Source organism: Bacillus sp. ISL-35, assembly GCF_018613355.1.
GTDB lineage: Bacteria > Bacillota > Bacilli > Bacillales > Cytobacillaceae > Mesobacillus.
The window spans coordinates 1-48,136 of the sequence record NZ_JAGGQK010000024.1 but is presented as its reverse complement, the minus strand read 5'-3'; the positions used below and the strand labels follow the sequence as shown (position 1 = coordinate 48,136).

The 48,136-nt window shown below is 43.9% G+C and carries 47 protein-coding genes and 2 other annotated features; of the genes, 4 read left to right on the top strand and 43 right to left on the bottom strand.

Annotated elements, in window-relative coordinates:
• Positions 1-430: 430 nt before the first annotated feature.
• From J7E38_RS22240 to nadB, 7 genes are all read right to left on the bottom strand, one after another.
• Positions 431-979: an intercompartmental signaling factor BofC gene (locus J7E38_RS22240; RefSeq protein ID WP_214704674.1), complete on the bottom strand. Its 549-nt coding sequence runs from the start codon at positions 977-979 to the stop codon at positions 431-433.
• Between the two features lie 278 nt (positions 980-1,257).
• A complete protein-coding gene (locus tag J7E38_RS22235; RefSeq protein WP_214704675.1) occupies positions 1,258-1,968 on the bottom strand; it encodes a YhcN/YlaJ family sporulation lipoprotein in 711 nt (236 codons plus the stop codon).
• A 97-nt stretch (positions 1,969-2,065) separates the two neighbouring features.
• Complete coding sequence (locus tag J7E38_RS22230; protein ID WP_214704676.1) at positions 2,066-3,049, bottom strand: phosphotransferase; 984 nt, start codon at positions 3,047-3,049, stop codon at positions 2,066-2,068.
• Positions 3,039-4,829 (bottom strand): SafA/ExsA family spore coat assembly protein, encoded by a 1,791-nt coding sequence (safA, locus tag J7E38_RS22225; protein WP_214704677.1) that lies wholly within the window; start codon positions 4,827-4,829, stop codon positions 3,039-3,041. Before safA ends, J7E38_RS22230 begins: the two co-directional genes overlap by 11 nt.
• Positions 4,830-4,995: 166 nt before the next feature.
• Positions 4,996-6,102: a quinolinate synthase NadA gene (gene nadA / locus J7E38_RS22220; RefSeq protein WP_214704678.1), complete on the bottom strand. Its 1,107-nt coding sequence runs from the start codon at positions 6,100-6,102 to the stop codon at positions 4,996-4,998.
• Positions 6,074-6,955, bottom strand: a complete 882-nt coding sequence (nadC, locus tag J7E38_RS22215; RefSeq protein WP_214704679.1) for a carboxylating nicotinate-nucleotide diphosphorylase — start codon at positions 6,953-6,955, stop codon at positions 6,074-6,076. The genes nadA and nadC overlap by 29 nt, the downstream gene beginning before the upstream one ends.
• A complete protein-coding gene (gene nadB / locus J7E38_RS22210) occupies positions 6,924-8,507 on the bottom strand; it encodes an L-aspartate oxidase (protein ID WP_214704680.1) in 1,584 nt (527 codons plus the stop codon). The genes nadC and nadB overlap by 32 nt, the downstream gene beginning before the upstream one ends.
• A 452-nt stretch (positions 8,508-8,959) precedes the next feature.
• Here nadB and J7E38_RS22205 point away from each other — a divergent pair, with 452 nt between their 5' ends.
• From J7E38_RS22205 to tnpB, 3 genes are all read left to right on the top strand, one after another.
• Positions 8,960-10,099: an IscS subfamily cysteine desulfurase gene (locus tag J7E38_RS22205; RefSeq protein ID WP_214704681.1), complete on the top strand. Its 1,140-nt coding sequence runs from the start codon at positions 8,960-8,962 to the stop codon at positions 10,097-10,099.
• A 57-nt stretch (positions 10,100-10,156) separates the two neighbouring features.
• Positions 10,157-10,699 (top strand): transcription repressor NadR, encoded by a 543-nt coding sequence (locus J7E38_RS22200; protein WP_214704682.1) that lies wholly within the window; start codon positions 10,157-10,159, stop codon positions 10,697-10,699.
• 192 nt (positions 10,700-10,891) lie between these two features.
• A complete protein-coding gene (tnpB, locus tag J7E38_RS22195) occupies positions 10,892-12,025 on the top strand; it encodes an IS200/IS605 family element RNA-guided endonuclease TnpB (protein WP_214704683.1) in 1,134 nt (377 codons plus the stop codon).
• Positions 12,026-12,157: 132 nt separating this feature from the next.
• On the opposite strand, the gene pheA is transcribed toward tnpB, so the two are convergent.
• The 34 genes from pheA to J7E38_RS22025 all read right to left on the bottom strand — a co-directional run bounded on the left by pheA (position 12,158) and on the right by J7E38_RS22025 (position 44,697).
• Positions 12,158-13,012: a prephenate dehydratase gene (gene pheA / locus J7E38_RS22190; protein ID WP_214704684.1), complete on the bottom strand. Its 855-nt coding sequence runs from the start codon at positions 13,010-13,012 to the stop codon at positions 12,158-12,160.
• A gap of 26 nt (positions 13,013-13,038) precedes the next feature.
• Positions 13,039-13,491 (bottom strand): ACT domain-containing protein, encoded by a 453-nt coding sequence (locus J7E38_RS22185; RefSeq protein WP_214704685.1) that lies wholly within the window; start codon positions 13,489-13,491, stop codon positions 13,039-13,041.
• Positions 13,492-13,581: 90 nt separating this feature from the next.
• A complete protein-coding gene (obgE, locus tag J7E38_RS22180; RefSeq protein ID WP_214704686.1) occupies positions 13,582-14,874 on the bottom strand; it encodes a GTPase ObgE in 1,293 nt (430 codons plus the stop codon).
• A 49-nt stretch (positions 14,875-14,923) separates the two neighbouring features.
• Positions 14,924-15,463, bottom strand: coding sequence for a Spo0B C-terminal domain-containing protein (locus J7E38_RS22175; RefSeq protein WP_214704687.1), 540 nt, complete (start codon positions 15,461-15,463; stop codon positions 14,924-14,926).
• Positions 15,464-15,647: 184 nt separating this feature from the next.
• Complete coding sequence (gene rpmA / locus J7E38_RS22170; protein ID WP_079509900.1) at positions 15,648-15,938, bottom strand: 50S ribosomal protein L27; 291 nt, start codon at positions 15,936-15,938, stop codon at positions 15,648-15,650.
• Positions 15,939-15,950: 12 nt separating this feature from the next.
• Positions 15,951-16,283 carry a ribosomal-processing cysteine protease Prp gene (locus tag J7E38_RS22165; protein ID WP_214704688.1) on the bottom strand — a complete coding sequence of 111 codons (333 nt, stop codon included), beginning with the start codon at positions 16,281-16,283 and terminating at the stop codon, positions 15,951-15,953.
• Positions 16,284-16,298: 15 nt separating this feature from the next.
• Positions 16,299-16,607 (bottom strand): 50S ribosomal protein L21, encoded by a 309-nt coding sequence (gene rplU / locus J7E38_RS22160; RefSeq protein ID WP_144477733.1) that lies wholly within the window; start codon positions 16,605-16,607, stop codon positions 16,299-16,301.
• Between the two features lie 15 nt (positions 16,608-16,622).
• Positions 16,623-16,702: a sequence feature (ribosomal protein L21 leader region), on the bottom strand.
• An 88-nt stretch (positions 16,703-16,790) separates the two neighbouring features.
• Complete coding sequence (locus J7E38_RS22155; RefSeq protein WP_214704689.1) at positions 16,791-18,245, bottom strand: Rne/Rng family ribonuclease; 1,455 nt, start codon at positions 18,243-18,245, stop codon at positions 16,791-16,793.
• Positions 18,246-18,311: 66 nt separating this feature from the next.
• Positions 18,312-19,178, bottom strand: coding sequence for a M50 family metallopeptidase (locus tag J7E38_RS22150; protein ID WP_214704690.1), 867 nt, complete (start codon positions 19,176-19,178; stop codon positions 18,312-18,314).
• A complete protein-coding gene (locus J7E38_RS22145; protein WP_214704691.1) occupies positions 19,171-19,947 on the bottom strand; it encodes a M23 family metallopeptidase in 777 nt (258 codons plus the stop codon). The genes J7E38_RS22150 and J7E38_RS22145 overlap by 8 nt, the downstream gene beginning before the upstream one ends.
• Positions 19,948-20,088: 141 nt before the next feature.
• Positions 20,089-20,892: a septum site-determining protein MinD gene (minD, locus tag J7E38_RS22140; protein ID WP_214704692.1), complete on the bottom strand. Its 804-nt coding sequence runs from the start codon at positions 20,890-20,892 to the stop codon at positions 20,089-20,091.
• 2 nt (positions 20,893-20,894) lie between these two features.
• Positions 20,895-21,575, bottom strand: a complete 681-nt coding sequence (minC, locus tag J7E38_RS22135; protein WP_214704693.1) for a septum site-determining protein MinC — start codon at positions 21,573-21,575, stop codon at positions 20,895-20,897.
• Between the two features lie 345 nt (positions 21,576-21,920).
• Complete coding sequence (mreD, locus tag J7E38_RS22130; protein WP_214704694.1) at positions 21,921-22,439, bottom strand: rod shape-determining protein MreD; 519 nt, start codon at positions 22,437-22,439, stop codon at positions 21,921-21,923.
• Positions 22,436-23,326 carry a rod shape-determining protein MreC gene (gene mreC, locus J7E38_RS22125; protein WP_214704695.1) on the bottom strand — a complete coding sequence of 297 codons (891 nt, stop codon included), beginning with the start codon at positions 23,324-23,326 and terminating at the stop codon, positions 22,436-22,438. Before mreC ends, mreD begins: the two co-directional genes overlap by 4 nt.
• A 76-nt stretch (positions 23,327-23,402) precedes the next feature.
• On the bottom strand, positions 23,403-24,425 hold the full coding sequence (locus J7E38_RS22120; protein WP_144477717.1) for a rod shape-determining protein: 1,023 nt from the start codon (positions 24,423-24,425) through the stop codon (positions 23,403-23,405).
• 161 nt (positions 24,426-24,586) lie between these two features.
• Complete coding sequence (gene radC / locus J7E38_RS22115) at positions 24,587-25,258, bottom strand: RadC family protein (RefSeq protein WP_207500984.1); 672 nt, start codon at positions 25,256-25,258, stop codon at positions 24,587-24,589.
• Positions 25,259-25,340: 82 nt separating this feature from the next.
• Positions 25,341-25,913, bottom strand: a complete 573-nt coding sequence (locus J7E38_RS22110) for a Maf family protein (RefSeq protein ID WP_214704696.1) — start codon at positions 25,911-25,913, stop codon at positions 25,341-25,343.
• A 172-nt stretch (positions 25,914-26,085) separates the two neighbouring features.
• Positions 26,086-27,207, bottom strand: a complete 1,122-nt coding sequence (locus J7E38_RS22105) for an SPOR domain-containing protein (protein WP_214704697.1) — start codon at positions 27,205-27,207, stop codon at positions 26,086-26,088.
• 117 nt (positions 27,208-27,324) lie between these two features.
• Positions 27,325-28,095, bottom strand: coding sequence for a hypothetical protein (locus J7E38_RS22100; RefSeq protein WP_214704698.1), 771 nt, complete (start codon positions 28,093-28,095; stop codon positions 27,325-27,327).
• A complete protein-coding gene (locus J7E38_RS22095) occupies positions 28,092-28,712 on the bottom strand; it encodes a hypothetical protein (protein ID WP_214704699.1) in 621 nt (206 codons plus the stop codon). Before J7E38_RS22095 ends, J7E38_RS22100 begins: the two co-directional genes overlap by 4 nt.
• Positions 28,713-28,714: 2 nt before the next feature.
• On the bottom strand, positions 28,715-29,698 hold the full coding sequence (pilM, locus tag J7E38_RS22090) for a type IV pilus biogenesis protein PilM (RefSeq protein WP_214704700.1): 984 nt from the start codon (positions 29,696-29,698) through the stop codon (positions 28,715-28,717).
• A 17-nt stretch (positions 29,699-29,715) separates the two neighbouring features.
• Entirely contained in the window at positions 29,716-30,483 is a 768-nt protein-coding gene (locus J7E38_RS22085; RefSeq protein WP_214704701.1) for a prepilin peptidase, read from the bottom strand.
• A gap of 2 nt (positions 30,484-30,485) precedes the next feature.
• Entirely contained in the window at positions 30,486-30,896 is a 411-nt protein-coding gene (locus tag J7E38_RS22080; protein WP_214704702.1) for a type II secretion system protein, read from the bottom strand.
• A 125-nt stretch (positions 30,897-31,021) separates the two neighbouring features.
• On the bottom strand, positions 31,022-32,227 hold the full coding sequence (locus J7E38_RS22075) for a type II secretion system F family protein (protein ID WP_214704703.1): 1,206 nt from the start codon (positions 32,225-32,227) through the stop codon (positions 31,022-31,024).
• 3 nt (positions 32,228-32,230) lie between these two features.
• On the bottom strand, positions 32,231-33,271 hold the full coding sequence (locus J7E38_RS22070; RefSeq protein WP_214704704.1) for a type IV pilus twitching motility protein PilT: 1,041 nt from the start codon (positions 33,269-33,271) through the stop codon (positions 32,231-32,233).
• 13 nt (positions 33,272-33,284) lie between these two features.
• Positions 33,285-34,946, bottom strand: a complete 1,662-nt coding sequence (locus J7E38_RS22065) for a GspE/PulE family protein (protein WP_214704705.1) — start codon at positions 34,944-34,946, stop codon at positions 33,285-33,287.
• Positions 34,947-34,961: 15 nt separating this feature from the next.
• Positions 34,962-36,311 carry a G5 domain-containing protein gene (locus J7E38_RS22060; protein WP_214704706.1) on the bottom strand — a complete coding sequence of 450 codons (1,350 nt, stop codon included), beginning with the start codon at positions 36,309-36,311 and terminating at the stop codon, positions 34,962-34,964.
• 15 nt (positions 36,312-36,326) lie between these two features.
• The gene (locus J7E38_RS22055) at positions 36,327-36,896 is read right to left on the bottom strand and encodes a hypothetical protein (RefSeq protein WP_214704707.1); all 570 of its coding nucleotides are present in this window, start codon (positions 36,894-36,896) and stop codon (positions 36,327-36,329) included.
• 19 nt (positions 36,897-36,915) lie between these two features.
• The gene (locus tag J7E38_RS22050; protein ID WP_214704708.1) at positions 36,916-37,887 is read right to left on the bottom strand and encodes a hypothetical protein; all 972 of its coding nucleotides are present in this window, start codon (positions 37,885-37,887) and stop codon (positions 36,916-36,918) included.
• Complete coding sequence (locus tag J7E38_RS22045) at positions 37,880-38,296, bottom strand: PulJ/GspJ family protein (protein ID WP_214704709.1); 417 nt, start codon at positions 38,294-38,296, stop codon at positions 37,880-37,882. Before J7E38_RS22045 ends, J7E38_RS22050 begins: the two co-directional genes overlap by 8 nt.
• A gap of 7 nt (positions 38,297-38,303) precedes the next feature.
• Positions 38,304-38,735: a type IV pilus modification PilV family protein gene (locus J7E38_RS22040; protein WP_214704710.1), complete on the bottom strand. Its 432-nt coding sequence runs from the start codon at positions 38,733-38,735 to the stop codon at positions 38,304-38,306.
• A 148-nt stretch (positions 38,736-38,883) separates the two neighbouring features.
• On the bottom strand, positions 38,884-40,602 hold the full coding sequence (locus J7E38_RS22035; RefSeq protein ID WP_214704711.1) for a sensor domain-containing diguanylate cyclase: 1,719 nt from the start codon (positions 40,600-40,602) through the stop codon (positions 38,884-38,886).
• A gap of 81 nt (positions 40,603-40,683) precedes the next feature.
• Positions 40,684-41,994 carry a bifunctional folylpolyglutamate synthase/dihydrofolate synthase gene (locus J7E38_RS22030; protein WP_214704712.1) on the bottom strand — a complete coding sequence of 437 codons (1,311 nt, stop codon included), beginning with the start codon at positions 41,992-41,994 and terminating at the stop codon, positions 40,684-40,686.
• 63 nt (positions 41,995-42,057) lie between these two features.
• Positions 42,058-44,697: a valine--tRNA ligase gene (locus tag J7E38_RS22025; RefSeq protein ID WP_215038939.1), complete on the bottom strand. Its 2,640-nt coding sequence runs from the start codon at positions 44,695-44,697 to the stop codon at positions 42,058-42,060.
• A 58-nt stretch (positions 44,698-44,755) separates the two neighbouring features.
• Positions 44,756-44,999, bottom strand: a binding site (T-box leader).
• A 180-nt stretch (positions 45,000-45,179) separates the two neighbouring features.
• Between J7E38_RS22025 and J7E38_RS22020 the strand changes: the two genes are divergently transcribed.
• Positions 45,180-45,374, top strand: coding sequence for a hypothetical protein (locus J7E38_RS22020; protein ID WP_214704714.1), 195 nt, complete (start codon positions 45,180-45,182; stop codon positions 45,372-45,374).
• Between the two features lie 18 nt (positions 45,375-45,392).
• Here J7E38_RS22020 and ysxE read toward each other — a convergent pair whose 3' ends face one another.
• Together ysxE and spoVID are read right to left on the bottom strand one after the other, a co-directional pair.
• Complete coding sequence (gene ysxE, locus J7E38_RS22015; protein WP_214704715.1) at positions 45,393-46,430, bottom strand: spore coat protein YsxE; 1,038 nt, start codon at positions 46,428-46,430, stop codon at positions 45,393-45,395.
• A 162-nt stretch (positions 46,431-46,592) separates the two neighbouring features.
• Entirely contained in the window at positions 46,593-47,753 is a 1,161-nt protein-coding gene (gene spoVID, locus J7E38_RS22010) for a stage VI sporulation protein D (protein ID WP_214704716.1), read from the bottom strand.
• Positions 47,754-48,136 lie beyond the last annotated feature (383 nt).

Below are 48,136 nucleotides of genomic sequence, written 5' to 3'. Positions count from 1 at the left end.
AAACTTGAGACTCCGACAAAGAAGCGCTTTTTGCTTCTGTCGGCGGAGTTGAAGTTTCTGCGTTTCTAGGAGGCGACACTAGACAATTCGAAAAGCGGAGGCGACTGTCCAACTCCGACAAGCGCTGGAGGGCCTGACAGTGAAGTCGCTCTTTGACTTCATTGGCAGGACCGAAGCGTCTCGAGGAGTTAGGAGCCGCAGCTAAACAAGCGACTCGAGGAGTTAGGAGCCGCAGCTAGACAAACGTCTCGAGCTGCTCAAAGCTATCGCTTCTCGCAAGATACTCGAGGAAGCTATTTCAGGGATGAAAACTGGCTAGGCGCTGGAGCTAGACACTTATCTAAGTGGATAAATTTATACTTTCTTATCCAGTAATAAAATCTCTAAGAAAGCTTGGAAAACGCAAATAAGAGCCAGTCATCCCGGCTCTTCAATGTAAGTCCTTCACCGTATATGGTTTAAAGGTCTCCAGGACCTCTTCATAGCATTGTTTACTGCGGATCGGAATCCCCTTTTTCAATTGATCCCGCTTGATGCTCTCAAGTCTGCCAATGTCAATTTGAAAGAACGATTGAATGATATTCGAACCATCAGGCCTTCCATTAAAAATAGTCAGTACCCCTTCATCTGACAGGCCGAAATATCCATTAGCCTTCAGGAGAGGTGAAATATCATCAACGTCCTGCCTGAACACCGCCTGCTTAGCTTCCATATCGACAAGCTGCCATTTATCATATTTGGCCCAAAAATCTTCCAAAGACCAAATCGTCTCCACGACCTTTTCCTCACTCATTTCACCATCAAGATAGACTCTCTGCAAAATGATTGTGACCTTAAGAGGTTCATTGATTTCATGGACTGCTTCACCAGGCTTCTCAGCATGAACCTGCCCTGCGGGAAGTACTGGACCAGCTCCCGATAGACTGATTAGGAGCAATACAGCAGTGCTGAACGCTTTGATTAAATTGATTGAAGCCATTGCCGTCCACCTCTCTTATTTGCCAAGTGTTTAAATTCTTTTTCACTACTAGTATAGCCAATCAGGTTTTAATTATCCCTTTGCTGTTTTGCTTGGAACAATTGCTTTTGAATGCCGTTATTAGAAGGATGGGTTCGAATGAGGATGATGCTGAAAAAAACAGCTTGCTTGTTTGGAGGTTAGCGATCATTAAAGGGATTAATTTGGAGAAAAATGGGCCCCATCATCTTGAGCATGAAAAATAGAAGGCAAGATGATGATCTGCCTTCTATTTTTTATTAGGGATTGAAGTTGATGCTTTCACGCGGGTTGCCATTTTTTCGGTCATAATCAATATTCCTTGTCCTGCTGAAGGTTCCTTCATCCTCGATGATGCGAAGTTCCCTGCCTTCGATATATGGTAGGACCGCTTTTTTGATTTCATTATCTGTTTGTTTTTTCAGCGACTTATCCTTATAGGACACCGCAATTTCTACTTCACGGCCATATAGCACGGACCGCACCTTATCGACATTATCGACAGACTCTGCAGCAAGTGAGACTTTGCGCGCAAGTTTGTTATCCTGTCCCGTATTAGAATAAATACCTGCCTTGCCGCTCCCCCTGTTCTCAGTTAAATGTCCATGGTAATTCAGGTCTCCGCGGCTGTATTTATTGTCTTTTTGAAAAAAATTATGGTCATGGTCAGAACGTGGAACAGTCGGGTTTGGAGGATTTCCATTTTCATCTGTGGACTGAAGGATCTTTCGCTTGCGATTTTCTTCAGCGGCACCTTCTTTGCCAAAATTATGGTCAAAAAGCTCTGTAAGTGCCCCTTCCCTGTCATCCATGACATCAACTTCGTTCCCTTTTTCATTTGAATAATAGCCAAGTGGCTGGCCCTGGTTCCTGTTCGTACTTTGGATAGCTGCCTCATTATCTCCATTGCAGGCTGTCAGACCTAATGTAAGCAGTGATGCGATAGGAACGAACAACATTTTCTTGTTCAAACGAAAAACCCCCATCCTAGCTAAAATGAGCATTCTTCATGCTCATTTATTAGAGTGCGGATGGGGGTGGATTTTCATTCTGACAGATACGTCCAAATCACTTTAATGTATGAAGCCACGCTTGAACATCTTCCTGAAATCCTTTTCTTTGCTGGAACTGGTTGATTGTCATGTCAATCAGAGGAGAAAGCCTGATTGGGGATATATGATTTCTCTCTCTTAGCATCCTGTTCCATTCCCTCAATATATCGGCCGGATATAACAGGCCGTATAAAAACGATTCATAACCGAGCCACTTTTTAAAATGCCCGATTTTTTTCAGGGACTCAAACTCCCAATCCAGAAAGGGCAGGATTCGATTGGCATATTGAAGCATATCATACCCTCTCGGCCCCAGGCTGATCAAATCATAATCAATTAAATACAGCTTCCCCTCTTTTGACCGAAGAAAATTATGGTGGGCAACATCGCCATGGAGGATCGCTGGCGGTTCCTGTTCAAGCTCTTTTTTTGAAGCATCAAAATGTTTTAAGGAAACTTCAGCCCACTCCATGAGCTCATCTGTGATGGCACTGTTCACATAAAAATGGACAGCCTGCAAATTTTTGCTGAATTCATTCTTTCGATAATGCCATTTTTTCGCCAAATCCGCTTTTGGAAGCATCCCTGCATAGGAAGACACTAGCAATGAAGTATGTTCATGGAATTTATCCAGAAGCGTGATTCCTTCTTCCCTATCTGCCTGTTTCCCATAGTCAAATCGATTTTCATGATGGTCAATATATTCTATACAGCCATAAAATAGCCCCTCAAATTGAAAAGTTGTGTTCATCCTTAAAAATCTATATGAGGAGTCAAAGCCGGATTGCCTCAATGAGGAAGCAAACGCCTCCTGGATCTTTAATTTTCGCAAATCTTTATATCCTTTTAAGATGAATCGGGTATTGTCTGTTTCAACAAGATAGACATTCCCCCTTAACTGTTTCATGCCATGAATCTTGCCGTCCAGTTCACTGTTGCAATAAGAGAAGAGACGATTGAAAAAATAATCGTCTCCTCCTCTCCTGATGTTAATATTCATTGCTCTCTTCGTCATTGTATCTTGGCATTGGCATTCCGTATCCTCCACCCATAGGACCTGCTCCATATGGATTCATGAATCCTTGTGGTCCCATGCCCATTTGGTAGCCGTGGTGAGGGTGCATATGCATTCCTGGTCCACCTGGATAGCCGCCGTAAGGCATCATTTGGTATGGGTTCATTCCAGGCCCCATCATGCCATAAGGGCTGCCCATTGTGCCTCCACAGCCGCAATCGCCTCCAGCAGCAGCACCTTGAACTGGTTGCTTAGGCATCATTGGAGGCTGCATCATTCCGCCAACTTGAGGTGCCATTTGATTATCCATCATTCCGCCGACCTGCGGCATCATCGGCATTTGTCCTTGCATCATTCCGCCGACTTGCGGGATCTGGTTTTCCATCATTCCACCGACCTGCGGCATCATCGGCATTTGTCCTTGCATCATTCCACCGACCTGCGGCATCTGGTTTTCCATCATTCCACCAACTTGCGGCATCATCGGCATTTGTCCTTGCATCATTCCACCGACCTGTGGCATCTGGTTTTCCATCATTCCACCAACTTGCGGCATCATCGGCATTTGTCCTTGCATCATTCCGCCAACTTGAGGCATCTGAGGCATCATTGGCATTTCTGATGATTCATCCTCCATCATGCCGCCTACTTGAGGCATTGGCTGGTTATCCATCATACCTCCGACCTGTGGCATTTGATTATCCATCATGCCCGCGACCTGCGGCATATATGGCATTGGCTGCGGCTGAGGGATATATCCTGGGCCAGGCATAACAGGTGAAATAGGCACACCATAAAAAGTCGGTGCAGTCATCTGTGGCGCAGCATAATTTGGCATGTTTTCACCCATTACCGGGCTCTGCATATTTGCAAAAGATGATGATTCCATGTCCTCTGCCGGCAATGCCATGTTAGGCATCATACCTGGATACTGGGAAACTCCCTGCACCTGAGGGTATGGCATTGGCTGGGTTCCTGGATAACCATAAGCTGGACCTGACATGGAAGGTGCACCTGGATAACAATTATATGGGTATGGGATCATTGGCTGCTGGTAACCTCCTTGAACGAATGGCATCATTGATGGTGATTCATCCATGTAATCATTCTTTTCAATTTTTATATCTGGCTTAATTTCTGATTTCGGCTTTACCTCTGCTTTTGGAGGCAGGGGCTTAAGCTCCGGTTTTACCTGTGGTTTAATTTGCTTAGCCTCTGGTTTAACTTCCGGGAAAATGTTATCTGGTTTTGGCGGGAGCTGCGGCTGGGCTTTTGGCAGTGGCTTTGGCTGTGGTTTTGGCTGTGGTTTTGGCTGTGGCGGGAGCTGCATATTAGCCATATTCATCATATAGTAATTGTTGATATCAATTTCCGGCTTGATTTGTACTGGCATTTTAGGTTTATATGGTTTAACTGGCTCTTCCTTTGGAACAGGTTTTGGCATTTCCATTTTCGGCTGTTCCTTAACAGGAGCCTCTTTTGGTGCTTCTTTCTTTACTTCTGGAATTGGCATCGGTTTCTCTTTGGCAATCGGCATTTCCTTTTTGCCACCCATATTGATTTTTGCTTGAGGCGTTCCACCTGCAATTGGAGCTTCTTTCTTTATTGTGCCTCCACCAGTTGGAACTTTTATTTTCATACCGGGCATAATCATATCAGGGTTGCTGAGCTGTGCGTTCATCTGTTTCAGCTCTTCAAAGTTCACGCCGTACTTTTTGGCGATCTTCCAAAGAGTATCCCCTTTCTGTACGATATGGATTTTCACTCTGATTCCCTCCTATGGCATAAGTCCATATATTCTATGTTGGTGTGGGCAAATTGCTATCAATCTTCAAAAAAACTTATGCTTCTATGTAAATAAATATGTTTTTCGCAGTAAGATTAAGCTTTTCCCATAAAAAAAATCCTCCCCGATACGGGAAGGATTCTAATCATGATTGCTCAAGCATGCGATTCAGGGCAAGCTTTGCGTTCAATGCTGTTTCTTCATCGACTTTTATAAGGTTGATTTCCTGCCCCTGGAAAGCCGATTCCAGACTCCAGGCAAGATGCTGCAGGTCAATCCTGTTCATCGTCAAGCACGGGCACATATGAGGATTCAATGAAATGATTTTTTTATCTGGATGCTGGGAAATCAGCCGGTTTACCAGATTCATTTCTGTTCCAATCGCCCACGATGTTCCTGCAGGCGACGCTTCAATTGCCTCAATAATGTAATTCGTTGACCCTGCCATGTCAGCAAGTGCTACAACCCCATGGCGGCATTCAGGATGGACAATGATTTTCATATCAGGATATGCTGCCCGAATATCCGCGATATTTTCGACTGTAAAATTCTCATGTACCGAACAATGCCCTTTCCAGAGAATCACTTTTACCTTTTCAAGAGGGCCATCAAACTCAAGAATATTTTCAATCGGATTGTAAACAGCCATTTCGTCAAGGCCAATTCCGATGTTAAACGCAGTATTCCTACCCAAGTGCTGATCTGGAAGGAAAAGCAGGCGCTCTTTTTTTGAAAAAGCCCAGCGGACCATCTTCTCGGCGTTGGAGGATGTAACGGTTGCTCCGCCATTAGCACCGACAAATGATTTAATCGCTGCAGTCGAATTGACATACGTCAATGGCAAAATCGTATCTCCAAACAACACCTGCAGGAAATCCCATGCCCGTTCTGTCTGATAAATATCTGCCATATCTGCCATTGAACAGCCGGCTCTCATATCCGGCAGGTAAACCTTCTGATTTTTGGTTGTTAAGATGTCAGCCGTCTCCGCCATAAAATGGACTCCGCAAAAAACAATGTGCTCCGCTTCCTTGTTCTCGGCAGAAAGCTGGGCAAGTTTCAACGAATCGCCTGTCGCATCGGCAAATTGGATGACTTCATCTTTTTGATAATGATGCCCAGGTATGAACAGCTTTTTGCCCATTTTTGCCTTAATGTCCTTAATCATGTCCTCAAGTTCCTGGACAGACATGTTTCGGTATTTCTCCGGGAGCATTTTTGATTTAGCTTCGAGCGCCTCCAATATATTCATATTGTACATCCCCTTTCGTTTCAGCCATGACCTTTGCGCTTATATCCAATGATTTTACAGAGTGCGTGAGGAATCCCAGCGAAATATAATCCACTCCACAATTCCTGAAGCTATGCAGTGTATCAAGCGTGATGCCACCGGAGGCCTCGGTTGTAATGCCCTCCGGTACATAACCAATCCATTCTTCGATTTGTTCCGGCGTGCGGTTGTCGAACATGATGCAATCAGCCTTCGCTTCAATCGCTTCAAGCAGCTGCTCCTTTGTTTCGATTTCCACCTCAACCTTCACCATATGCCCAAGGTTTGACCTGACTGCTTCTACCGCCTTGCTGATCGAGCCGGCGAAAGAGATATGGTTGTCCTTGATCATCACCGCGTCATACAAGCCGTAACGATGATTGAACCCGCCGCCGCATCGGACTGCATATTTTTCAAGCATCCGCAGGCCCGGGGTTGTTTTCCGAGTATCACAAATTCTTGTCTTCATGCTGTCCAGTGCTTTTACAGCTTCGTTTGTTTTTGTGGCAATCCCGCTCATTCGCTGCACGAGGTTCAAGACGACTCTTTCCGCCTTTAACAGTGCAGAAACCTTGCCGGTAATCAACGCCAGCTCCTGGCCTTTGCCGACCTTTTCGCCATCCTTTACCTTCATGGCAACCTGGCTGTTCTCATCCATCAGCCTGAAACCCTGATCGATAATCTGCTCTCCGCAGAAAACCCCTTCATCCTTCGCGATGAACACCAGGGTTCCCCTTGCATCGTTTCCGAAAATCAATTCACTCGTGACGTCACGCTCCCCGATATCTTCAATGAAAAATTGTTCAAGTAGCAAGCGCAGTTTGATTGAATTCATGCTTACCATCCTTTCCGTTTTTTCGCTGGTGGATGATTTGTTTTTTCATCCAGTTGGCATTATCTTCATATGGAAAATCCTCACGATAATGACCGCCCCTGCTCTCTGTCCGCTCCAAAGCTGACTGGGTAATCAAAGTGGCGATAATATACATAAACAGACTGGTTAATTGTTCAGGCGATAAGTGGTCGAGTGCAGCTTCCAGCCACTTATCGTGATTAAATTTAGCAAGCCAATCAGCCTGGAGTGAGAGCATCTCCTTTTTCCGGACAATCCCGGTGCGGTCCATCATGGTTTGTTTCAAAATAGCTGGATCCGGCAGTTCCCCATCGTAAAAGTTTTGAACAGGAATGTGGATATTGTCGGGTTTCCTTATGCCTGCGCGGCGGATGTTGATCCATTCAGCGAGGTTGCTACCGACAAACATGCCTTCCAATAAAGAATTGCTTGCAAGCCGATTTGCCCCGTGGATACCGGTACATGCTGCCTCACCGATCGCATACAATCCGGGGATGCTTGTTCGTCCCTGCAAATCCGTTTTAATCCCTCCCATGATAAAATGGCTTCCGGGAACGACAGGAATCAAGCCTTTTTCCATTTCTATCCCATGCTGAATGCATAGCTTGCTGATCGTCGGGAATCGGGCGCTGAAATCCTTGATTGAGGATATATCCAAATGAATTTGAATTCCTCTTCGGGAGTAATCATAAATTGTCTGCGAAACAATATGCCTCGGAGCCAGATCCTCTAAAGGGTGAATGCCTTGCATGATTCGTTTTCCATCTTCAGTCACTAGCACCGCACCTTCGCCCCTGACTGCTTCAGAAATTAGCCCTCTTGTCCTTCCATCCACATACAGCAATGTTGGGTGAAACTGGATAAACTCCATATCCGTCAATGCGGCCCCTGCTCTGTAAGCGAGGGCGATTCCATCACCGGTGGCCGTTTCTGCATTGGAAGTAAAGGAGAAAATCTGGCCACATCCGCCCGTTGCCAGAACTACATGTTGAGCTATGTATCTCTCATTTGTTCCATCAGGCAGCTTCGCCTTCACTCCAATACATTGGGATTTTTCCTGATTTAAAATGAGGTCATAAACAAAAGCCGATTGTTCAACAGTGATATTGGAGGGCAAATCAGAAATCAAGAACTCGACCATATGCCTGCCTGTTTCGTCACCACCGCTGTGGACAATCCGCTTCTCGCTGTGTGCACCTTCCATTCCCAAAAGCAAATTACCATTTTCATCTTCATCAAAACGGCATCCTGATTGCCAAAAGCCATTGATCAGCTCTGGGGCTTTTCTGGTCATTTCCAGAACAGCTTTGGCATCATTATGGTGCGCGCCCGCTTCCATTGTGTCGAGATAATGTAAGTAAGGATCATCCCCCGGAGCAACCGCCGCGGCTACCCCGCCTTGTGCCAGATAGGAATTTCCCTTTGTCAGATTCTGTTTTGTGAGAATCATCACATTTAAATCCTTTGTTAACTTATTGGCCAACTGCAGTGCGGCAATGCCGCTGCCAATAATGATCACATCAAATTGTTTCATAGATTGATAGCCTCCTGGATTAACAGGTGTCTTGACATCTATATTTACACAGTTTTACACTATTGACAAGAACTTTTATTTTGATGGATTCTTTGAAACTTACAACGGGATAGCAAACGGAGCAAAGCGGTTCACACGTTATCAGCTTGTGACCGAACTGATGGGGATTTCTCTTTTTCGGGCACATGTTCGGCCTTCTTGTGACCGAAATGCCGGGGATTCTTCTTTTTCGGGCACATATTCCAGCTTCTTGTGACCGAAATGCTGAGGATTTCTCTTTTTCGGGCACATGTTCCGCCTTCTTGTGACCGAAATGCCGGAGTTTTCTTGTTTTCGGGCACTTGTTCGGCCTTATTGTGACCGTAATGCCGGGGATTTCCTTTTTCCGGCGTATGTTTCCCTTTCCAGGAACCATATCCAAGTTATAATCATTAACACAGAGGAGCGAACCTATGAAATATTTCGATTATGCTGCTACGTGCCCGCTTGACCGGGACGCTGCAGATATTTTTATCAAAGCGTCGACAGAGTACTTTGGAAACAGCCAGAGTCTTCATGAAGCGGGTTCTGCAGCGGCTAATCTCCTGGAGAGCTGCAGACAGGAATTCGCCAGGTTGCTTGATGTCGAAGAGGCCGGGGTTTATTTTACAAGTGGTGGCTCTGAAGGTAATTATCTTGGAATCATGGCGCTTCTCTCGGCAAAAAGAAAAAACGGCCGCCACATTATTACCGGCGCTGCTGAGCATTCCTCGGTTTACAACCTGATGAAAAAGCTGGAGGGAGAAGGATGGGAAGTCACTTTCCTGCCAATGGACGAGGACGGGATAATCAAAATTGACACCTTTATAAAAGCTGTTCGGCCTGAAACTGTGCTCGTTTCAATTCAGCACGGCAACCCGGAAATTGGGACACTCCAGCCGATCCAAAACATTGCTGGATACTGCAGGTCCAACGGTATCCTGATTCACAGTGACTTCGTGCAATCTTTTGGAAAGATATCAATGAACTCCCTGGCACGTTCAGTGGATGCATTGTCGATTTCGGGCCACAAGTTTTACGGCCCAAAAGGAACGGGAGTCGCCTATGTCAATCCGAAGCTTGCCTGGAAGCCATATATAGATGGCACCGTGCATGAAAAAGGCTTCAGGCCCGGCACGGTCAATGTCCCGGGAATCGCCGCCATGACGGCTGCTGCCCAAAAAGCACACTCACTGATTAAACAAGAGCATGATCGACTCAAAGAGTTAAGGACTATTTTTGCCGATACACTTACAGAACTCAAAAGCCCATATACGATTTTTGGTTCAGAGGGGGATGAGCAGCTGCCGGGAATCGTGGGGATGGCCCTAAAAGGCGTGGAGGGGCAATTTGTTCTGCTGGAATGTGACCGTAAAGAATTCGCGATTTCAACCGGGACAGCCTGTCACACCGGACTGCTAAGCCCTGCGAAAACCATGGCGGCAATGGGCATCAATGGCAAAGAAGCAAAGGAATTCTTCAGGATTTCTTTCGGGAGGAAGACTGCGGCCAGTGATGTGGTCGAACTTGGGAAACTCCTTGCATCCATCTCTGGTAGGGTCGCTGCCGTTTAACTTCAGGATGATTTATGGTAAAATTCACGAATGAAGAAGTCGAAGGAGAGATCGGTTATGAAGGAACCTACGAAAATCCTTGGAGATGAACGCCGGGAATTTATCCTGAAGCGCCTGCAGGAAAGCCGTGAGCCGATTACCGGCGGCGAGCTGGCAGCCATTACGAATGTAAGCAGACAGGTCATTGTCGGTGATATCACCTTGCTAAAAGCTAAAAATGAACCAATCATCGCTACGAGCCAGGGTTATTTATATATGCACGCCTCCCGGCCAACGGAAGCGGAACGGATTATTGCCTGCTCCCACGGCCCTGAAAGGACAGAAGAAGAACTTTTGCTCCTTGTCGATCATGGTGTAATGGTGAAAGACGTTAAAATCGAGCATCCTGTGTATGGTGACCTGACCGCCTCCATCATGGTCTCGAACCGGTATGAAGTGAAACAGTTCATGGAAAAAATAAAATCCACCAATGCTTCTTATTTATCAGAATTGACGGACGGCATCCACTTGCACAGCCTTTCAGCCCCGACGGAAAAAGCACTGGATGAAGCGGAAGAAACGCTTAGAAAAGCACATTTCCTGATTGATTTAGAACAGTAGAAATGGAAAAGATCCATCAATTGCTGATGGATCTTTTTATATTTTATCATTTTCCGACAGAAGACTCCCTCTTCAATCGTGCGAAGGGCGAAGCCCAACGAAAAGGGGGAGATGAATGTCAGTTGGCGATAGCCAAAACCTTCCTCTTATAGTAAAATAGAAACATACGTTCGAGAAAAAAGGGGTGAAGTCATGTTAATTAACAAAGCCTACAAATTCCGAATCTATCCAAATAAAGAACAAGAAATCCTAATAGCTAAAACGATTGGGTGTTCACGCTTTACCTTTAACCACTTTCTTTCGAAATGGAATGACATGTATAAGGAAACAGGTAAAGGATTAACATATAACGCTTGTTCTGCTGAATTAACTCATCTAAAAAAGGAATTAGTCTGGCTAAAAGATGTTGATAGCATTGCCCTTCAATCCTCACTGAAAAACCTTGCTGATTCTTATAATCGATTCTTCAAGAAACAAAATAAAGCACCGCGCTTTAAGTCTAAAAAGAATAAGGTACAATCCTACACGACTAAAGAAACAAACAATAATATTGCCATTGTAGAAAGCAAAATCAAATTACCGAAACTGGGTCTTCTTCGCTTTGCCAAAAGTCGGGAAGTACATGGTCGTATTCTTAATGCCACTGTTAGAAGAAATCCTAGTGGTAAATACTTTGTTTCCATTCTTGTAGAAGCAGAAGTACAGCCATTGGAGAAAACTGAATCATCTATTGGTGTAGACTTAGGCATCACTGACTTTGCCATTCTTTCTGATGGTCGCAAGATTGACAATAATAAATTCACATCAAAAATGGAAAACAAACTAAAACGTGAACAGCGAAAACTTTCAAGACGAGCGTTACAAGCTAAAAACAAAGGTATTAACCTTCTTGATGCAAAAAACTATCAGAAACAAAAGCGAAAAGTTGCTAGATTACACGAAAGAGTCATGTACCAGCGTGACGATTTTCTTAACAAGTTAAGTACAGAAATAATCAAAAACCACGATATTGTCTGTATCGAAGACTTGAACACAAGGGGAATGTTGCGCAATCATAAGTTAGCAAAATCAATCTCTGATGTATCATGGTCTGCCTTTGTAACTAAATTAGAATACAAAGGGAAATGGTACGGTAAAACACTCGTAAAAATAAACAGATGGTTTCCGTCTAGTCAGATATGTTCCCATTGTGGACATCAAGATGGCAAGAAATCTCTTGAAATAAGGGATTGGATTTGTCCGGCTTGCCACGAACATCACGATAGAGATATAAATGCCAGTAAGAATATACTAACCGAAGGTTTGAAAAACTTAGTTTTAACTTAAATAAAAATATAGAACCGTAGGAATTTACGGGGATAGCTTGGTCAATAAGAGAAACCTCTGTTGGTAAAGAAATACACTAACAAGTACGCTCTATTCCCAAGAATCTCCCACTTCAAACAACCCGAAAGGGTGTTAAGTGGTGAGTAGTTCAAGGCTGGAATAGCTTCCTAGCATTTTTACAGTACAGCCTAGTGCCTCCAGTTCGGCTATGGCCCCTGGGATCAAGACATCATCCATTTTAAAGTTGATATCGATAATGAAAAAGTATTTTCCGAGACCAGTTTTCATTGGACGGGACTCGATTTTGGAAAGATTGAGCTTTCGCCAGGAAAATGCTGACAGGACTTGATGCAGTGCTCCTGCCTGATCAGAAGGCAGGGTGATCATCAAGCTCGTCTTGAACTCTTCGCCCTGGTCGAGGTGAAGTCCGCTTTCAGGCTTTGTAAGCACTGCGAAGACAGTATGGTTATAACTATAGTCATGGATATTTTGCTGAGCCATGGCCAGTCCCTCATATTCTTGTGCAGCAAGACTGTTTGCGATCGCCGCGATATTGCGTTCTGGGTGATCTTTGACAAATTTGGCCGCTGCGGCAGTCGAAGCCATATGTTCGTGCGGAACTTTTTTAAATTCTTTATGTAAAAACTTATGGCACTGTGCAAGTGCGTGCGGATGGCTGCAAATCAACTCCGCATTTCTCCAGTTTTCCAAATTGTCCTGATGTACCAGCAAATGCTGCCTGATCGGCACCACCGCTTCACCAACGATCTGGAGATCTGTTTCATGGACAAGGTAATCGACTGTTAAGTTAACAGATCCCTCGATTGAATTTTCCAATGGCACGATCGCTGCGTCAATCTCTCCTTCTGTGGCAGCATCCATGCATTCTGGTATACTCACAAACGGGATTCGTTCTGCTTCATGAAACAATTGCCGGGCTGCATAATCCGTAAATGTTGCTTCCGGCCCAAGGTATCCTACTTTCAAGTCCAAACCTCCCCCTGCTGCTTTCTCTAAGCGCCTGTTCCGAGCACTTCTACTTTTTCAACAAACTCCAGTTTCCTCAATCTTGTTAGCAGTTCGTCCATTTCTACTCTCATTTCGGTGATATTCAAGCTTAGCGTCACATTCGCCCTTCCCTGCAGCGGAATGGTCTGATGGATGGTCAACACATTGCAGCCGCTAGCCGCAACAGTGCTCAGAAGTTCTGATAGCGTGCCAGACCGGTCTTCAAGCTGAAAAAATAGTGAAATGATCCGCTCTTTCACAACCGTATGGAATGGAAAAACAGTATCACGGTATTTGTAAAATGCGCTCCGGCTCAAATCGACCTTTTGGACTGCATCCCAGACCGACTCTGCTTTGCCGCGTTCAATCATTTCCTTTGCCTCAAGCGTTTTTTTCATTGCTTCCGGCAGGACATCTTCCCGAACGAGATAGAATTTTTTATCTTGATTTTGCTTCATCTCAAATCACCCCATCAGAATGCTTGCCTACTTTAAAGAGGAAAGCCGATTAACCTTTTGGCTAATCGACTTCCTGTCACCACCTGAGGCCTACTCTACAAATTCAAATTCATATTCAAGCAGCTTGACCGTATCCCCGTCTTTTGCGCCTCTTTCGCGAAGAGCATCATCAATGCCCATACCACGCATCTGGCGGGCGAACCTTTGGACAGATTCATCCCTTGAAAAATCAGTCATCTTGAACAGCCTTTCAATGCTGTCACCGGCGATCACAAATGTGCCATCCGGTTCGCGGGTAATCTGGAATTCCTGCTCTGCTTTTTCATGCTTGTACATAACACGGGTTTCGTCTTTCTCCACTTCTTCCTCAGAAATAAGCGGGAACTCCGGTGTCTTTTCAATCAAGTCAGCTACTGCGAACAACAACTCGCGCAGACCTTCCCTGGTAACCGCCGAGATCGGGAAGATCGGGTGGTCATCCCCAACCTTTTCCTTGAAAACTTCAAGGTTCTCTTCAGCATCAGGCATGTCCATTTTATTCGCGACAATGACTTGCGGCCTTTCTGTCAGCCTTAGGTTGTATTCTTTCAATTCATTATTGATCGTCAGATAATCCTCGTAAGGATCGCGGCCTTCCGTCGCAGCCATATCAATTACATGGATGATGACCCTCGTACGTTCGATATGACGGAGGAACTGATGGCCAAGGCCCACACCCGAGTGTGCTCCTTCAATAAGACCTGGCAAATCAGCTAAAACAAAACTTCTTCCGTCTTCTGTTTCAACCATGCCCAGGTTCGGAGCGATTGTCGTGAAGTGATATTCAGCAATTTTCGGCCTGGCCGCTGATACAACGGATAACAATGTTGATTTCCCTACACTTGGGAAACCAACCAAACCTACATCAGCAAGCAGCTTCAATTCCATGATGATTTCACGTTCCTGGCCTGGCTCCCCTTTTTCGGAAAGCTCTGGAGCTGGATTGGCAGGTGTAGCGAAACGTGAGTTGCCACGTCCGCCGCGACCGCCTTTAGCGATGACAGCCTGCTGCCCGTGTTCTACCAGGTCAGCAATGATTGCGCCCGTTTCAGCATCAGACACAATTGTCCCTGGAGGAACTTTGACAATCATATCCTTTGAGTTTTTGCCATGCTGGTTCTTGGACATTCCGTGCTCGCCGCGCGGTGCCTTGAAATGGCGCTGGTACCTGAAATCCATCAGTGTTCTCAGCCCTTCTTCTACCTGGAAGACTACATTTGCGCCGTTACCGCCGTCGCCGCCAGCCGGGCCGCCCTTCGGCACATATTTTTCACGTCGGAACGCGACCATGCCATCGCCGCCGTCCCCGCCTTTTACATAAATCTTAACCTGATCGACAAACATTATGTCATTACCACCTGTCTGAAATTTGTTATCGCTTTTTTATGTTTCCCTAGAGTGTTTCCATGAAAACTTCGATTGTCAGCTCTCCTTCAACCACACCATCGGAAATGATTTTCATCATGTTTCCCGGCTTCTGGTCAAGGAAGCTTTCTAAGCGATTTTTATCCTTTATTATTCCGCTAAAATCAAAAAAGAACCCGATTCCTTTCTCCTGCGGTTCAATCGTAACGGAGAGATGATTTTCCTGATATGGTTCAATTGAAGAATCCAATGTTTCAAAAAGCTGCTCTGTCCAGTCTGTCAAAAGCTGGTCATCTAATCTGTGGAAGATTTGGGAGTCCATAACCTCGTATTCCAGCTGGAAATGATGACTCTCCCAATTGCAGGTTAACAATGTAGAGGCAAACTGAGGAAGACGTAAATTTGATAGCTTTGCATCCTGCCTGGCTTCCATGATAATTTCTTCAATGATCTCTTTAGCCCGGTCCACTTTATTCAGTGACAAATTCCCTTTAATTAATTGAAGCTTGTTCATCCAATCATGGCGCTCATGGCGCAAAACCTCGATTGTATCCCACTCTTTTTTCATACACATACTCCCTACTCATAAGACTTGCTTGGTGTAAGTATAACAAAAAAGCCATTCTGCGTAAGCTAATTATGTATTTAAGTTAGTTGGATCTCTATTTATCATCCTTTAAGGAGATTCTTCTTATTGCGCAGCCATAAAAACAAGAAAACCCTAACCGAAGTGGTTAGGGCTTCTCTTTAGCTTACGCTTCTTGAGCTGCTGGATAAACACTTACTTGCTTGCGGTCACGGCCAAGACGTTCGAATTTAACGACGCCGTCAACCTTAGCGAATAGAGTGTCATCTCCACCTTTACCCACGTTTACACCTGGGTAGATTTTAGTTCCGCGCTGACGGTAAAGGATAGAACCACCAGTTACGAATTGACCATCTGCACGCTTAGCGCCTAGACGCTTTGCGATAGAGTCACGTCCGTTCTTAGTTGAACCTACACCCTTCTTAGAAGCGAAGAATTGAAGATCTAATCTTAACATTTGTTCCACCTCCTACTTTTTGAAGGTTAATTTTATGTGCTTTCCGTACTCTTGTTCCATCGATTGCAATGTAATGACCATGCTTTCAAGGAGTAATTGGATTTTCTCCTGTGTCTCCTCCGGCAAATTGTCGGGGATATCACAGCGGAGAAAACCATCAGCGCCTTGTTCAATGTCCGGGGTGACACCTGTCAATCCAATAATGGAATTGACTGTCCCAATTGAGATGGTGGAAACACCTGCACAGACAATGTCGCTGCCATGGGCAGCGAATCCTGCGTGGCCGCTGATTGTAAACGACTGGATGCGTCCGGATTTTGTACGATTAATCGTTGCAGAAATCATGCGATTCGCCTAGAATTAAGCGTTGATCTTTTCGATCACGACTTTAGTGTAAGGCTGACGATGACCTTGCTTCTTACGATTGTTCTTTTTCGCTTTGTACTTGAAAACGATGATTTTCTTTTGACGGCCGTTCTTTTCAACTTTAGCAGTTACAGTTGCGCCTTCAACTACAGGGCTTCCAACTTTAACGTTCTCGCCACCAACAAAAAGAACCTTGTCAAAAGTTACAGTTTCGCCTTCAGCAGCGTTTAGCTTTTCAATGTAGATTGCTTGTCCTTCTTCTACCTTTACTTGCTTGCCGCCAGTTTCGATAATTGCGTACATTCCAGTGCACCTCCTCATTAGACTCAGACTCGCCATCAGCAGGCGTTTGCAGATTGCAAAGCTTAATTACCTGTTGTGAGCGGTTGTAGCACGGGTGCTACAAACAATAACATTAAAATACTATCATATGCCGAGCAAAAGTGTCAACATATAATCCATGTTCTTTTAATGGCCAGCTTTGGGTCAATCCTGTTCTGTCGAAGCACCAACCTGAAGGATCTCATAAAAAGGTCTCGCCGCGTCTGACACCGAGAATTTCATCTTAAAACCAAGCGCTTTTTCAAGCCTCAATTTATGGATATCAGCTTCTCCGGAAAAATGCCGGACCACTTCATCAGAAGCGGAAATAAGCATTTCTTCGTAATCAGAATTTTTATATTCCCACAGTTCACGCTCAAGTCTGTAAGCCACCGTTTCCGAGCTGAGCACCTGCCCTGTGCCTCCGCATGTCCCGCATTTTTCTGTCAGTGTCTCGGCCATCGACTGCTTTGTCTTCTTCCTTGTCAGCTGGAGGATTCCCAGCTCTGTAAAACCGATGATCCGCGTTCGACGCCCGTCCTGAAGCAGTTCTTTTTGAATGTGCTTCAGCACCTTATCCCGCTCACCCTGACTCTTCATATCAATAAAATCGATCAGAATGATCCCAGCCAGATCCCTGAGCCTGATTTGCCTTGCGGCTTCAACTGCTGCATTCATATTCGTTATCAGGACAGTATCTCGCAAATCCGTTTTCCCTGAAAACTTTCCAGTATTCACATCGATCATCGTCAGCGCCTCGCCCTGGTCAATGACCATGTAGGCACCTTTATCCAGCCAGACGATTCTTTTCAGCAGCCGCTCAATCTCCGGCTCGATTTTATAAAAAGAAAAAACAGGCACTTTTCCATTATAAAATTCAAGCTCAACATCATCTAGAACGTGATGCTCAATTTTTTTCTTGAAATCAAGACAGTCCACAATGACAGTTCCATTTTTAATGGATGACAATACGGACAGTACCTGTTCAAAAAAATAATCCCGGCTGAAAACGAGACCTGGTTTTTTCATTCCTGATGCAGATTTCTCTATTTCAGCATACATGCTCCGCTGCTGCTCTAGCTCCTTGATCATCACGGCCTCTGGCTGGTTCAGGCTTTCGGTCCGGAAAATCAGCCCTTCTTGTGCCGTTTTGACCTGGACACCAAACTCTTTCCATTTGGCTCTCGTTTCCAGGGAATCTGCTTTTTTGGACACAGCTATGTATTTGCCCTTCGGCATATAGACAATATGCTCTCCCGGCAGTTCGATGACCCCTGTCAGTCTTGCTCCTTTGGTCCCGGCTGCGTCCTTTTCCACCTGCACCAGCAACTTCTCGCCCTGATGGACATAAGATCCAATTGGGCGGTTGGCCTTGTTTTCATCCTCTGACAGAATATATGAGGATAATTTGTCTTTTTGCAAAAATCCGCTTGTTCCTTCGCCAAAGTTGACGAACGCCGCATTCATTCCCGGAATCACTTTTTCGACAATGCCAAGATAAATATTTCCGACCAGCGATTGCTGGCCTGGCTGCTCGATATATATTTTTTCAACTTCACCGTTTTTAATTAAGGCGAAGCGCTTTTCTCTCAGATTTGCATTGATAATTAACTGATCCATCGTTTCTCCCTACCCACAAAAAAAATACAGCGCAAAAGGTGTCTGCGCTGCATTCATTATCCTATTTTAATAGGTGTAAAGCAAATCTCCTATTTTGGCGGTCAGTAATTTTTCGCTGAAAAAAGCATGGAGCAATTCATTTTCGTCGATCACCATTTCCTTGCCATTCTGCTGCTTGACGATGATTGGGTGCTTGCAGCCGCGCTGGAACCTTTCGAGCACATGGCCGACCATTTCATTTTCGCTGGTGTTGATGGGTTTCAGCTCGCGCAAATCCACTTGCTTACCATAATGTCTTTCCATCAAAAAGCGCATGAACGTAAAGCGCCGCTGCTTCCATTCAAAATATAGCGAAAACGCCAGGAAGCCAATGATAACCCAGACATTCAAGGTCAGCGGTGCGATGAACAGCAGGGAGGCTGAAAAGATCAGCAGCGCTCCAACTGAAGCATATAATGTGCGCAGATGGGCTTCCTGGAAAGAGGTGTTCATCGATAGCAGAATGAACAGCAGCTTCCCGCCGTCCAATGGCCAAATCGGGATGAGGTTGAACATAAGGATCATCAAATTATACTCCATGAACAACGAATGCCATTTTTCAGGGAAAACCCCTGCGATGAAGAGCAAATAGGCAAGCCCCATCATCCAGATATGCTGTAGTGGTCCCGCGAGCACGACAATCAGCTCTTCTTTTAGCGGCCTGTTCCCGTGCTCATCCACCTCCGCGACACCGCCAAAAGGCAGCAACGCGATTTTCTTGATTCTCCACGAAAAAAAAGAGGCTGCAGCACCATGTCCCATTTCATGAACAAAAATTATCAGCAGCACCATCATCAGCTCTATAAAATGCGCAGTCGCAACAGCAAGGGCGATGACCACCCATAGTAAAGGATGGATCTGTATTTTTCGCAATAATTCAAAGATTTTATTCAAATTTTATCACCTGAACGGGATCGACGAAATCATCCCCTTTTTTAATGGCAAAATAAAATGAACCTTTAAGACCATCCTCGCTGTCCATCGCTGTTCCAACCTTCGTTCCTTTGGAAATGTACTCATAAAGATTCACGTCAATTTTGTCCAGGTTCCCGTACCAGGTTTCACTCTTGTCCCCATGCTGGACAATCACCGTTTTACCAAAACCCTCTTTCATGCCGACAAAATGGACAAGTCCTTCATTCATCGCCTCTACACCGGCACCTTTGCCAGTTTCAATCATGATCCTCTGGCCATTGTCGCCAAAATCCTCCAGAATCTTCCCAGAAGCAGGCAGTGCATATTGACTTCCCGAAGCAACCTCCTTCTCGCTGCCTTCGTCAGCATTTTTTGCCGGAAGAAGTGCCAATGGCTTGCCAAATTGGCCCTCATACCAATCTGAAACAGCAGCAAACTGGAACTCCTGCTCCATCGTATTCTTTACATATTGCTGGATCGACACCGCTTTTTCAGAAGGGCTCCGGTAAATGATCGCCACAATCAACACCAGGCAAGCAGAAGCAAGTATCTTGAACAAAAACACTTCTTTCTTGAATAACGGATGGCCCCCTTCCCCCGGCCCCATATCATAGGATGGGAGCCTGTCAAAACCATGCCGCTCTTCCTCCGTTGAGAAAAAACGGTTATGGTTCATTTTCTCCATCCTCTCCCGCTCCCGTTTCCGCTTCATCATCCTTCTCCGTATATCATCAGCTCTCGAGTTCATCCAATCCCACCTATCCCCTTGTACTCAATGTTAGTACAAGTCTATGACCTGTCCCACAAGAGTATGACAATTTCGGGGGAGGGAAAATTAATATAAAAAAAGCATCTCCTCACCGTTGCCGGGAAGGAAATGCTCTGTTTTTTAGCGTACACCAAAAAATTTCTTAATCTTCGAAAATACGCCTTTGCTTTCAGCATCAAGCTGCTGCAATGGTACGGATTCGCCAAGGATTCTGCGGGCGATGTTCCTGTATGCGATGGAAGCTTTGCTGTTTGGATTCAGCGCGATTGGCTCCCCGTGATTGGATGCTTTGATGACTTCATCATCATCCGCTACGATCCCGATCAGATCGATGGATAGATGCGTGGTGATTTCATCGACATCAAGCATGTCGCCATTTTTCATCATATGGCTGCGGATCCTGTTGATTACGAGTTTCGGTGATTCAACATTCTCTTCCTTTTCGAGCAGGCCGATAATCCTGTCAGCGTCCCTGACAGCGGAAACTTCCGGGGTAGTGACAACGATTGCCTTGTCTGCACCGGCAACAGCATTCTTGTAGCCTTGCTCGATTCCTGCCGGGCAGTCGATGACGATATAATCATAATCCTGCTTCAATTCATTGACCAATTTCCTCATTTGCTCAGGCTGGACCGCTGTTTTGTCACTAGTCTGGGCAGCTGGAAGCAAATAAAGATGGTCATCGAAGCGCTTGTCTTTTACAAGTGCCTGGTGGATTTTACATCTGCCCTCAATGACATCGACAAGATCATAAATGATGCGGTTTTCAAGTCCCATGACAACGTCCAGGTTGCGCAAGCCAATATCTGTGTCAATCAGACAGACTCTTTTGCCTTGAAGGGCCAAAGCTGTACCTATATTGGCAGAAGTGGTCGTTTTGCCGACCCCGCCTTTTCCGGATGTAACTACAATCGCTTCTCCCACTTTTAAAGGCCTCCTTCGAATCTAGTTAAATTAGGTCTTTTTTTCATTAAAACTTGCAATCTATCAACAACGATTTGCTTTGTATCTGATATGTACGCACATTCCATCGCACGAGTCTCGTCCTCGGGCACCTCGTCCGGAGCACGATTTATGCATTCACTGATTCTAAGCTGAGAAGGCTTCATGACAGAAGCAGCGATCACCGCTTCATCATTGCCGGCCGAACCGGCATGTGCGATTCCCTTTAACGCACCCATGACAAAAATATTTCCGGTAGCTTTAACTGTTCCACCGGGATTTACATCACCAATGAGCAGAAGGTCACCAGTTATTTCAAGGACCTGGCCCGAGCGGATCACCCTGGCAACAGGAACGATTTCCGTTTCCTGGCGAAGTTTTTCGGCTTCCTCCCTGGAAATGACATTCGTCTCAAGGTCCTCGACAATCAAATTCCTCTTTTGCCGGATCAAGTCTTTCAGTTCTTCTTCCTGGGTTGTCGTAAGGTATCTGTTCCCTACCTTCACCTTAACAGAAAGCAGCTGCTGCTCCTCCTGGACACGAGTGGAATTCGACAGCTTCCTCTCCAGCTCTTTTTTCAAGTCGTCATAAGAGCAAGTATCATCCAAATGGAGCGTAAGACCGTCTTTTGTCCCTTTAATAGTCACATTTTGTGTTTTCTTCATACCGGATGTTCACCTCAAACGAAAAGCGCAAGCGCCTTGGTCAGCCACGACAAGCGTTGGAACTCCGACCATTGAAGTCGTTCTTTGACTTCATTGATCGGGAAACGTCTCGAGGGGCTAGGCGCTGGAGCTAGACACTAATCTAAGTGTAAAAGTAAAACTTTCAACTCTCATAAGAAAAGCGCAAGACAATTGTCTGCTATAAAAAATAATTTCTCATATTACCTGAAAGGAATTCGACAATTGTCCGCCAAATTCCTTTATTTATATTCATTTCACTATTTACACTGCAACCTGCTGTATAACGTTGTTAAGAGATTCCTTTGCAAGGTTCCCAAAGATACCTTAATCATGTCTAAGTCTGTCTGCGGCGTTCTCAAATTGCTTTTTGAACGGGTAGGCAGCCAAAATGATAAAAGCCAGGTTCAAAATCAACGTCGGTACTAGTCTTATTTTAACATAGGTCGAAAAGTCCAGGTCAGTAATTTTTATTAACAGCATCAGCTCATAGACCCCGAGTTCCAATAACGCAATCCCAAGAAGAGACAGGATGGAGACAACCAGCACATTGGTTTGGAGAATCCTGATCATGTATGTGAACAAATAGGCAATGACCGGGAACATGAATAGGTAAATCCCGATAATTTCTGTGTATACAAGATCAAAAAGCAATCCAAAAATAATTCCGTACAGAATGCCATGCTTAGGACTCAGATATGCGGTGAGAAACAGAATCCCGGCCATCAGGAAATGCGGCACGAGGATTCGGTCACTGTTAAATAATTCAGCTGGCAGCAGTTCGACAAACAAACTTTCCAGGATGAATAAAAAAACGAAAAGCGCGGGGAGCAGGAAACGGATCAATTGCCTTCCTCCTCACCTTCGCTATCTTCCAAGCTTTCTTCAAGGTCCACAGAGACCATGGATTTTTTGACAACCATGACATGCTCCAAATCATACAGATTTGCTTCCGGTTTTATATAGGCTGTTTGATTCAAGCCAAATTGATCAGGGACGACATCGACGACCTTGCCAATCGGCAGGTCCTTTGGAAAAATACCGCCCATTCCTGTCGTAACGACATTTTGCCCTTTTTCGATCTTGGCATTGAACGGGAGCCCTTTCAATAGTAAAAGTTCTTTTTTCTTGTCATATCCTTCAATTGTACCGTAAAGCGGCTTATCTGCCTGTAGGATGGCGGATATCCTGTTGGTCGGATCGATCGAGCTGACCAACTGGACTGTGGCTGAAAACGGCGTCGTGCTCTTTACCTTGCCTATCAGCCCTTTCGCCGTGATGACAGCCATGTTTTTTTCTACGCCGTTAGATGCACCTTTATTAATGATGATCAACTCATTCCAGCGTTCAGGGCTTCTGGCGATCCTGACGGCCTGGATTGGTTCATAGTCTGCAAGCGATTCTTTTTTATCTAAAATTTCCTGAAGCTCCTCGTTTTCTTTTTCAAGGGAGTATACTTTGGCTTCTAGGCGGGCCATATCATCAACACGTTTCTTCAACTCTTTGTTTTCCTGATATGTATTTTGCAAGTCTTGAAGGTTTTCAATAATGCCTGCAACATAATTAGTTGGCCTGGAAACAACGGATTGCACCCAGCTGGTCGAGTCTTTGACAAACTGCTCCGGCCATGTCAATTCTTCTCTTTCCCTCAAAGAAAAACCAATCAATGCCACGAGGACTATAATGCCCACAAGCAGCATTATCAGGCGTTTATTAAAAAAGAACTGTGGCATGATTCACACCTCTAATCTAAAAATATGGATGACAGAAGATGAGGGAAGTGGATGATTTCCGCTTCCCTTCTTCTGACTATCTTGATTCTTTTGCTTTGCTCTTGAATAAATCGATATGATCCAATGCCTTACCTGTTCCGGCAGCGACACAATCCAGCGGATCCTCGGCAATCAATACTGGCATCTTCGTTTCTTCACTGATGACTTTGTCCAGATTGCGCAGCAACGCGCCTCCACCTGTCAGGACAATTCCACGGTCCATAATGTCGGAAGCAAGTTCCGGCGGCGTTTTTTCAAGCGTCAGCTTAACAGCATCGACAATCGCGTAAACTGTATCATGGAGTGCTTTGGCGATTTCTTCTGCAGTGATTTCAATCGTTTTTGGCAATCCTGTCAACAGGTCACGACCGCGGATTTCCATGTTTTCAATGCCTTCAGCATCACCAGCTGAACCAACTTCCATCTTGATTGTTTCTGCTGTTCTTTCACCGATCATCAGATTGTACGTTTTACGGATATAATTGATGATTGCATCGTCCATCTCATCACCTGCGATGCGGACAGACTGGGATGTAACAATTCCGCCAAGGGAAATGATCGCAACTTCTGTCGTTCCGCCCCCGATATCGACAACCATGCTTCCTGTCGGTTCCCAAACTGGAAGGTTGGCGCCGATTGCGGCTGCAAACGGTTCCTCAATCGTGAATGCATCCCTAGCGCCAGCCTGCCGGGTTGCGTCGATGACCGCACGTTCTTCAACCGCAGTGATTCCTGATGGAACACAGACCATGACATAAGGCTTACCGGCAAACCAGCCTTTGTTTTTCGTAGCCTGCTTGATATAATACTTCATCATTGTCGCTGTAGTTTCATAATCCGCAATGACGCCGTCCTTCATCGGCCTTAGCGCCACGACGTTACCAGGCGTACGTCCGATCATGTTCTTTGCGTCATTTCCCACTGCGACGATGTTTTTTGTATCTGTCTGCAGGGCCACAACGGATGGCTCTCTTAAAACAATTCCTTTTCCTTTTACAAAAACAAGTGTATTCGCAGTACCAAGGTCGATTCCCAGGTCTCTTGTTCCAATCCCAAACATATTTGTATCTCCCTTTCTTAACAAAAAATGCAATAAAAGAACAGGCAATCTATTACAAAAATTAGTTGAATGTTCATAGGCAGATTTTACGGCAAATTTTTAAGCTCGTCCGCAAAAATCATAAATTATATTATATCGTAACGTCAATCAAAATCCTAGTATCATACATACCCTTTTTCCTTCAAACTAACATATTTATTTTCCCCAATAATCAAATGGTCTAGCAATTCAATTCCGACAATTTTCCCCGACTCGCTAAGACGCTTAGTGACTTCGATATCCTCCCTGCTCGGGGTCGGGTCACCGGATGGATGATTGTGGACGCAAATGACTGAAGCCGCCGACCTGCGGACCGCCTCCTTGAACACTTCTCTCGGATGGACAATTGAAGCGTTAAGGCTGCCGATGAAAATTGTCTGTCTGTGGATCACCTGATTTTTCGTATTCAAATACAGGCAGACGAAATGCTCCTGGGTCAAAAAGCGCATATCATTCATGAGATATTTCGCACCGTCCTCCGGAGAGCGGATGACATAGCGTTCATCAAGGGTATGGTTGGCGATACGTCTGCCGATTTCAACGGCAGCGAGAACATGGATCGCTTTTGCCTGGCCGATCCCTTTTATCTGGGTCAGCTCTTCAAGAGTCGCATCCTTTAACAGACGCAGCCCTTCAAACTGGGAAAGCATCCGGTTCGCAAGCTGGAGGACCGATTCCTCCCGGGACCCCGTACCTAATAACAGGGCGAGTAATTCATGGTTGGAAAGGCTCTGGGGGCCATTCTGGACAAATCGCTCCCTCGGCCGCTCATTTTGCGGATAATCTCTGATCATTAATGAATGTGTAGACAATACATTTTCCTCCCGGTCATGATTATGACGAGGGAAGTGTAGAAGAAGTTTCTGTGGTTTTCTTTTAATAAGGAAGGTTGTAACCGATTTTTCTTAACTCCCTGATCAATTTAGATACAGGCAGTCCAACAACTGTGTAATAATCTCCACTGATTTCCTTGACAAGCATGCTGCCGAATCCCTGGATTCCATAGCCGCCCGCCTTATCAAATGGTTCACCGCTCTTTATATAGGTGTCGATTTCTTCATCTGACAGTTCCCAGAACGTCACATCGGTTTTTTCATAAAAACGCGTTTCCTTCTCAGGGGAGATGATCGATACTCCGGTGTAGACTGAATGAGTATTCCCAGACAGCTTTTTGAGCATCTCTGAAGCTTCTTGTCCGCTTTCAGGTTTTCCAAGTATCATTCCGTCATGGACCACGACAGTATCTGAGCCAATCACAAAACAATCCGGAAAATGTTGAGCAACAGTTCCTGATTTCCTTGAAGCAAGCTCCATCACTGCTTCTGAGGGGCTCAGGGTCTCACTGAAACTTTCATCTGCATCACTGCTCGAGATTTCGAATTTCAAGCGGAGGTTTTCAAGAAGTTCTTTTCGCCGTGGAGAAGAAGAGGCTAAAATGAGGCGTTGCATAAAATCACCTTTCTTTTCTTATTGCGTCAAAGGGAGACACAAGCTAATACTATCAGAGTTCACCATTTGCGACAATCATTAGCCAAGGATTTGGCAAAAAAAATCAGAGCCTGCCGCAAAATGGCGAAGGCTCTGTTAATTTGTTCAATTTCCCGGAAAATATTCTGGTATATTACTTTCCTAAGGCCTGGTAGGCAGACAGGAATGAGAGAAGGCTTTTCTCCATTTCATCAAGCTGATTTGCGTCCTTCGATTTATGGTAGCTGGCGAAAGAGGCACTCGCCTTCTCCATACTTGCCTTCGCTTTTAGGATATTTTGATCCTTTACATTCTTGTCCGCAATTTTTCCAAGAAGTGCGTTAAAATCTTCCGCCTTTTTCACTTCCTCTGGTGAAGCTTGCGGTCCGCTTATCAGGATTGTATACATTTCCGGAGCTTGCTGGAGGAACTTTGCCTCATTTGCGTTCAAGCCGCCTGCTTTTCCTCCCGGAATTTCGAATGGCTTCGCAAAAACCTCGACACCTTTTGCTTTTAGAGCATCAGCCTGTTGTTTCGCCGCTTCAATGCTGCCAGCTGTTCCTAAATAAACAGCGAATTGGCCGTTTACAGGAAACAACTCGGCTGTTATCCCCTTGTCTGCAAGCAGTTTCACTCGTTCCTTCGCCCCATCCTCGGTTGTAAAAATACCATTCTGGACGATGAACACTGGAATTGGTTTTAGTTCGAGGGCCTCTCCGCCAGTTGCCGGATTTTTCGCTGGAGACTCTTCGTTTGGTGTACTCACAGCCGGTGGGGCAGTCGTTTCCTGTTCAGATGCGACAAACTTCAGGAAAGTAACCCCAAACGCCGTTCCCAGCAACACCGCCAAAAAGACGGTCACAAAAATAGTCGTGTAAAACCGGTTGCTCCGCTTTGTTTTTGTGTTCCAAACCGATATCCCCAGACTCTTCTTTTTCTTTTTCTGCTGCTTTGGCGCGATTTTATATTCTTTGACAATCTCCTGTTCGACGGGATCAGGCAAAATCCAGTCAAAATCCTCCTCAGCCTTTTCCTGTGCAGCCGCAGTTTCATTTAAGGCTGCTTCATTATCAAGCGGATACACCTTACTCCTGTCATCACGAAGATCGTTAATCGGGAACTTGCCGCTATTTTCTTTTTCACTATTACTATTTTCAACCCTATCTTCTTTTTGCTTCTTTTTTTCAATGCCATTTTGCTGATCCTGTCTGTCTTCCTGAACCGGACGGTCCTTGCCATTAATCTTGATTGTGATCGTTTTGCCATGCTTGTCCAAAGCTTGTACCTCCCCCTGCCCGTTCCTGTTTTGCTTCATCCTATCACACAGACAAAAAAAAATAACAAGACTTTTGTCGTCTTGTTATAGAATGCTTTCGTCAATTTTTTTACTAGATTAATTGCCGTCTTCATCCGCTGACTGTTCCTGCTCTGTCAGATTGTCTTCCGAAAAATCGCCGAAAGTCGGGAACGGATTGCGCTTGTTGGCAGGGGCTGGGGTTTCGATCTGCATTTTGTCACCTTTTTCATTCTCCTCAGGGAAATAAAAAGCAGATAAATTAATAGTGAACGATATGATTTCCTTTTGTTCTACTTCATAAGCAATACTATCAGGTCCATCAAAGTCAATGGACTCAATGGTGACTTCTCTTTTCGATTCTTCTAGTACTTGAATGAATTTCTCCAAACCTTCATATCCCTTAGCTTCGACAGAAAGTGTTACTGAGGTTTTTTGAAGGCCCGCCGGCATACTGTCTGTCATTTCAACATTCCTGCTATTAGAATCATTTGATTCATTATTAGAATCTGCTGCAGTATCCTTTTGATCTGAAGAATTGCTTTCTCCAAACTCCATTAGGGTAATTGTACTGTCAGAAACTATTTCTGCTTTTTCAAAAATCAGGATCAACTGCTCGGTGAATGGTTCTTTCGGAATGATTTTATATAATTCTGAAGCACTCTTTATTTCCCCTGAAGGAACAGCAGTGATCCTCTTTTCGTAAGCAGCTTGCAGTTGTTTTTCCATTTTAAGCTGCTGTTCTTTCTGTATGACACTTTCCTTCAATGGTTTTAAGTATGTGGCTGAGGTACCGAAGTACATAATCAGCACGATGAACAGGCCGGATATAAGGATAAAGATTTCTTTTTTTGAAAATTGGAGGTTCATGATTCTTTCCCTCCAGTATTTTTGTATTCCTTCGTGAAGAATTCCCTATTAAAATGAATTTCAAATTCTGAATAATAAATTGGCATTACAATCTCTGCTGCTTCCGCAGTCGAACCACTGGATGGTTCACTTGCCTCTTCTTTCACAGCTTCAAGAGTCAGAATGGAGGCATTATCGACCCATTCTGAGTGTTTAAGTGAACTCAAGAAATATGCCGCATCTCTCGAGGATTCGAATTGAACTTTAACACCGACGCCCCCTTCACCGTTATAGCTTAATGATTGTATGAACCCTTGTTCAGGGAGCAACGCAATAAGGCTTCTGAGCAATCTGACCGTTTCTGGAGTATAACTTTCAGCCCAGGAAACAGCTTTCTGCAGATTTCCAGTGGAATCACTGCTTTCTTGGTCAGTAATTTTGGTTTGTAAGACGGTGTTTAATTTTTGAACTGATTCAATCTCCTGATTCACTTTTTTCAATGATGTTTCATTCACGCGTGCCTGAACAAAAACACCAATGGAAACAATAACGAAGACGAACAGTAAAATAAGTGAGATGGAAAGTGAAGAAGATGTTTTAGGTTCTTTTTTGGGAAGTAAATTAATCTCTACAAGCATCTTCATACCTCTTTCAACCCAAGTCCCAAAGCCAGATAATGTGCTCGTGAAATTCCGCTGGCTGCTTCAGGGAGACTTTTTTCCAAAGTTACTACCTGGATTTCAAAGCGCTCATTCATTTCGCTAATAATCCTTGGCATTAAAGGATGGTCACCATTTATTAAGATTTTTGTGATGGAGCTTTTGCCATGTGTAAGTGAATAACGGTAAAAGTCTAGTAATTTGTTGATTTCCTTATAGATATCTTCAAATTGAAACACAAATTCGTTCGCATCCCCAACAAACGACAATTCCTGGGTTCCAGAGAGCCCTAATTTTACTTCCCAATCAGATTGCATTTCTACCGGAATATGTCTCATGAAAATTGGTAATGTCCCTTCAAAGATACACATACTGACCACGCCTAAATCAAATTGAATGGTCATAAGGGTTTCATTTTCATCTGCAAGACCAAGAAAGTGATAGAGTCTATAGGCAGCGAGCGGGGAAATATCTGCGGCCACCGGTTTAAGTCTTGCTTCTTTTAGAAGGTTCGCATATTCAAAAACATACTCTTCTGGAGCAGCAAACAAAAGGATCTCCCTTTTGTTGTTTTCCACACTTAGTGGGACGGTATCAAACACCGGTTCATCAAAAGGCAAATGGATGCTTGATCCCAACTCGAGATATAGGTATCCGTGAATCTCATCATCTTTAACATCAACGGGTATCGAAACTTTACGAATGATCACCAGCGAATCCGGAACAAGGAATCTTACCTCTCTATTGTTGATTCCCCAATCAGCTATACACTCATCAAGAATGAAAGAAAGCGTTTCGAAATCCTGAATCTTACCATCAGAAATAATTCCAGCCGGTAGGAAACGTTCCCCCTTGGCTGAAACAACGATTGGGTTCCTTTGTTTTAATTCAACATACCGAATGGAGTGGTCGTTCATTACAAGATTAATCATCTTTTTTCGTCCGGTAAAGATGGATAAAGCCATGATCAAAACTCCTTCAATCAAATTCCTGATGTTAATAGACTCATATATTCTTCGATCAAATAATCTCCGAAAAAGTATGCGACAAGTGTACCTAACGCAATAAATGGACCGAATGGAATCGTTTGTTTGCGTTTTATGGATCCAAGAAGAAGGCCAATGACACCAAAGAACGCTCCAAACAATGTGGATAAGAAGAAGGATAGCAGCAGCATTTTCACTCCAAGCACGAAGCCCACCAATGCAAAAAGCTTGATGTCTCCTCCACCCATGCCGCCCTTACTAACAACAGCAATCAATAACAGGAGAATAAAGCCTACCGCAGCACCAGCGAGGGAATCCCACCACGGAATTAGAGGAATAAAAATTCGTTCAATCAGAAACAGACCCGCAAAGAACATCAACACTTTGTCAGGAATAATCATATATGCCAGATCCGAAACTGTAATGATGACTAACATAGAAATGAGAGTTAACGCAATGATCAACTCACCATTCAATCCAACAGCTAATGGCGCAAGCGCAAAAAGCACGCCAGTCAAAAACTCAAAAAAAGGATAAACGGGCGAAATGCGCACCTTGCATTGGCGGCATTTCCCCCTCTGTATAAAATATGATAGTACCGGGATCAGCTCCCAGGCAGTCAATTGATGGCCGCACTTCGGACACGAAGAACGCGGCGCAACGATTGATTTTCCTTCTGGGATGCGCAGGGCTACTACGTTGTAGAAGGAGCCTAGGACTGTTCCTAGTAAAGCAAGATAAAAAGTAAATATTTGAACTGTCATTACTATTTTCTATCTATTAACTGTTTTTCAGTAAGCGTTGTTAGTGCTTCTGTCTCGTCATCACTGTCTTCAAAGACTTTAAGTGCCTCATCATGACCAGTTATAGAGTAAACATTATTTGTTTTATCATAACTCACAGAAAATTCCTCGTCCTCAGCATTAGAAATGTAATTTTTCAGATCATCTTGATCCCAAGATTCTTCATCTGGATTTGCTGCATGAGCTAATTTTGCTGCTCCTATTATTTGCAATGCATCTGCTACAGCAGCATCCTCTTTTGATTTCTCAATAATCCCGCCAATACTAGGCACAGCAATAGCTGCAATAATCCCCAAAATCACAATAACAGCCAATAATTCTACTAATGTTAATCCTCTTTGATTCTTTAATCTTTTCTTCAATGTTTTCAACATATTACCCATCTCTCCTTCTAGGTATATTATCCTGTGACATATGCCATATGTATCTATCAAACAGTATAACGGATTGATAGAAGAAATAGAATGAAAAATATTGTTTTTTGTTTGTTTTTGTCGTGTTAACCTACGTGATTGAAGATCTCGATCATTGGGACCATGATGGCAATGACTATTGTACCGACCAAACCTGCCAGCAGGACGATCATGAGGGGTTCAATCAGTGACTTTAATTGATCAGTACTGTGTTCGACTTCTTTTTCGTAGAAGTCTGCGACCTTACTGAGCATGGCGTCTAATGAACCGGTTTCTTCCCCGATTGCAATCATCTGTGTTACAAGGGGAGGAAAGGCCCAGTGGTTTCTCATCGGCCCTGTAAGTGACTGCCCTTTTTCCAATGAATCTCTTGACTCTCGCACCACTTTGGCCAGCACTTCATTTTCTACTACTTTCTCAACAATAGAAAGCGCTTGCAGGATGGGAACGGAGCTTGCAAATAACGAACTTAATGTCCTTGAGAATCTGGCTATTGCTCCTTTTTGGAGCAACTTACCGAAAATCGGAATTCTTAACAGTGCGTAATCAAGATAGTATTTTGTCTGTCTGTTATTCTTCAATACCATGATAAGCAGTGTGATTGCCAGAGCCAATAATATGATGAGCCACCAAAACGATTGCATGAATTCACTCGCATTGAGGACAAATTTCGTGATTCCTGGAAGCTCTCCGCCAAAGTCGGAAAACATGTCAACGAATGTAGGTACTACTGCCACCAGCAGGAAAATGACGACGATGATGGCCAATACACCTATGACAGCCGGATAACTTAAGGCTGCGACGATTTTCTTTCTTGTATTATGCTGCTTTTCGTAATGCTCCGCTAATCTTTCTAATGTTTCATCCATATTACCGCCAGCTTCTCCTGCTTTGATCATATTGATAAACATCGGTGAGAAGATTTTACTATGCTTTGCCGCAGCATGTGATAGCGGATTTCCTTCACGCAGCTCTTGTTCAATATCAAAGAGTGCCTTCTTTAGCGCTTTACTTTCTGTTTGGGCAGCAAGGATCTTTGTCGAATCAACAACAGATACACCCGCTTTAAGAAGAGTAGCAAATTGTCTTAGGTAAATGACAAGATGTTGCAGTTTAACTGGATTACCAATGGTTATTTCTTTCGTCAACAGTGATTCCTGGATCTCTAAGATCTCAGTCGTTCTGATTCCTTCTGTGCGAAGCTTTTCAAGGGCTTCCCTTTTGCTCGAAGCGGAAATCGTCCCCGAGCGCTTCCCTGAACGGTCTCTGCCGGTATATTTAAATCTAGCCATGGATTACACCATAGTTTCCTGAAGATAAGGTTCAGCAGAATCCCTGGAAATCATCCCTTTTTGGACAAGCTCCTTCACATCCATTTCGAGGGTGTGCATGCCATAAGACCGGGAAGTTTGCATGATGCTGATGATTTGATGAATTTTTTCATTCCGGATCAAGTTTGCTACTGCCGAATTATTAACCAGGATTTCTGTTGCTCCGATCCTTCCTTGCTTTTCTATTGTCGGAAATAATCGTTGCGAGATCACAGAAACGAGTACAGAAGCTAGCTGAATACGTATCTGCGCCTGCTGTGATGGCGGAAATACATCGATAATTCGATTGATTGTGGCCGGTGCACTTGAGGTATGCAATGTACCGAAAACAAGATGTCCAGTTTCAGCCGCTGTGATTGCTGTCTGAATCGTTTCCAAATCGCGCATTTCCCCAACCAGGATCACATCCGGGTCCTGTCGCAGGGCGGCTCTCAATCCATTGGCAAAGTTATTTGTGTCAAACCCCACTTCACGCTGGTCGATAATCGAGCTTCCATGCTTGTGTAAATATTCAATTGGATCTTCTAGCGTAATGACATGTTTCCTCATTGTTTCATTCATATACTGTATCATCGCTGCTAGGGTAGTAGACTTCCCGCTGCCTGTAGGACCTGTTACAAGCACCAATCCTTGGGGCTTCTCCGATATTTTTTTCAGTATTTCCGGAAGTTTAAGATCTTCAATGGTAGGAATACTTGTAGGGACAATTCGAATGGCCATGGATACACAGCCTCTTTGATGATAAGTATTAACCCGGAAACGTGAAACACCTGGAATTCCGTAGGAAAAGTCCAGTTCTCCCTGTTCCTTAAACCGTGTCCACATTTTTCCAGGGATGATCGCCCTCGCCATTCCTTCTGTTTCTTCAGGGAGAAGCGATTCTTTGCCATACTTTCTTAGCTCCCCATTAATTCTCATAACAGGAGGTACACCAACTGTTATATGTATATCTGACGCTTTCAGCTCAAAACCTGCTTGAAGCAGTCGTTCAATTTTATCTTTCATCTGCTCTCCCCCGCTATTCTGCAATGGCTACTCGGAGGACTTCCTCGGTGGTAGTCAATCCTTGTTTTACTTTCAATAAGCCATCATCAATCAGGAAAATCGTTTTATTCTTCACGGCAATTTCACGAAGTTTGGTTACCGTTTCTTCATTCATGATCGCTCGTCGGAGTTCCTCATTTACCGAAAGAACTTCATGAACGGCTAATCTGCCGCGGTATCCTGTCATATTGCAGGAAGCACATCCTCTTCCTCTCCATACTGTGGAAATTTCAATTCCTCTTTTAGAGAAAATATCAAGTTCCCGTTTGGTTGGAGAATGGGATTCAGCACAATCCCGGCAAACTTTCCGAACGAGCCGCTGAGATACAATGCCGCTTAAAGAAGATGCGACCAGAAATGGTTCAACACCCATATCTATCAGTCTTGATACAGAAGTCAAAGCATCGTTTGTGTGCAAGGTACTTAATACCAAATGACCGGTTAACGAAGCTCTTACTGCTACCTCTGCTGTTTCCTTATCTCTTATTTCACCGACCATGATGATATTTGGATCCTGGCGAAGAATCGATCTTAAGCCTGCTGCGAACGTCATCCCGACATTCGGATTAACCTGTATTTGATTGATTCCTTCGATTTGATATTCTACTGGGTCCTCTACCGTGATGATATTAACTTCTTCACTGTTCAATTTATTTAAAGCAGCATATAGGGTCGAAGATTTACCTGACCCTGTAGGCCCAGTAATCAAAACGATCCCATTGGGTCTGGAAATCATACTATTGAATCTCTTTAGATTTAAAGCATTAAACCCTAATTTGTTAATATCATTTAAGGTGCTGCCCATATCAAGCAGACGGAGCACAATTTTTTCTCCATAGACAGTTGGAATTGTAGATACCCTCAAGTCGACTGGGTGGAAGTCAAGATTGACTTTAAACCGGCCATCCTGCGGCACTCGGTTTTCTGTAATATCCAGGTTCGCCATAATTTTAATTCTCGCTGTCAATACATTCTGCATATGTTTAGGAAGGACTCGTTCTACCCGCAGCATGCCATCGATCCTATATCGAACTACTACTTTGGTTTCCTGGGGATCGATATGGATATCGCTCGCCTTACTTGCACCTGCATTTGATAACAATTGATTGACCAGCCTGACAATTGGGGAATCTGCATCTGTTACCTTTTCCTCTTTCACTGGTTCAATTGCATATTCTTGCCCGATTAATTCTTCAAAATCTTCGTCGATATCATAGTATTTATTTATGGCTCGTATGATATCATCCTTAGTTGCAATAGCAGTCTCAATATGAAACCCGGTCGATAGACGCAAATCATCAATGGTAAAAAAGTCCATCGGATCTGACATTGCTACATAAAGTTTGTCTCCCTCTTTTTTTAAAGGGATGACTAAATTACGTTTAGCCGTCTCCTTGGGAATCAGATTAAATAAACTTGTATCAAATGGATATCGATATAAGCTTATATGCGGAATCCCCAGCTGGAACTCCAGCACCTCTATTAATTGCTGCTCTGTTATATAACCTCTATGCAGCAGGGCATCACCGAGCTTCTGTTCCGCTGGTTTATCCTTAAGAGTGGTTTGGAGTTGGTCTTCAGTCAGCAGTCCAGATTCAATCAATAAATCTCCAAGTCTTCTGCGAGTTTGTTTCATCTGTTCGCCTCCTGATTATTTGGGTTCTTCATTCGGTTTACCCCACAATCTGTCTTCCCCACTGTCATCTGTTCCTTCATCAGGATCGTTTTGCTCATTTGTTGCAGGTGACTGATTCTCTGTGTTAACCGTCGGTGTTTCATTCATGGAACTGCCATTATTGTCCGTATTAGCCAATGATTCTGTCCCCTGTTCTTCCGGTTGTGGTATTTGATTACTATTTGGATCGATTCCATGTACTTCTACTCGATGAATTGGCTGATAAAAATCTTCAGATATCAATTCCGATTGAATCAATTCACCACTTGATGAAATAGTCTCTCGATATACTTTAATCATCAATCCCGGTTTCCCTTCGGTTTCCACCGATTTTTGACGGGGTTCCAAAAGAGGTGTGTAACGCTTGATTGTTCTTGGCTTAAATTCTTGCTTTTCTGTAAGATTCATCTGATATTTTGAAGAAAAGGGGATGCCTATAATAGAGATCTCTAAATTACCCCTATCAATTAGTAATTTAATGTCGTATCGATTTTCATTAGGATTGTAGAATGAAAAATCAATTTTCTTGCTAAAATCAACTTTCGCTTCAAGCCCTAGTTTAATGTTTTCTAGCAGTTCTCTTCCGATGTTTCTGTCGGTTATAGTGAAGTTAGTTGATAACAATGCCTCAAAAAGACCTGATGAAACTACGCTCATCTGGTGAGATGATAATTGATTCAACTTTTTACCTTCTAATAACTTATTCAATGAAACGTTTGTAAGCGGCTCTATCGATATCTGAGGAAATTCATGTACGAATTTTTCAATGTCCGTAAACTCTCCATCCAATTGCCTGGATGCAGTGGCCACAACAACTGGCTCTTCTTTTGGCAAAAAGTCCTCCAGCCTTACGGTAAGGGATGGATCAAGTTCAGATGCTGCTGAAGATAAGGCGTTAAGCAATCCCGTCATATCCAGTGCATGGAAGTCTGTTTTAGGAATTAGCTGTTGCAATGTATTTTCTATGTTTTGTTGATTGACTTCAACAATCAGGGAATTTTCTTTTCCATCTATTGCTGATTCAATTGATTCACCCACTAAAAACTTGAAACTATTAGGATCCACCTTCTGGCTTGATTCTTTATATTTCAATTCAAAAGAAGCATTCTCTTGCCAAGTTTTTATTTGCTCTTCCAGCAATGAAGCTGCCTGTTCTCTTGATTTTCCTGAAAGGCTAATTGGCCCGATTGATGTTTGCTCTTGAAATAGATCCCTTTCGAAAAATGAGCTAAAAACAACAGTAGAAAACTGGGAGAAACCTAATATAAATAGAGAGGCAATGGTCAAAACCATTGTGACTTTAAAACGCTTAAAATTGCTGACCATTGTCATACCTCCCTTTTATTTGGCTTCTATGTACTCCCACAATTCATCTTCTGAATCATTGGATTTTTGTTGAAAGTCCAGCATCTTTTCAATATCACTAAGATATCCTTGTTTAGAGTCAGATGATTCTCCCTTAGCATCTTCTTGCTGACGAGACAGTAGGTCACTTTCTTCATTTTCAGATTTCAGTTCAGAAGAATGCATCCCATAAAGTTCACTTATAGGATCCTCATCTTTCATATCGTCAAAAGCTGTAAAACTATTAACTAACTTAGGTGTTGGTTCAACTGGAGCAGAATTCTCGGTAATCATTTCTTGGTTGTTTAAGATATTAATAGCTTCAGGACCGTTATAAATCCCACTTTTTCTTTCAGTTATTAAGCCAACTATGACAGAAAAAAGGATGATAAGCAGAATGGCTTGCCATTGAACGAGCAATGCAGTTAATCCAGTGCCAATCAGCCCTATAATTAATGTACCAACAACCACATACCATTTTCCCCGTTTGGTTAATCCAAGCGGGATGTATACGATGAGTGGGATGACAATTACTGCTGCTAAAATCGAGAAGAAAAACTCTATCATTTCCACACCTCATTTATGTTTATTGATATGATGCTTCTAGTAACAAATCCTTTACGTCCCAAGCATAAGGTTCAGGAGTTTCCGATACATTTACAACTTCCATGGCATAAATTCCACTTTCATGATTACTGTCTATAATTTGAGCACAACTTGGAATTGGTGTTTTTACGGATATATTTTCTTCATCTCCGTATAAATACAAAGTACCTTCTATACAAATTAACCCCTGATTTCCTCTCTCTGGATTATTTTGTTTAACACTTAAGCTTTTAATATGGGCGTTACCTTTTACCCAGACGTCACTATTATTTTTAATAGAAGATTCCTCTTTAAGGTACAAATCTCTTCCAATTTCCAAATGTGTATTTGATTCGGTTTCTAAGCCATTTTGAAAGTAAGCATCTTTCTTAAAAGATAAGTCCGTATTTGATCTTACTGAAAAATTATTTAGGAATAATTTCGAACTCGCAAACTCATGATTGGATTTGATTGACTCCTCATCAGAAGGTTTCATCTCGGTTGTGGGTTGCGGGAAATCCCCAGTCAAAAATCCTCTTGAAACTATCATTTTCCCTGATATCCTGCTTTCCTGGTGGTCTTCAGCAATGCCAATCGATGTGAAGGCAATTGAAATTTTTTCTTGTTCTCCACTTTTTACAGGACTAACTATTATATTTTCTATTCTGTACATGGGATATGATTGACTTAATTTCAAATTAAAAGATTTATTAAATGGCAATTCATTGTTTAAGGTTGCAACGGTGTAATCTAAACTCTTTTTTGAATTCCTAGAGAGTATGCCAGTTACCTGTTTTTTCATATGGGTGACCCCCATCTCCGCAAGATTAGTCGCTTTAATCTCACTTCCGGTATGGGCTATTTGCTTGGAATTATTGGCTGCCATTCCAACAAGCGTAATTCCGATTATGGAAAAAACGGTCATCATCAGCAACACGACTAGCAACACGGATCCCTGTTCGTTTTTACTCATCCGAAATTCCCCTTGCAAATAAAGTTCTTAATGTATAGGATTGGTCTCCCTTTTTTATCTTCAAAGTCATTTCAAGAGGCAATTTTGTATCAATTTGTAATGGCTCACCTGAGTATGTATGATTTTCATAGACGACTTGAGCCATATAGCTATACTTACTTGATATAGCCTTTCCATCAAGTAGTACTCCATCCGTTTTTATTTCTAATTGATAGGCAGGTTCTTTCAAGTGTTTGTTGCGGATCGTTTCAGCGATTAGCTGAGCTTCCTGCTGAAGAAATGCATCCTCTTTGCTGGATTCTCCCTGTTTGATCCCTGTATGGAAAACAGAGTATGCAAGAACGATAATAATGCCTGTTATTGTAAGAGCGGCTAATAATTCTACAAGGGTAAAACCGTTTCTTTCCATCCTGGGTTCACTCCTTGTAACCAAAAGTTTCATAAACATTCTTATATGTATCGTTACTTTTCTCCTGAATCGAAACTACTACTAAATTTAAATCCATTGGCAAATTATTATTAAATGAGTCAGCGTGCATAATTTGGACTACAGGATAATACTTTTTTTCTCCAACTTCCAGGAAAAAACGTTCGTTAGATGCGAAATCAGTTCCATATAATTGATTCCATTCCTCAATTGTTAAATCGGTCGTGTAAGGGGATTTTTTAATGATATGTAAAATTTCCTGGCTTAGCTGGGCAGCAGAACTTCTGCTTTCATTATCGGAATTAAAAATCTTTGCCTGTAAAAAAAAGCCTGCAAAAGAAAGGAGTACAATCGAAAGCAACGCGACTCCAAGGGTAACTTCTAATAAATGATAACCATGCTGGTTTAATCTTTTAGACATGGGCCGCTCCTTCTTTCGCATAATCCTCATACTTTCTTCCTATTATACTAGCAAACGACACTATATGACACTATGAATCTGCAGCGAAAACTGACAATTAATAGTGATATGGAACAGAAAAAATACCACCTGAATAAGTGGTATTTCATCATTTCACATATTCCGCAACTCGGTTCCGTCCGGATCGCTTTGCTCCAACATATAAGGCCCGGTCAGCATGCCGGATTAATGCCAATGAATCATCGGCGTCCTGAGGCGCAGTGGCTACACCGATTGAGGCGGTGATGTTGACATGCAGCTGTTTTCCTTCTTCATCCATTGATTGCAGGAGGATAAAAGGCTCATTTGCAATCAGCAGCCTGATTTGTTCGGCCAGTTTCAGCGCATCGCCTTTCATCATGTTTGGCACCAGGATGACGAACTCTTCTCCGCCGTATCGTGCAAGGGTTCCAATCATGCCGACTTTTTTCCTGAGACGTTCGCCTACCTGTATTAAAATCTCATTTCCGCTTTGATGACCGTATGTATCATTGACAGATTTGAAATGGTCGATGTCGAGCAGAATGAGGGATAGGAGGTCCCTTTGGCCTGATTGCAGCTTTTCGAATTCGGTGGTCAGCCTGTTTTCGAAATAACGATAATTATACAATCCAGTGAGCGCGCATCGCTCGCTGTTTGCCTTTGTTTTTTCGTGATGCCTTGCATTTTCCACGGCAATCGCGAAGTGGGAGCAGAGAATGTCGACTATCATCAATTGTGATTTTTCAAATGCTCTTTTTTTGTTTGCGGCGAGGACGAGTACACCGACAACCTGGTTGTTCCGGGCAATGGGAACGCCGAGTATGCTTTCAGCTCCCGGTGGGACATAGCCTGAATTTATGTGGCTCCATTCTTTTTTGGAGTGGAAGAGTACAGGTTTTTTCCCTGCCCAGACGAGTCCGCTGATTCCTTTGCCTTTTTCAAGCGGTGCCGCAACCGGTTCCAGGACTTCCCCGAATTCAACCTTATGGATCAATTTTAGTTCCTTATCATCCACTACATCCAATATGTAAGCATAATCTACCGGCAGCATCTCAATCAGCTTTTTGACGAAAAGATCAAGCACTTCATCTGCCTTCAATCTTTCTGCCAGCTGATGTCCGATTTCCGCCGCATTCTGTAAAAATTGGTTCACCTTGTCGCTGGAGTAATAGAGACTGAGAATGATAGACAGACTTGCGAAGGGAATCCCAACGAACAATAACGAATAATGTCCCATTTCACTCAAATACAGCTCATATAGAACGAACCCAATCGGGAAGGTGATCAATGTCGTGACTGTTTCCCAAATAAAGTCTTTTCCGAAGTATGGCCCCTTCTGTTTTAAAATCATCGCTTGCAAAAATAACAAGAATAGGGTGTTCACTCCGTAATTGCTAATGCCATAAACTGTTCCAAGGACATAAATGTATGGATCCTTTGCCAGATCAACCCCTTCACGACCACCGAGCGCATAAAACAGCAGACCGCTCACCAATGATACGATAAAGAACATTAACGAGTTTAATGGAAATCTGTATAGATCCGTTTTTTGAACACGCAGCCTCATCAAAAGGATCAATACCGAAATCTGCATCAACATCATTTCGATGAAAATTCCGTAGTTCAGGAATACCGCGAGTGATACCCATTGAATCAGGAAGATGGGCGTATTGTTGACGACCATCGGCATGGAAGCCACGACGGCCATCAGGACAAGAAAGGGAATGACTTCCCAGACGCTGACATCCGGTGGTGGATAAACTTGATATATCACCCAGATTCCGACTGGAACGGCCAGCAGCCATGCAAACCAAATAGAGTTTTTGAACATAGGGGATATCTTCATTTATCCACCTCCTTTTGACTGGGTAAAAAGTCTCACTTTTTAAATATTTTAGCAAACTTTTTGTTCAATGTCATAATTTTCTTATTTATTTTTCAGCAGATTCACGATCACCGGCTTTGCTTCTGAAAGAAAATACAGAGAGCCTGTCACGATTAATATTTCATCGCTTTTGATCTCATTTATTTTGCGATGAAGGAAGTCATGATAATCGCTGGCAACGCTAAGTTTATCTGTATTTCCAGCCTCCATCAGCTCTTCGGCAGACGCAGACCGCGGAAAATCAAATGTTGTGAAGACTAGATGGTCCGCTGCATCTTCCAGAGTTGCAATCATCTTGTCAAACTTCTTGTCTTTGAGAGCTGCAAATAAGATGGTAATCTTTTTATCGGCATAACGCGATTTTATTTCACTGGCAAGTGCATTTATTCCTTCTTCATTATGCGCACCATCAATCAGGACATAGGGTTCCTCACTGAGGATTTCAAGACGTCCCGGCCAATAAGCATGGATGAGTCCTTCCCGGATATCAGTTTCTTCAATCATGAAGGAGTAGTAATTAGCAAGGACCTGGGCCGCCATGACTGCACATGCCGCATTGTCGACCTGATGGGAGCCAAGCATGGATGTCTCCAAATTATTGAATTGGCCGAACATGCTGGAGAAGGCAAATCGCTCTCCTTGCTGCAAAGACTCTCTGGTACTTGTTGAATAGTCTTTCTCCATCACATACAGCGGTGATTTTCCTTCTTGCGCCTTTTTTTTGATTACTTCGAGCGCTTCCGGCTGTTTCACTCCCGTAATGACACTCACGCCGTTCTTGATGATTCCCGCTTTTTCAAAAGCGATTTGTTCATAGGTATCACCCAGTATTGCTGTATGGTCCAGCCCGATGCTGGTGATGATTGAGAGCAGCGGATGGATGACATTTGTCGAATCAAAGCGTCCACCGAGTCCCACTTCATAGATGACAACGTCAACTGGAGACATTTTTGCAAAATAGTAGATGGACATGGCGGTGATCACTTCGAATTCCGTCGGTCCGCCCAATTCTGTCTGGTCCAGTTCGTCCGCCAGCGGCTTGATCACATTCGTCAATTCAACCAGTTCATCATCACTGATTGGCTGTCCGTTGATGCTGATCCGCTCATTGAATTGTTCGAAATATGGAGAGGTAAAGGTGCCGACACGGTAGCCTGCTGTCTGCAGGATCGAACGAAGGAAGGTGACTGTAGAGCCTTTCCCATTCGTTCCGCCGACGTGGATTGTCTTGATCGTTCTTTCAGGATGCTCCAGCCTCTCAAGCATCCATTCCATCCTTGATAATCCCGGCTTCATGCCCAGACGCAGCCTTGCATGGATCCATTTCATTGCTTGTTCATATGTTTCAAACATGTAAAACACCTCAATTCATGATGAAGACGAACCAATAATGGTTCGTCTTCAAAGTTTTAATTATTAGTTTCTCAATTCATTGATGCGTGCTTCTACTGCTGCACGTTTTTCAACGTAGTCTTTTTCCTTCGCGCGCTCTTCTTCAATGACTTTTTCAGGAGCCTTTTTAACGAAGCCTTCGTTGGAAAGCTTCTTCTGGACACGTTCGACTTCTTTATCCAGCTTTTCTTTTTCCTTCTGAAGACGGGCGATTTCCTCGTCGATATTGATCAGGCCTTCAAGCGGCATGATGATTTCGAGACCTGTAGCGACTGCTGTCATCGCTTTTTCAGGAGCGTTGACTTCAAGCCCGATTTCCAGGTTTTCTGGATTACAGAAGCGGACAATGTAACCGCGGTTGTTTTCCAGCATGCTTAACGTCTTTTCATCCTTTGCCTTCAGGAACATATCAACCTTTTTGCTGAGCGGCGTGTTCACCTCAGAGCGGATATTCCTTACAGAACGGATGACTTCAACAAGCAGCTTCATATCTTCTGCAGCTTGCTCATCTGTAAGAGCTGCATCAACCTGTGGCCAGCTTGCAACAGTGATTGACTCCCCTTCATGAGGCAGGTTCTGCCAGATTTCTTCGGTAATGAATGGCATGAATGGGTGAAGCAGGCGCATCGTGTTATCAAGAACGTAGGCAAGGATCGATCTTGTCGTCTTCTTGGCCGCTTCGTCTTCACCGTATAGCGGCAGCTTTGCCATTTCAATATACCAGTCACAGAAATCATCCCAGATGAAGTTGTAAAGAGCCCGGCCAACCTCACCAAACTCATAACGGTCTGAAAGTCTCGTAACAGTCTCGATTGTTTCATTCAGCCTTGTCAAAATCCACTTGTCAGCAACTGATTTTTCGCCGCTCAAATCGAATTCCTCATATTTCAGGCCATTCATGTTCATCAATGCAAATCGTGAAGCGTTCCAAATTTTATTGGCAAAGTTCCATGTCGCTTCAACCTTTTCGGTACTGTAACGAAGATCCTGCCCCGGTGAACTTCCTGTTGTCAGGAAGTAGCGGAGTGAGTCAGCGCCATACTGGTCGATGACATCCATCGGATCGACTCCGTTGCCAAGTGATTTACTCATCTTGCGGCCATCTTCGGCACGAACGAGTCCGTGAATCAATACATCCTTGAATGGTCTCTGATCCGTGAATTCTAGTCCCTGGAAAATCATCCTTGAAACCCAGAAGAAGATAATATCGTAGCCTGTTACTAGTGCAGCTGTCGGGTAATAGCGCTTGTAATCAGCTGCTTCTTCATTCGGCCAGCCCATCGTCGAGAATGGCCATAGCGCTGAGCTGAACCATGTATCAAGAACGTCATTATCCTGTTCCCAGTTCTCTGGGTCTGCCGGCGGTTCGTGATCAACGTATACCTCGCCTGTTTCTTTATGATACCAGGCCGGGATGCGGTGACCCCACCAAAGCTGACGCGAAATACACCAGTCGCGGATGTTTTCCATCCAGCGCATATAGGTATTTTCAAAGCGCTCAGGGACAAAGTTTACTTTCTCTTCTTTGCTTTGCAGCGCTACTGCTTCATCAGCAAGCGGCTGCATTTTAACGAACCATTGCGTTGACAGGTATGGCTCAACAACTGCTCCGCTGCGCTCAGAGTGTCCTACAGAGTGCATGTGTTCTTCAATTTTGAAAAGAACACCTTGCTCCTGAAGGTCTTTGACGATTTGCTTGCGGCACTCGAAACGGTCCATGCCCTGGTACTTGCCGGCTTTCGCGTTCATTGAGCCATCTTCATTCATGACAAGGACTCTTTCAAGATTGTGGCGGTTGCCAATCTCAAAGTCATTAGGGTCATGTGCTGGAGTGATTTTAACTGCTCCAGAACCGAATTCCATGTCAACATAATCATCGCCGACAATCGGGATCTCGCGGCCGACGATTGGCAGGGTAACTGTCTTGCCGATCAAATGCTTGTAGCGGTCATCTTCAGGATGGACAGCAACCGCAGTATCCCCAAGCATTGTTTCCGGTCTTGTTGTCGCGATTTCGATATGCCCGCTGCCATCTGCAAGAGGATATCTCATATGGTAGAAAGCACCCTGAACATCTTTGTGGATAACCTCGATATCAGATAAAGCTGTTTTCGCTGCCGGGTCCCAGTTAATGATGTATTCGCCGCGGTAGATCAATCCTTTGCGGTATAAAGATACAAAAACTTCTTTAACAGCCTTTGAAAGGCCTTCATCCAATGTGAAGCGCTCGCGGCTGTAATCAAGTCCAAGTCCAAGCTTTGACCATTGCTTACGGATATGCTGCGCATACTCTTCTTTCCATTTCCATGCTTCTTCTAAAAACTTTTCACGCCCAAGCTCATAGCGGTTGATGCCCTGGCTGCGCAGCTTCTCGTCAACCTTTGCCTGTGTGGCGATTCCGGCATGGTCCATTCCTGGGAGCCAAAGAACATCGTAGCCCTGCATGCGCTTCATGCGCGTAAGGATATCCTGCAGCGCTGTGTCCCACGCATGGCCAAGGTGCAGCTTCCCGGTTACGTTTGGCGGCGGAATCACGATTGTATAAGGTTTCTTCGTTTCATCATCTTTCGCTTCGAAAAACTTTCCTTTGACCCACCATTCATAGCGTCCCTGCTCAATCGAAGACGGATCATATTTGGTCGGCATCGACAAATTCTCTTCCATCATTTTTTCCTCCATTCAAATGCTTTTCTTTTGGAAAATAAAAAAACTCCATTCGCCATAAAAGGACGAATGGAGTATGTTCGCGGTACCACCTTTTTTCCCAGCAACGTAAAAACAGAATCCTGCTGCTGGCTCAAATATGGATAACGGCTCTTCACCGTCGCCTGTTACTGAGATTATCCCGTTCCCAGGCGATGCTCAAGGGCGACCTTCCATGGTTCCTGCTTAGAAGTCCTCCCAGCAATTGGACTTCCTCTCTTGAAGCTGGCTTCTCATGTACTCTTCCCTGTCAATGCTTTGCTTTATTTTTGGTTTTTGTATATTAGTTATACTACCTAAAAAAGATGATTGACGTCAATCATCATTTCCTATTTTTCATTATTTTATACATCACGCCACATACTGTGCCAATAATCAGCACATTTTGTGCCAATGCCTCATAGAATAAAAAAGGGATATCTTACATGCTTGGAGGGATGGCTATGAAAAGAAAGAGGTATAATCCGTATACACTCCCCAGGTGGGCGAGGACGGCGAGGGCAGTGTGCGCACAGCTGATCATTCCTTTTTGTGTATTTCAGGGAATACGAACCCTTTTCTTCCCGTCAACCTTTGATGTCTTCCTGCTAACAATTTTCATCCTGATCGCTTTGGCAATCAAATTTGAAATATTTTAAGGAGCCTTAGAGCCGCTTTCAGCTCTGGGCTCCCTCTTGTTTTGCCTGCTCTTTCTGCTTTTCGAGATCATCCATTTTGGTTACCACATAGCCAGTATTGTTCAAAAGCCAATATTGGCGCTGGAGTTTTTGGACAAACCTCCTTTCATCCACTTCTTTTTTGCGTTGATGATAGGTCTCTGCGACCCGGATGATGCCTGACGGAAAGGCAAGATAGCTCATGAATAACTGCATTTCATCATCACGGAAAGGAAAATGCTTCAGGTATACATAAATCCAGTCAATGATTTCGTCACCGTGCTTCGGCTGCGTTTTTAAAGACCTTGCCAGAAACGGCAGCAAATCCTGAATCGGAGAACCCTTCCTTGCTTTTTCAAAGTTGATAAAATAACCGTATCCCCTTTCATCGAACAGAAAGTGCTCAGGCGAGACTTTGCCATGAAGCGTCACAGTCCTCGTTTTCTTTTGCTCCTTCGTTTTCTCACTCCACGCCTCCAGCTTTTGTCTGGCAAACTGCATCGCCTGCCGAATCTGGATGTAATACAGACAGAATGTTAGTTCAAACGGGGACATATACACCCGGTTCTCGCAGCTCTCAAGGAAACCATTGACGAACTCTTCTTCTTTCTCCCATTCCTTCAATGTCTGTTCATAATGCTCTTGCTTCACTTCCGGGCTGATTTCCAGCTCCTTGGCTGACAGGGTATGCATTCTTGCCAGCTCCCTGAACAGCTGTTTATGCCTTTCAGATTGATCCTCCCTGATGGCATTTGGCATCCATGGCATTAAATAATACAGCGAATTATTATGCAAAACCCCATATCTGCCGTCGTTAGCCGGATAGACGGGAACAATCCTGTTATAGCCTTTTTGATAAAGAGTCTGGATATGCTTGATAAAATCTGTTCCTTCATACGGATGGATTTTTTTCAAAGCAAAGGTTCCTGATTTGGTATAGACCTTCTTTATTTTTCCAAAGTCCTCCGCAAAATAGGGCTCGATTGGATATTGCTTCAACACAGCAGATTCTTCTTTTAAAAAATTGCGATCATCCATCGGATCACTCGCCTACTTTCTGGAACTTCTATGCATGAATAGAGTTGGGCAGGTGCTTGTAAACACCTGCCCATACTTAGTGCTGTCACAACCCCAGCCAGCAGCCAAGCCAGCCCTGACAACTAGCTTCCTTTTGGACAAGGCATTGCTCCTTTTCATTGATTATGATTGGTGAATAGCCACACCGGGAACATATAATACCTGGCCTTCATGTACTTCATGGTCGATGCTTAAATGATTTACTCTCAAAAGCTGCTGTACCGGCACATCGTAGCGTTCCGATATTGATTGAAGCGAATCGCCTTGCTGGACGATGCACACTCTTATTTTGGCAACTTCGGATTCCTCTTCCTTACGCGCTAAAAATTCGGCAATTGAAATGCCCTTTTTCATATTCGGTTTTTTCTTTTTCAGCAAAGGAGAAGACGAGCTTTCAGGAGATTCTTCCACTTCAGCAGGCATACTTTCTGGTACTTCTTCCTCCTGCTCAACCTCAACTTCTACTTCCTCCTGTTCAACCTCGACCTCCGCAACCGGTTCTTGCTCGCCTCTAAAATCACTTAAAGCATATTCTGGCTCCGGCTCTCTTTGAGCCTGCGGTTCCGGTTGTGATGCCTCTTCCGCTGCAGCTGTTTTCTTCGCTTCAGCCCTGAACGGTGCATACAATTCTTCTTCATAGGAATCTTCTTCTTGATGATTCAAGGTTTCATTCTGCTGAACGAAGGAATACGCCGGAGGATCCGGGAAGTCCTGTTCAACGGCTTCTCCTGAATTGTCATTGTCCGACACTGCGGCTGTATCAGCCACCTCTTCTGTAACATCTTCACGGTAACTGATTTCCAGTTCTTCGGCTTCTTCATTAACAGCATCCTGTTCAGCTTCATGCTGCTGCTCCCCGTATAGGCCAGTAATCGCCAGATCCGCATTCAGCTTCAAGCGCTCCTTTTCCGGAAAAACATAGTCGAAACCTTCTACTTGGATATCGATGTCGTAGATACTTTCAATCCGGTTTTTCGGAATGGTGATATCCACCGGGAATCGGTGAAGGAATTCATACACTCCTTCATCCCTCTCCATGACAGAATGGACGTACTTAAGAGCCGATAATTGTTCCTCCCCATCATTCTCCTGCTGCTGTTCATAGCATGTATATTCCCCTGTCAACTCTAGAGATCCGCGAATGGATACATATTGCTCATTTTCCTGGATCGTTATATTCGGATCGAGTGAAATCGAGACAAGCTCCGCGACTTCCTGTCCTCTTTGAAACCACACTGACTCCTCTAGTGAAAATCGCAGGCACGATTGATTCCCCTGAGACAAAGCGACTCCTCCTTTCATTCCTTAAACGTAAAATCACTATGTCATTAACACTTTATGAGTCTATATTTGCTTTTATGATAATTTAGAACATAAAAAGGAGGTGAAGGGATTAATAGGAGATTGATCATGAATTATTCTAGGAAGGCAGCGATTTTGTAGCTTTGTCTGGTCTTGGTGCTACTTCAGACAAAGTTAAAGATATCACTCGTGGTTTTATCCGAACCTGGGACTACTTCGGACAAATTTACGGGATTACCTCTAGGTTTTGTCCGAACCTGGGGCTACTTCGGACAAAGTTACGGGATTTAATCTAGGTTTTGTCCGAACCTGGAGCTACTTCGGACATAGTTACGGGATTTCCTCTAGGTTTTGTCTGAACCTGG

What these genes read in the sequence shown, in the direction of transcription:
- J7E38_RS22240 (WP_214704674.1), bottom strand. Translation starts at nt 979, where the DNA reads ATGGCTTCAATCAATTTAATCAAAGCGTTCAGCACTGCTGTATTGCTC.
- J7E38_RS22230 (WP_214704676.1), bottom strand. Translation starts at nt 3,049, where the DNA reads ATGAATATTAACATCAGGAGAGGAGGAGACGATTATTTTTTCAATCGT.
- nadA (WP_214704678.1), bottom strand. Translation starts at nt 6,102, where the DNA reads ATGAATATATTGGAGGCGCTCGAAGCTAAATCAAAAATGCTCCCGGAG.
- nadC (WP_214704679.1), bottom strand. Translation starts at nt 6,955, where the DNA reads ATGAATTCAATCAAACTGCGCTTGCTACTTGAACAATTTTTCATTGAA.
- nadB (WP_214704680.1), bottom strand. Translation starts at nt 8,507, where the DNA reads ATGAAACAATTTGATGTGATCATTATTGGCAGCGGCATTGCCGCACTG.
- J7E38_RS22205 (WP_214704681.1), top strand. Translation starts at nt 8,960, where the DNA reads ATGAAATATTTCGATTATGCTGCTACGTGCCCGCTTGACCGGGACGCT.
- J7E38_RS22200 (WP_214704682.1), top strand. Translation starts at nt 10,157, where the DNA reads ATGAAGGAACCTACGAAAATCCTTGGAGATGAACGCCGGGAATTTATC.
- tnpB (WP_214704683.1), top strand. Translation starts at nt 10,892, where the DNA reads ATGTTAATTAACAAAGCCTACAAATTCCGAATCTATCCAAATAAAGAA.
- J7E38_RS22185 (WP_214704685.1), bottom strand. Translation starts at nt 13,491, where the DNA reads ATGAAGCAAAATCAAGATAAAAAATTCTATCTCGTTCGGGAAGATGTC.
- obgE (WP_214704686.1), bottom strand. Translation starts at nt 14,874, where the DNA reads ATGTTTGTCGATCAGGTTAAGATTTATGTAAAAGGCGGGGACGGCGGC.
- J7E38_RS22175 (WP_214704687.1), bottom strand. Translation starts at nt 15,463, where the DNA reads ATGAAAAAAGAGTGGGATACAATCGAGGTTTTGCGCCATGAGCGCCAT.
- rpmA (WP_079509900.1), bottom strand. Translation starts at nt 15,938, where the DNA reads ATGTTAAGATTAGATCTTCAATTCTTCGCTTCTAAGAAGGGTGTAGGT.
- J7E38_RS22165 (WP_214704688.1), bottom strand. Translation starts at nt 16,283, where the DNA reads ATGATTTCTGCAACGATTAATCGTACAAAATCCGGACGCATCCAGTCG.
- rplU (WP_144477733.1), bottom strand. Translation starts at nt 16,607, where the DNA reads ATGTACGCAATTATCGAAACTGGCGGCAAGCAAGTAAAGGTAGAAGAA.
- J7E38_RS22155 (WP_214704689.1), bottom strand. Translation starts at nt 18,245, where the DNA reads ATGGATCAGTTAATTATCAATGCAAATCTGAGAGAAAAGCGCTTCGCC.
- J7E38_RS22145 (WP_214704691.1), bottom strand. Translation starts at nt 19,947, where the DNA reads ATGAACTCGAGAGCTGATGATATACGGAGAAGGATGATGAAGCGGAAA.
- minC (WP_214704693.1), bottom strand. Translation starts at nt 21,575, where the DNA reads ATGAAGAAAACACAAAATGTGACTATTAAAGGGACAAAAGACGGTCTT.
- mreC (WP_214704695.1), bottom strand. Translation starts at nt 23,326, where the DNA reads ATGCCACAGTTCTTTTTTAATAAACGCCTGATAATGCTGCTTGTGGGC.
- J7E38_RS22120 (WP_144477717.1), bottom strand. Translation starts at nt 24,425, where the DNA reads ATGTTTGGGATTGGAACAAGAGACCTGGGAATCGACCTTGGTACTGCG.
- radC (WP_207500984.1), bottom strand. Translation starts at nt 25,258, where the DNA reads ATGATCAGAGATTATCCGCAAAATGAGCGGCCGAGGGAGCGATTTGTC.
- J7E38_RS22110 (WP_214704696.1), bottom strand. Translation starts at nt 25,913, where the DNA reads ATGCAACGCCTCATTTTAGCCTCTTCTTCTCCACGGCGAAAAGAACTT.
- J7E38_RS22100 (WP_214704698.1), bottom strand. Translation starts at nt 28,095, where the DNA reads ATGAACCTCCAATTTTCAAAAAAAGAAATCTTTATCCTTATATCCGGC.
- J7E38_RS22095 (WP_214704699.1), bottom strand. Translation starts at nt 28,712, where the DNA reads ATGCTTGTAGAGATTAATTTACTTCCCAAAAAAGAACCTAAAACATCT.
- pilM (WP_214704700.1), bottom strand. Translation starts at nt 29,698, where the DNA reads ATGGCTTTATCCATCTTTACCGGACGAAAAAAGATGATTAATCTTGTA.
- J7E38_RS22085 (WP_214704701.1), bottom strand. Translation starts at nt 30,483, where the DNA reads ATGACAGTTCAAATATTTACTTTTTATCTTGCTTTACTAGGAACAGTC.
- J7E38_RS22080 (WP_214704702.1), bottom strand. Translation starts at nt 30,896, where the DNA reads ATGTTGAAAACATTGAAGAAAAGATTAAAGAATCAAAGAGGATTAACA.
- J7E38_RS22075 (WP_214704703.1), bottom strand. Translation starts at nt 32,227, where the DNA reads ATGGCTAGATTTAAATATACCGGCAGAGACCGTTCAGGGAAGCGCTCG.
- J7E38_RS22070 (WP_214704704.1), bottom strand. Translation starts at nt 33,271, where the DNA reads ATGAAAGATAAAATTGAACGACTGCTTCAAGCAGGTTTTGAGCTGAAA.
- J7E38_RS22065 (WP_214704705.1), bottom strand. Translation starts at nt 34,946, where the DNA reads ATGAAACAAACTCGCAGAAGACTTGGAGATTTATTGATTGAATCTGGA.
- J7E38_RS22060 (WP_214704706.1), bottom strand. Translation starts at nt 36,311, where the DNA reads ATGGTCAGCAATTTTAAGCGTTTTAAAGTCACAATGGTTTTGACCATT.
- J7E38_RS22055 (WP_214704707.1), bottom strand. Translation starts at nt 36,896, where the DNA reads ATGATAGAGTTTTTCTTCTCGATTTTAGCAGCAGTAATTGTCATCCCA.
- J7E38_RS22050 (WP_214704708.1), bottom strand. Translation starts at nt 37,887, where the DNA reads ATGAGTAAAAACGAACAGGGATCCGTGTTGCTAGTCGTGTTGCTGATG.
- J7E38_RS22045 (WP_214704709.1), bottom strand. Translation starts at nt 38,296, where the DNA reads ATGGAAAGAAACGGTTTTACCCTTGTAGAATTATTAGCCGCTCTTACA.
- J7E38_RS22040 (WP_214704710.1), bottom strand. Translation starts at nt 38,735, where the DNA reads ATGTCTAAAAGATTAAACCAGCATGGTTATCATTTATTAGAAGTTACC.
- J7E38_RS22035 (WP_214704711.1), bottom strand. Translation starts at nt 40,602, where the DNA reads ATGAAGATATCCCCTATGTTCAAAAACTCTATTTGGTTTGCATGGCTG.
- J7E38_RS22030 (WP_214704712.1), bottom strand. Translation starts at nt 41,994, where the DNA reads ATGTTTGAAACATATGAACAAGCAATGAAATGGATCCATGCAAGGCTG.
- J7E38_RS22025 (WP_215038939.1), bottom strand. Translation starts at nt 44,697, where the DNA reads ATGGAAGAGAATTTGTCGATGCCGACCAAATATGATCCGTCTTCGATT.
- J7E38_RS22020 (WP_214704714.1), top strand. Translation starts at nt 45,180, where the DNA reads ATGAAAAGAAAGAGGTATAATCCGTATACACTCCCCAGGTGGGCGAGG.
- ysxE (WP_214704715.1), bottom strand. Translation starts at nt 46,430, where the DNA reads ATGGATGATCGCAATTTTTTAAAAGAAGAATCTGCTGTGTTGAAGCAA.